At 61.1% G+C, this 57,671-nt stretch carries 48 protein-coding genes and 1 pseudogene (2 of these 49 only partly in view); 31 read left to right on the forward strand and 18 right to left on the reverse strand.

From position 1 onward, the window contains the following. Positions 1-106 carry the 5' portion of an AraC family transcriptional regulator gene (locus HBO10_RS25465; RefSeq protein WP_034127395.1) on the reverse strand. Its footprint begins 932 nt before the window's first position, so only the first 106 of its 1,038 coding nucleotides appear in the window; its start codon is at positions 104-106; its stop codon lies off the left edge, out of view. A gap of 1 nt (position 107) precedes the next feature. Continuing rightward, a complete protein-coding gene (locus tag HBO10_RS25470) occupies positions 108-1,022 on the reverse strand; it encodes a GGDEF domain-containing protein (protein WP_034127396.1) in 915 nt (304 codons plus the stop codon). Between the two features lie 783 nt (positions 1,023-1,805). Here HBO10_RS25470 and HBO10_RS25475 point away from each other — a divergent pair. From HBO10_RS25475 to HBO10_RS25495, 5 genes and pseudogenes are all read left to right on the forward strand, one after another. Beyond that, positions 1,806-4,316 (forward strand): annotated as a pseudogene (locus HBO10_RS25475) (TonB-dependent receptor). A 170-nt stretch (positions 4,317-4,486) separates the two neighbouring features. Beyond that, a complete protein-coding gene (locus tag HBO10_RS25480) occupies positions 4,487-6,352 on the forward strand; it encodes a phytase (RefSeq protein ID WP_169922154.1) in 1,866 nt (621 codons plus the stop codon). Positions 6,353-6,399: 47 nt separating this feature from the next. After that, entirely contained in the window at positions 6,400-7,092 is a 693-nt protein-coding gene (gene tolQ / locus HBO10_RS25485) for a protein TolQ (RefSeq protein ID WP_034127398.1), read from the forward strand. Positions 7,093-7,107: 15 nt separating this feature from the next. Beyond that, positions 7,108-7,554: a protein TolR gene (gene tolR / locus HBO10_RS25490; protein ID WP_034127399.1), complete on the forward strand. Its 447-nt coding sequence runs from the start codon at positions 7,108-7,110 to the stop codon at positions 7,552-7,554. Next, on the forward strand, positions 7,551-8,312 hold the full coding sequence (locus HBO10_RS25495) for an energy transducer TonB (RefSeq protein WP_034127400.1): 762 nt from the start codon (positions 7,551-7,553) through the stop codon (positions 8,310-8,312). Before tolR ends, HBO10_RS25495 begins: the two co-directional genes overlap by 4 nt. A gap of 222 nt (positions 8,313-8,534) precedes the next feature. On the opposite strand, the gene HBO10_RS25500 is transcribed toward HBO10_RS25495, so the two are convergent. The 6 genes from HBO10_RS25500 to HBO10_RS25525 form a co-directional block, all read right to left on the reverse strand. Further along, positions 8,535-9,482: a D-isomer specific 2-hydroxyacid dehydrogenase family protein gene (locus HBO10_RS25500; RefSeq protein WP_034127401.1), complete on the reverse strand. Its 948-nt coding sequence runs from the start codon at positions 9,480-9,482 to the stop codon at positions 8,535-8,537. Next, the gene (locus tag HBO10_RS25505) at positions 9,479-10,648 is read right to left on the reverse strand and encodes an acyl-CoA dehydrogenase family protein (RefSeq protein ID WP_034127402.1); all 1,170 of its coding nucleotides are present in this window, start codon (positions 10,646-10,648) and stop codon (positions 9,479-9,481) included. Before HBO10_RS25505 ends, HBO10_RS25500 begins: the two co-directional genes overlap by 4 nt. Before the next feature lie 161 nt (positions 10,649-10,809). Continuing rightward, positions 10,810-12,150, reverse strand: coding sequence for an LLM class flavin-dependent oxidoreductase (locus HBO10_RS25510; RefSeq protein WP_034127403.1), 1,341 nt, complete (start codon positions 12,148-12,150; stop codon positions 10,810-10,812). Positions 12,151-12,160: 10 nt separating this feature from the next. Beyond that, positions 12,161-13,135 (reverse strand): ABC transporter substrate-binding protein, encoded by a 975-nt coding sequence (locus HBO10_RS25515; protein WP_034127404.1) that lies wholly within the window; start codon positions 13,133-13,135, stop codon positions 12,161-12,163. Between the two features lie 82 nt (positions 13,136-13,217). Then, the gene (locus HBO10_RS25520; protein WP_034127405.1) at positions 13,218-14,801 is read right to left on the reverse strand and encodes a rhodanese-related sulfurtransferase; all 1,584 of its coding nucleotides are present in this window, start codon (positions 14,799-14,801) and stop codon (positions 13,218-13,220) included. Continuing rightward, a complete protein-coding gene (locus tag HBO10_RS25525; RefSeq protein ID WP_014718170.1) occupies positions 14,798-15,409 on the reverse strand; it encodes a cysteine dioxygenase in 612 nt (203 codons plus the stop codon). Before HBO10_RS25525 ends, HBO10_RS25520 begins: the two co-directional genes overlap by 4 nt. Positions 15,410-15,622: 213 nt before the next feature. On the opposite strand from HBO10_RS25525, the gene HBO10_RS25530 reads away from it, so the two are divergent. Continuing rightward, on the forward strand, positions 15,623-16,528 hold the full coding sequence (locus HBO10_RS25530; protein WP_032896831.1) for a LysR family transcriptional regulator: 906 nt from the start codon (positions 15,623-15,625) through the stop codon (positions 16,526-16,528). A gap of 566 nt (positions 16,529-17,094) precedes the next feature. On the opposite strand, the gene HBO10_RS25535 is transcribed toward HBO10_RS25530, so the two are convergent. Beyond that, a complete protein-coding gene (locus HBO10_RS25535; protein ID WP_034125677.1) occupies positions 17,095-17,880 on the reverse strand; it encodes a DeoR/GlpR family DNA-binding transcription regulator in 786 nt (261 codons plus the stop codon). Between the two features lie 120 nt (positions 17,881-18,000). Here HBO10_RS25535 and HBO10_RS25540 point away from each other — a divergent pair, with 120 nt between their 5' ends. Beyond that, entirely contained in the window at positions 18,001-19,161 is a 1,161-nt protein-coding gene (locus HBO10_RS25540; protein ID WP_057974864.1) for an alpha-hydroxy acid oxidase, read from the forward strand. 192 nt (positions 19,162-19,353) lie between these two features. On the opposite strand, the gene HBO10_RS25545 is transcribed toward HBO10_RS25540, so the two are convergent. Beyond that, the gene (locus HBO10_RS25545; protein WP_034125679.1) at positions 19,354-20,280 is read right to left on the reverse strand and encodes an alpha/beta hydrolase; all 927 of its coding nucleotides are present in this window, start codon (positions 20,278-20,280) and stop codon (positions 19,354-19,356) included. Between the two features lie 165 nt (positions 20,281-20,445). On the opposite strand from HBO10_RS25545, the gene HBO10_RS25550 reads away from it, so the two are divergent. From HBO10_RS25550 to uvrA, 7 genes are all read left to right on the forward strand, one after another. Then, entirely contained in the window at positions 20,446-21,033 is a 588-nt protein-coding gene (locus HBO10_RS25550; protein ID WP_034125680.1) for an NUDIX domain-containing protein, read from the forward strand. 583 nt (positions 21,034-21,616) lie between these two features. Then, the gene (lexA, locus tag HBO10_RS25555) at positions 21,617-22,234 is read left to right on the forward strand and encodes a transcriptional repressor LexA (RefSeq protein ID WP_034126121.1); all 618 of its coding nucleotides are present in this window, start codon (positions 21,617-21,619) and stop codon (positions 22,232-22,234) included. After that, positions 22,234-22,848 (forward strand): translesion DNA synthesis-associated protein ImuA, encoded by a 615-nt coding sequence (imuA, locus tag HBO10_RS25560; RefSeq protein WP_003191873.1) that lies wholly within the window; start codon positions 22,234-22,236, stop codon positions 22,846-22,848. Before lexA ends, imuA begins: the two co-directional genes overlap by 1 nt. 7 nt (positions 22,849-22,855) lie before the next feature. Further along, positions 22,856-24,271 (forward strand): DNA polymerase Y family protein, encoded by a 1,416-nt coding sequence (locus HBO10_RS25565; protein WP_034126120.1) that lies wholly within the window; start codon positions 22,856-22,858, stop codon positions 24,269-24,271. Between the two features lie 157 nt (positions 24,272-24,428). Next, positions 24,429-27,500: an error-prone DNA polymerase gene (locus tag HBO10_RS25570; RefSeq protein ID WP_034126119.1), complete on the forward strand. Its 3,072-nt coding sequence runs from the start codon at positions 24,429-24,431 to the stop codon at positions 27,498-27,500. Positions 27,501-27,600: 100 nt separating this feature from the next. Beyond that, positions 27,601-29,313, forward strand: a complete 1,713-nt coding sequence (locus tag HBO10_RS25575) for an ATP-binding protein (protein WP_034126118.1) — start codon at positions 27,601-27,603, stop codon at positions 29,311-29,313. Continuing rightward, positions 29,310-31,829: an excinuclease ABC subunit UvrA gene (gene uvrA, locus HBO10_RS25580; protein WP_034126117.1), complete on the forward strand. Its 2,520-nt coding sequence runs from the start codon at positions 29,310-29,312 to the stop codon at positions 31,827-31,829. The genes HBO10_RS25575 and uvrA overlap by 4 nt, the downstream gene beginning before the upstream one ends. Before the next feature lie 115 nt (positions 31,830-31,944). Here uvrA and argE read toward each other — a convergent pair whose 3' ends face one another. The 5 genes from argE to HBO10_RS25605 all read right to left on the reverse strand — a co-directional run bounded on the left by argE (position 31,945) and on the right by HBO10_RS25605 (position 36,330). Then, the gene (gene argE, locus HBO10_RS25585) at positions 31,945-33,087 is read right to left on the reverse strand and encodes an acetylornithine deacetylase (protein WP_034126116.1); all 1,143 of its coding nucleotides are present in this window, start codon (positions 33,085-33,087) and stop codon (positions 31,945-31,947) included. Next, positions 33,084-33,761, reverse strand: a complete 678-nt coding sequence (locus tag HBO10_RS25590) for a DUF1028 domain-containing protein (RefSeq protein WP_034126115.1) — start codon at positions 33,759-33,761, stop codon at positions 33,084-33,086. Before HBO10_RS25590 ends, argE begins: the two co-directional genes overlap by 4 nt. Before the next feature lie 11 nt (positions 33,762-33,772). Beyond that, positions 33,773-34,183 carry a RidA family protein gene (locus HBO10_RS25595; RefSeq protein WP_014718154.1) on the reverse strand — a complete coding sequence of 137 codons (411 nt, stop codon included), beginning with the start codon at positions 34,181-34,183 and terminating at the stop codon, positions 33,773-33,775. 23 nt (positions 34,184-34,206) lie between these two features. After that, positions 34,207-35,496 carry an NAD(P)/FAD-dependent oxidoreductase gene (locus tag HBO10_RS25600; protein WP_034126114.1) on the reverse strand — a complete coding sequence of 430 codons (1,290 nt, stop codon included), beginning with the start codon at positions 35,494-35,496 and terminating at the stop codon, positions 34,207-34,209. A 231-nt stretch (positions 35,497-35,727) separates the two neighbouring features. After that, entirely contained in the window at positions 35,728-36,330 is a 603-nt protein-coding gene (locus HBO10_RS25605; RefSeq protein WP_034126113.1) for a response regulator transcription factor, read from the reverse strand. 182 nt (positions 36,331-36,512) lie between these two features. Here HBO10_RS25605 and HBO10_RS25610 point away from each other — a divergent pair, with 182 nt between their 5' ends. Continuing rightward, the gene (locus HBO10_RS25610) at positions 36,513-38,126 is read left to right on the forward strand and encodes a hybrid sensor histidine kinase/response regulator (RefSeq protein WP_034126112.1); all 1,614 of its coding nucleotides are present in this window, start codon (positions 36,513-36,515) and stop codon (positions 38,124-38,126) included. On the opposite strand, the gene HBO10_RS25615 is transcribed toward HBO10_RS25610, so the two are convergent. Next, entirely contained in the window at positions 38,116-38,508 is a 393-nt protein-coding gene (locus tag HBO10_RS25615; RefSeq protein WP_052199936.1) for a hypothetical protein, read from the reverse strand. The genes HBO10_RS25610 and HBO10_RS25615 overlap by 11 nt on opposite strands. 118 nt (positions 38,509-38,626) lie before the next feature. Between HBO10_RS25615 and HBO10_RS25620 the strand changes: the two genes are divergently transcribed. Next, positions 38,627-39,109, forward strand: coding sequence for a GNAT family N-acetyltransferase (locus tag HBO10_RS25620; RefSeq protein WP_034126111.1), 483 nt, complete (start codon positions 38,627-38,629; stop codon positions 39,107-39,109). Here the strand turns inward: HBO10_RS25620 and HBO10_RS25625 are convergent. Together HBO10_RS25625 and HBO10_RS25630 are read right to left on the reverse strand one after the other, a co-directional pair. Next, a complete protein-coding gene (locus HBO10_RS25625) occupies positions 39,093-39,581 on the reverse strand; it encodes a hydrolase (RefSeq protein WP_034126110.1) in 489 nt (162 codons plus the stop codon). The two genes, HBO10_RS25620 and HBO10_RS25625, sit on opposite strands and share 17 nt — an antisense overlap. A 234-nt stretch (positions 39,582-39,815) precedes the next feature. Further along, on the reverse strand, positions 39,816-40,334 hold the full coding sequence (locus tag HBO10_RS25630; protein ID WP_034126109.1) for an Hcp family type VI secretion system effector: 519 nt from the start codon (positions 40,332-40,334) through the stop codon (positions 39,816-39,818). Between the two features lie 467 nt (positions 40,335-40,801). On the opposite strand from HBO10_RS25630, the gene tssA reads away from it, so the two are divergent. The 15 genes from tssA to HBO10_RS25705 form a co-directional block, all read left to right on the forward strand. Beyond that, positions 40,802-42,343, forward strand: a complete 1,542-nt coding sequence (tssA, locus tag HBO10_RS25635; protein ID WP_034126108.1) for a type VI secretion system protein TssA — start codon at positions 40,802-40,804, stop codon at positions 42,341-42,343. A gap of 25 nt (positions 42,344-42,368) precedes the next feature. After that, positions 42,369-42,878 (forward strand): type VI secretion system contractile sheath small subunit, encoded by a 510-nt coding sequence (gene tssB, locus HBO10_RS25640; protein ID WP_034126107.1) that lies wholly within the window; start codon positions 42,369-42,371, stop codon positions 42,876-42,878. Positions 42,879-42,893: 15 nt separating this feature from the next. Then, complete coding sequence (tssC, locus tag HBO10_RS25645; RefSeq protein WP_034126106.1) at positions 42,894-44,372, forward strand: type VI secretion system contractile sheath large subunit; 1,479 nt, start codon at positions 42,894-42,896, stop codon at positions 44,370-44,372. Between the two features lie 14 nt (positions 44,373-44,386). Continuing rightward, the gene (tssE, locus tag HBO10_RS25650; RefSeq protein WP_034126372.1) at positions 44,387-44,788 is read left to right on the forward strand and encodes a type VI secretion system baseplate subunit TssE; all 402 of its coding nucleotides are present in this window, start codon (positions 44,387-44,389) and stop codon (positions 44,786-44,788) included. Next, entirely contained in the window at positions 44,778-46,565 is a 1,788-nt protein-coding gene (gene tssF / locus HBO10_RS25655; RefSeq protein WP_034126105.1) for a type VI secretion system baseplate subunit TssF, read from the forward strand. The genes tssE and tssF overlap by 11 nt, the downstream gene beginning before the upstream one ends. Further along, positions 46,529-47,554 (forward strand): type VI secretion system baseplate subunit TssG, encoded by a 1,026-nt coding sequence (gene tssG, locus HBO10_RS25660; RefSeq protein ID WP_034126104.1) that lies wholly within the window; start codon positions 46,529-46,531, stop codon positions 47,552-47,554. Before tssF ends, tssG begins: the two co-directional genes overlap by 37 nt. A gap of 83 nt (positions 47,555-47,637) precedes the next feature. Next, positions 47,638-49,167 (forward strand): sigma-54-dependent Fis family transcriptional regulator, encoded by a 1,530-nt coding sequence (locus HBO10_RS25665; RefSeq protein ID WP_034126103.1) that lies wholly within the window; start codon positions 47,638-47,640, stop codon positions 49,165-49,167. A gap of 35 nt (positions 49,168-49,202) precedes the next feature. Continuing rightward, positions 49,203-49,334 carry a hypothetical protein gene (locus HBO10_RS25670; RefSeq protein WP_034126102.1) on the forward strand — a complete coding sequence of 44 codons (132 nt, stop codon included), beginning with the start codon at positions 49,203-49,205 and terminating at the stop codon, positions 49,332-49,334. Between the two features lie 10 nt (positions 49,335-49,344). Then, positions 49,345-50,538 carry a type VI secretion system-associated FHA domain protein TagH gene (gene tagH, locus HBO10_RS25675; RefSeq protein WP_034126101.1) on the forward strand — a complete coding sequence of 398 codons (1,194 nt, stop codon included), beginning with the start codon at positions 49,345-49,347 and terminating at the stop codon, positions 50,536-50,538. A 5-nt stretch (positions 50,539-50,543) separates the two neighbouring features. Next, on the forward strand, positions 50,544-51,029 hold the full coding sequence (gene tssJ / locus HBO10_RS25680; protein ID WP_034126100.1) for a type VI secretion system lipoprotein TssJ: 486 nt from the start codon (positions 50,544-50,546) through the stop codon (positions 51,027-51,029). 1 nt (position 51,030) lies between these two features. Then, positions 51,031-52,359, forward strand: a complete 1,329-nt coding sequence (gene tssK / locus HBO10_RS25685) for a type VI secretion system baseplate subunit TssK (protein WP_034126099.1) — start codon at positions 51,031-51,033, stop codon at positions 52,357-52,359. Between the two features lie 5 nt (positions 52,360-52,364). Further along, positions 52,365-53,225 (forward strand): type IVB secretion system protein IcmH/DotU, encoded by an 861-nt coding sequence (gene icmH, locus HBO10_RS25690; RefSeq protein ID WP_034126098.1) that lies wholly within the window; start codon positions 52,365-52,367, stop codon positions 53,223-53,225. 15 nt (positions 53,226-53,240) lie between these two features. Continuing rightward, on the forward strand, positions 53,241-56,576 hold the full coding sequence (tssM, locus tag HBO10_RS25695; RefSeq protein ID WP_034126097.1) for a type VI secretion system membrane subunit TssM: 3,336 nt from the start codon (positions 53,241-53,243) through the stop codon (positions 56,574-56,576). A gap of 2 nt (positions 56,577-56,578) precedes the next feature. Next, positions 56,579-57,301 (forward strand): PP2C family serine/threonine-protein phosphatase, encoded by a 723-nt coding sequence (locus HBO10_RS25700; RefSeq protein ID WP_034126096.1) that lies wholly within the window; start codon positions 56,579-56,581, stop codon positions 57,299-57,301. Next, on the forward strand, positions 57,298-57,671 hold the start of the coding sequence (locus HBO10_RS25705; protein ID WP_080757681.1) for a serine/threonine-protein kinase. 469 nt of this gene lie beyond the right edge of the window; 374 of the gene's 843 nt are visible here — the first part of the coding sequence; its start codon is at positions 57,298-57,300; its stop codon lies off the right edge, out of view. The genes HBO10_RS25700 and HBO10_RS25705 overlap by 4 nt, the downstream gene beginning before the upstream one ends.

The raw sequence follows: 57,671 nt of genomic DNA on the forward strand, positions 1-57,671 counted from the left end.
GGCTGTCGATGTCCCGGGACAAGCCCAGGTCGATCAACGTGGCGGGTTGATAGTGACCGGGGATGAAGCGGCTGTCGTTTTCATACCAGCTGGTTTTCACGGCCATTTCAGGCACTTTTCGCAAGGGGTTGCTTGGCCCGGGCCAGGCCCATATTCAGCCGTTTGAGCAGCTCGTGGGGTGACTCTTGCAAGGCCATCACCACCGCCGTGGTCGCCGTCAGTTGCAGGCGTTCGCCCTGTTGCCGGGTCTTGTGGGCGAGGCTCTGCACCGCGTGTTGCAACTCCAGCGCCAGGCCCTGGGCCTGGCGCTCGCCGGTGTTGGGCAGCAGCACCACAAAACGATCGCCCGCCAGGCGGCACAACAGGTCCTGGCGGCGCAGGTTGAGCAACAGCACATGGCTGACCGCCTGTAGCACCGCATCACCCTCGGCATGCCCGTAGGCCTGGTTGATGGTGGCGAAGTTGTCCAGGTCCAGGGCCAACAACGACAGTGGTTGTTGCTGCGCTTGGCTGTCGCGCAGGCTGTCGGCGAGTTGGCGCTTGAGGTAGTCGGCACCGGCCAGGGGCGTGAGTTTGTCGAACAGCCGATGCTCGCGAAACAACCGCTCGCGTTTTTCCATCTGTGCGCTGATCGCCAGTTGTTCGTGGTGCCAGTGATAAATGCCAATCGTCAGCAGGATCATGCCCAACGGCATTGGCCCTGACTCCAGCCAGTGATCCCAGGAGATGCTGTCAGGCAGGCGGATGAATTCGTCGAGGCTGTCGATCCACCAGGAAAAAAAGATGCACGACAGCCCCAGCGCCAGGTATTGGGTGACCCGTCCGGCGGGGCGGCTTTTCAATACCAGACCCAGCCAGATCAGCGCGAGCAGCGCCGAACCGCCTTCGCCGATGATATCCAGCCACACCCATTCGCTGACGCTCTTGAGCTCGCCGCAGGCCAGGTGCAGGATCAGTCCGAGGTTGGCGGCGATCAGGAGCAATGCGAGTTTCCAGCGGTGGGGTTTGAGCACGGAAAACATGGCCACGGGTCCTTGGGCAAATGAGTAATGGGCGCCAGCACAGCAGATGGATGTGACGGTTGGATGACGGGCGGGGAGGGTCGAATCAGCTCATGCCCTCGGCCTATTTTTTAGCTGGACATAGAGCCCATGTGGGAGCTGGCTTGCCTGCGATGGCGACCTGACAGGCGACACTGTTATACCGAGTACATATCCATTCCTGCGATAACGGCCACTTAGGGTTCCGCTTTTACAGCGGCTCACTTTTGAAAAGAGCCCAAAAGTAAGCAAAAGGCTCTTGCCCCACCACTCGGCACCTCGCTTAGGCTCGGTGTGCCCGTAATCCGCCAGTGATTTGGGGGGCCGCCGCCACGCGCCATCCATGGCGCGGGGCGGCTAAACCGGCATCCCTGCCGGTTTACCCCCCAAATCCCTGTCGAATTTCGGCCAGCGTGGTTTAACGGGGCGCCTAAGATCAAAAGCAGATCAAGATCAAGATCAAGAGCAAGAGCAAGAGCAAGAGCAAGATCAAGATCAAGAGCGGCTCGCTTCGCATCGTGGTTACCTGGGCGGCACATTCGACTTCTCTGTCGATTGAACTGCCGTCTTCGCAGGCAAGCCCGCTTGCTCCCGCATCTGGCCGAGGTCATTTCAGCTCATTTGTACCCTCCAGAAGCCTGTAAACCCCGCTTTGACAGGCTCTGCCCGCAACCTTGTCACAGAACCGTCACGCCTGCCCCCTAGCGTGCCCTCCCAGTTGCCGGGCCCCTTGCCTGGCGCCAACGGATTCTTGGGGAGGGTTTCATGTACAAGCGCACCGGGCTCGTCAGCTTTACGCTTACCGCCTTGGCTCTGGCGATAGCCTGCGAGCGGCTCAACGCCGCGGAAGCGGCCACCGAGCATGTCGATGTGGTCGGCCAAGCCGCTGCGATCGACAGCGCCCTCAAGGAGCAGCGCTCTTCCGACAGTATCAAGAGCGTGGTGCATGCCGACGGCGTCGCCCAGTTGCCGGATGAGAACGTTGCCGAGGCGGTGCAGCGCTTGCCGGGCATCAGCGTTGAACGTGACCAGGGCGAAGGCCGCTTTGTCAGCGTGCGCGGCCTGGGCCCGGACCTCAACAGCGTGACCATCAACGGCACCCTGGTGCCATCCCCCGAGAGCGAGCGCCGCGCCGTGGCCCTCGATGTTCTGCCTTCGGAATTGGTGCAGTCGCTGTCGGTGATCAAGACGCTCACACCGGACATGGACGCCAACTCCCTCGGCGGCACCGTCGATGTGAAAAGCCTTTCGGCGTTCGACCACAAGGGCCTGTTCTATACCGGCAGCACCGAGGCCAGTTACGACAAGAACACGCACCAGACCAGCCCCAAATTCTCCGGCGCCGCCAGTAACCGGTTCAGCCTCGGCGACGGTATCGACAACTTTGGCGTGGCCGCGGCCCTCAGTTGGCAGAAGCGTGATTTCGGCTCGGACAACGTCGAAACCGGCGGCGCCTGGGACTTCAGCAACGGCGCCCGGCTCAACGAATTCGAGCAGCGCGACTACGACATCAGCCGTGAACGCGCCGGTGGTGGCCTTAACTTCGATTACAAGCCCGATGACCTGAGCAGCTACTACCTGCGCACCCTCTACAGTCGCTACAAGGACACCGAAACCCGCAACGCTGCCAGCCTCTAGTTCGCTGACCCGCAAGCGCCCGGCGAATTGGGCGACGCCGAGGGCAAACGCAAGCTCAAGAACCGCGAGGAAACCCAGCAAATCCAGTCCTACGTAGTGGGCGGTGAACGCATGCTCGGCCTGTGGACCTTGAGCGGCCAGGCCGGTTACAGCCGTTCCAGTGAAGACAGCCCGGGGCATATTGCCGGTGCGACCTTCGACGGCGGTGACTTTGCCGACAGCGGCTTTTACGACACGGCCAAGCCGCGCCCGATCATCGGCAGTGGTTTCTACGACCCCGCCAATTTCAGCCTGGACAAAGTCGACTGGGAAAAACAGCACACCCAGGACACCGAGAAGAACCTGCGCCTGGACCTGGCCCGCGACTATGACCTGCGCGGTTACGCATCCCAGTTCAAGTTCGGCGGCAAGGTCAGCCGGCGCCACAAGGACAATGACCTGGAGGCCTGGGTCTACAAGGACCTGGATGAGCAGGGCTTGAGCGATGAACAACTCAGCCTCACGCAGTTCCAGAAGGGCAACGTCGACTACCGCCTCGGCCGCTTTGGCCCAGGCATCAGCGCGGGCAATATCCGCCAGTTGATCGGCGGCCTCAATCGCGATGACTTCTATGACCCGACCGAATCCACGGTCAACGACTTCACCATCCGCGAAGACATCAATGCCGGCTACCTGATGAACACCGTCGATATTGACGACTGGCGCTTCATCGCCGGTATGCGTTACGAGGGTACCGAGTTCGAAGCCAAGGGCACCGGTGCCACGGACGGCCAGTTCAGCGCCACCGAGACCAAGCGCCGTTATCACCACTGGTTGCCGGGCCTGCATGCGCGCTACCAGATTGACAAGAACACCCAAGTACGCGCCGCCTGGACCAAATCGGTGGTGCGCCCGACCTTTGGCCAACTGGCCCCGGGTTTTGTGATCGACGATGACGAGGCCACGTTCGGCAACCCGGACCTCAAGCCTCTGGAATCGAGCAACCTGGACCTGGGCATCGAGCATTTCATGGGCCGTGCCGGTACCGTGTCGGCCTTCGTGTTCTACAAAGACATCCAGAACTTCGTCTACAACACCGACGTGGCTGGTACCGGTGCCTGGGCCAATTTCGCCGAGGCGCACACCTTTGCCAACGGCGACAGCGCCAAACTGTATGGCCTGGAACTGGCCTACTCACAGAAGTTCGACTGGCTGCCTGCGCCATTGAACGGCCTGATGATCGGTGCCAACAGCACCTTCAGCCGTTCCAGCGCGGACATCGAGGGCTTCGACAGTGCCAGCGGGCGCAATCGCAAGCGCAACATCAGCCTGCCCAACCAATCAGACACGGTCGGCAACCTGATGCTCGGTTGGGAAGACGACACCCTCAGCCTGCGCCTGTCGGCCAATTACAAATCGGCCTATTTGTACGAGTTGGCGTCGATCAATGACAAGGCCCATGACCTGCACGTCGACGCGCAAACCTTCGTCGATTTCAGCGCGCGCTACTCACTGACCAAGAACCTGCAGGTCAGCTTCGAGGCACAGAACCTCACCGACGAGTCGTACTTCGTCTACACCGGCCACCGTAGCTACAACGGCCAGTACGAAGAGTACGGACCCACCTACAAGTTGGGCCTGACCTTCACCCATTTCTAACCCTGGCCCCTGTAGGAGCGAGCTCGCTCGCGAAAAACTTCAACGATGACGCGGGGCGCCTGAATGAATGCGGCGCCTGGGAGTTTTTCGCGAGCAAGCTCGCTCCTACAGGGCATCAGGGCAAGCCCTCCCAAACGGGATCTCCATTGTTTTCGAAGGATTGTCTGTTCATGAGAATTTCCAAGCTGTGCCTGCTGGTCGTACTGGTTAGCAGCGCCAATGCGTTCGCCACTGACCTACCGCTGACCCCTTGGGCACCCAGCCTGAACGCCCAGGCCGTTGCCTTCCTGCCCGGCGGCACCCAGCGCGTGGCCGCCAGTGCCCGCGACGGCCTGCTGCTGCTCGACGATAAAGGCGTCGAACTGGCCCGCTTCAAAGGCCGTTTCAGCAGCCTCGACACACGCGCTGCCGGTACTCACTCGCTGATCGCCAGCCTCGATAACGACCGCCAGCAGGCCTTGCTGATCGGTCTCGATGGCGCCGGCAAAACCTGGGGTACGCCGCTGTACCTGCCGACCCGCGACTTCGCGGTAAATAGCCTGTGCCTCTATCGCGATTCGGCGGCCAACCTGTTTGTGTTTCTGGTCGGTGAAGAGGGCAAGGGCGAGCAGTGGCTGGTGGGCAATGGTTCGACGCTGTTGGCCCAGGCGCAGCGTGTTCGCAACCTGCCACTGCCTCCATCGGCGCAATTCTGCCAAGTGGACGATGCGGCCGAACGATTGGTGGTGAATGAGCAAAACGTCGGCTGGTGGGCCTACCCGGCGCACCCGGAAGCCGAGGTGAAGCGCATGCCCGTGGCGCTGTTCGACGATCCCCAGCGCGAAGCAGGCGCCATGGCACTGGTGCCGGGCGGGATGCTCGCGTTGGACCCGAAAACCGCGCAATTGCACCTGTTCCAGCAAGTCGGGGAACGTTGGGTTGAGCAACCCAGCCTGGCCTTGCCGGGCCTCAAGGAACCGGAGCAGTTGGTAATACAGGGCCGGCAGGTGCTGGTGCGGGACGACGACAGCGAGCAGCTCTATCAGGGCCGCCTTGACTGGCAAGCCACGCCGGTGCCGGTTGCGCCGATACTTGCGCAAGTCGCCGCACTGCGCCAGACCGAACCCGTGGGTCGCCAAGGCGACGCGGCGGATGACCCGGCCATCTGGGTTCACCCTGAAACGCCGGCCAAAAGTCGTGTGCTGGGGACCAACAAGAAACAGGGCCTGCTGGCCTACGATCTTGACGGCAAGCTGTTGCAGGAGCTGGCAGTGGGGCGCCTGAACAATGTCGACATACGCCCTGGCTTCAAACTCGGTACGCACACCGTCGACCTGGCCGTGGCGAGTAATCGCGACCGCAATAGCCTGAGCCTGTTCAGCATCGACCGCCAGAGCGGCGAGTTGCTTGAAGCCGGTGAGGTCCCCACGCCACTCAAGGACATCTACGGCATCTGCCTGTACCAGCCCGCCAGCGGTGAGCTCTACGCGTTCGCCAATGACAAGGATGGCACCTTCCTGCAATACCGCCTGAGTGCACCGGCTGGCCGTGTGCAGGGCGAGTTGGTGCGTCAGTTCAAGGTCGACAGCCAGCCCGAGGGCTGCGTGGCCGATGACCAGCGCCAACGCTTGTTTATCGGTGAGGAAGATGTCGGTGTGTGGGCGATGGATGCCCGTGCCGACCAACCGGCCACGCTCACTCCGGTGATCAAAGTCGGCCCGCAACTGCACGCAGATGTCGAAGGCCTGGCGCTGTATCAAAGCCCCGCGCGGGATTACCTGGTGATCTCCAGCCAAGGCAATGACAGCTACCTGGTGCTGGACGCCGAGCCGCCATTCGCTGTGCACGGCGCCTTGCGCGTTGGCCTCAATGCGGCCGCAGGCATTGATGGCGCCTCGGAAACCGATGGCCTGGAGGTCACTGCCGTCAACCTCGGTGGGCCATGGAGCCAGGGCATGCTGGTGGTACAGGACGGGCGCAAGCGCATGCCCGAGCAAGCCCAGAACTTCAAGTTTGTGCCCTGGGCCGAGGTGAGCCGCGCGTTGAAATTACCCTGAGCTGTCATCACGCAGTCATCCGTTTTTAATCGAATAGGAGCTTTACCATGCACGCGACGATGGAACATATGACGATCTGGAGTTTGATCAGCGACGCTAGCCTGTTGGTCAAGGCTGTGATGGTCACTTTGCTGCTGGCTTCCTTGTTCAGCTGGTATCTGATCATTCAGCGCAGCAGTGTGCTGCGTGGTCTGGAACGGCAGCTCAACGGCTTCCTGGCGCGCTTTCGCGTGGCGTCGGACCTGCAACCCTTGTATCGCGACACCGTGCAGGCGGGCGAGGGCGGTGTGGCGCCGATCTTTATTGCCGGCATGCAGGAATACCAGCATCTGCACCACCACGATCCGGCAGTGCTCGAGGGTGTGGAGCGCGCCTTGCAGGTAGCGATCACCGAGCAGGAACTTGAGCTGGAAAAGGGCCTGCAATTTCTGGCGACGGTGGGGTCGGTCAGCCCCTATATCGGCCTGTTCGGGACTGTATGGGGCATCATGAATTCGTTCCTCGGCTTGTCGCAGGTGCAACAGGCCACGCTATCGACCGTGGCACCGGGTATTGCAGAAGCCTTGATTGCCACGGCCATTGGCCTGTTTGCGGCGATTCCGGCAGTGATCGCCTATAACCGTTTCGCGGCCCGCAGCCAGACCTTGCTCACGCGCTACTACGCTTTCGGCAATGAACTGCAAGTGCACCTGCACCGCATGCTGCGCGGTACCTCGATCAACCTGGCCGTGGCCGCCTGAACAAGGAGCAAAGCGATGTTGATCAGGCCGCAACGCAAGCACGGGCCCAAGGCCGAGATGAATGTGGTGCCCTACATCGACGTGATGCTGGTGCTGCTGGTGATCTTCATGGTCACTGCGCCCATGCTCACCCAGGGCGTAAAGATCGAACTGCCCAAGGTCGCCGCCGAGGCGCTGGCCACCGATACGCGCCAGCAGATCCTGACGTTGTCGGTGAAGGCGGACGGTGGCTACTACTGGAACCTGGGTGGCGAGCTGGATACGCGCCAGCAGACCGATAGCGCGGTGACCCTGGAAGAAATGAGCGCCAAGGTCATGCAGGTGGTGGCGGCGCGCAGCGATACCCAGGTGTATATCCGCGCTGACGACAATGCAGGTTATGGCCGTGTAGTGGCGGCCATGGCGGTGCTGCAGAAGGGCGGCGTCAGCAATCTTGGGCTGGTGACAGAGGCCCCACAATGACAACGATGATCCTGCACAGTCCGGCACTGGCCTTGGCGCCCAACGGCGATGGTTTATGGCGTAAAGGCCTGGCAGCGAGTCTGGCCGTGGCGCTACATGGTGCGGTGGCAGTGGCGTTGATGCTGGGCTGGTCGACGGAGCGACCAGGGGTGGATGCGCCGCGGGTGATGCACACGCAGTTGGTGGTTTTACCCGCTCCGGCGCCGGCGCCTGTGCCGACACCCGAGCCCGTAGCTGCCGCGCTGGCAGAACCTGTTGTCATCCCGGTACCGACCAGGCCGACGGTTGATCCGCAGGTGCAGGCGCAAAAGCTCGAGAAAGCCGCGCTGGCGCGCAAGCGGGTTGAAGAAAAGAAACTCGAGCAACAACAGCAGCGCATGGCGACCGAGCAGCGCAATCGGGAGTTGGAACAGCAACGTCTGAGTCAGGAGCGTGCCGCTTCGGAAAAAGCCCGAGCCGCCGTGCCTGCGCCTACCCCTGCATTCGACATCCGCCAGTACCAACCCTTGAGCAAGGCCGCCCCCGACTACCCCGAACGCGCCCTGGACAAGAACATCGAAGGCGACTGCTCGGTGGAGTACACCGTCAACATCCAGGGGCACGTTGAAACCCCCAAGGTATTGGAAGGCTGTCACCCGTTGTTCATCAGGCCCTCATTGGCGGCGGCCAATACTTTTCGCTACCAGCCGAGAATCGTCGATGGCAAAGCTGTTGCCGTACCGGCAGTGCGCAACACCTTCCACTACCGCATCAAATGAGCTTCCCCGCCACCTTCCCAAAACCTGTGAGAGCTGGTTTGCCGGCGATAGCGGTGGCTCAGTTGAATATTCAGTGACTGACACACCGCGCTCCCACAGGGATCTGTGCCAGGCGCTGATTTTTTTTGGGCAATGCATGACCAGTGTGGGAGCTGGCTTGCCTGCGATAGCGGTGGCTCAGTTGAATATTCAGTGGCTGGCCCCCCCTTTGCGGGCAAGCCGTCAGACATTCGCGAGGTTACTTAACTCGAGGCCCGCCACATACCGTTCCAGATTAGCCAGGAACGTATCCGCAATTTCCTCCTTGCTGCGGGTCGAAATAGCCGAAGTATGCGGCGACAGCCGTACCATTGGATGGCTGTACAGCGGATGCCCATCGGGCAGTGGCTCTGGCTCGGTGACGTCGAGGGAAGCCAGGCCGATCTGGCCGTTATCCAACGCGTGCAACAGCGCTTGCTGATCGAGCAGGCCACCGCGGGCGATATTGATCAGGTGCAGCCCCGGCTTGGCGCTGGCCAGTACATTACGATTGATGATATGCCGCGTTGCTTCCGTCAGGGGGGCCGCCACCACCAGGTGATCGGCGCGGGCAAACAGGTCGTGGATGTCCTTGGCCGCTTCCACGCCATCGAGGCCGAACGGGGTTGTGCTTTGACGCAGCGCCACGACCTTGAACCCCAGTGCCAGAGCCTTTTGCGCCAGGCTTGTGCCAATCGCGCCAAAGCCCAAAAGGCCCAGCGTGGTGCCCTTGAGCGGCCGCAGCGCGGTGAACTGCCACTGGGCATCCTTTACCCAGATGTCCGGCAAATGCTTGGCCGCGGCAAAGATCGCCGCCAGGGCGAACTCGGCCAGGTTCTCGGCGGCGCTGCCACGGGAAGTGGTCACGGGTGGGCCGTTGAATAGCCACTGAGGGTAGAAGTCGATACCCGACGACACCAGGTGCACCCACTGTGCGCCGTAGGGCCAGCCCGGTGGCGGGGTGTCGGGGGCGGTGTAGCCCCGCACATTGATCGGGCGCAGCAGCAGGATATTGGCGTGGGGCGGCAAGTCACTGGGCACACCGACCGGCACGCCGATTACCTGGGCTTCGGGGTGAAGTGGGGCAAGGCGCTCCCGGATCACCTGGTTGTAATCTTCGTCCAGTTGGCTGGCAATAATCACCTGGCTCATGTGCGTTCCTTTTGGCGCTGGTTGAACACAGCTTTGCCGACGCCTTGCAGCACGGCGTCATTTTGCGGAGTGTGGACGCGGCTGCACAGCACATCGCGGTAATGCCGTTGCAGTGGGCTGTGCCGTGACAGGCCAGGGTTGCCCGAGGCTTCGATGGCCAGCTCGACCGCACGGATCGCATTGCCGGTCACCAGGTACTTCACTTGTGCGGCATTGGCCGTCGGCGTGTGCCCTGCGGCAGCAGCATCGAGCAGGCTACGGTTGGCAAACAGCAAAGTGTCGATATGGCCGACGGTCTCCTGAAAACGCGGCAGGGTGGACAGTGCCGCGCCGAGATTCGACGGCGTGCGCTCCTCCAGCCAGTCCACCAGCCAGTCTCGTGCCGCCTGGGCCACGGCGTCGTACACCGAGGACAACAACACCGACATCCAGAGGAATCCTTCGCCATCCAGCTCCGCTTGCGGGGCGCTCCAGGGGCTGACGCTGACCGCATGGTCCAGGGGCACCCATACGTTGTCCAACACCACCTCATGGCTGCAGGTGGCGCGCATGCCCAAGTGGTCCCAGGTGTCGATGATGCTGACGCCGGGGCTGGCCTTGGGCACCAGCCAGGCGCCCACCAGCGGGTCGGCGTCATCGCTGCGCGCCCACACGCTGAACCAGCTCAGGCCATGGCTGCCGGTGGAGTAGAGCTTGCGCCCACTGATACGCCAGCCGTCGGCGGTGCGCACGGCGGTGGTGGCCGGCAAACCGCCACGGGCTGGGGTGCCAAGGTCAGGTTCGACACGCAGGGCATTGATCAGCGCGCCGTTCTGCGCTGCCTCCTGCGCGACCTGCACGCGCAGGTGTGCGGGCCAGCTCTGGTTGTCTTGCAGGCGGGCGTGTTGCAGGTATTGCATCACCAGGATCAATGCCGTGGACGGTTCGCCCTTGGCGATGGCGCTGATGACCTTGCGCGCCTGGGACAGGCTGGCGCCACCGCCGCCGAGTTTTTTCGGCACGGTCAGGGCGATGAGTTGGTGTTGGTGCAGGAGCTTGAAATTAGCGTGGGGGAAGGTGCCGCTTTCGTCATAGAGGGGCGCGGTACTGGCCAGCTCGGCGCTGAGATGATCAAGCAGGGCGTCGAAATCGACGGCTTCCACAGCCTTGAGAGACGGTTGAGTCATAAGTCTGTACTCGGTCAAAAATGTGGGAGGGTGGCAAGCCCTGACCCCCTTGTAGGAGCGAGCTTGCTCGCGAAAAACTCACAGGCACCGCGTTTATTCAGGAAGTACGCGTTATCGTGGGCGTTCTTCGCGAGCAAGCTCGCTCCTACAGGGGGTAGCATTCAGGCCAGGGCTTGTTCGGTGGCTTCGATCACGCTGTAGCGGTTCGCTGGCACTTCCAGGCCGAGGTTGTCCCGTAGGGTGTGGCCGCTGTACTCGGTACGGAACAACCCTCGCTGTTGAAGCACAGGCACCACCAACTCAGTGAAATACTGCAGGCCATCCGGCAGTACCGAGTTGATGATGAAACCATCGCTGGCGCCGCTCTCGAACCAGGTCTGAATAGCATCCGCGACCTGTTCCGGGGTGCCGACAAAGTCGCGCTGGGGCCGTGAGAAACGCAGGGCCACTTCGCGCAGGGTCAGGCCTTCGTCACGGGCCAGTTGCTTGATACGTTCGGAGCCACCTTTCTGGCTGTTGGCGCCCAGGTCGCCCAGTTCAGGGAAGGGCGCATCCAGCGGGTACTGGCTGAAATCATGGTCGTTGAACGGCCGGCCGAGGGCGACAATGGCGTCTTCCACGGTGACCAGCGCCACGGCTTGCTGGTAGCGGCTTTCCACTTCGGCGGCATCGCGCCCGACAATCGGGCGGATGCCCGGCAGGATCGACAGGCTGTCCGGGTCGCGGCCAAAGCCCTTGGCGCGGCGTTTCAAATCGGCGCTGTAGGCCTTGGCCTCATCGATAGTTTCCACATGCACGAAAATCGCATCGGCGTTTTCAGCGGCAAAGTTACGCCCATCCTCCGAAGTGCCTGCCTGGAAAATCGCCGGTTGGCCCTGGCGCGAACGCGCGATGTTCAGCGGGCCTTTGACCGAGAAGAATTCGCCCTTGTGGTTAAGCGCATGCAACTTGCCTGGGGTGAAGAATTCGCCGCTGTGTTTGTTATAGGCAAAGGCGTCGTCCTCCCAGGAATCCCACAGACCCTTGACCACATTCAGGTGTTCCTTGGCGATGCGGTAGCGCACGGCGTGGGGCGGATGCTCGGCCTTGCCGAAGTTATCGGCGGTGCCACTCAGCCACGAGGTGACGACGTTCCAGCCGGCGCGGCCGCCGCTGATGTGGTCCAGGGAGGCGAACTGGCGTGCTACCTGGTAAGGCTCGGTGTAGCTGACGGTCACTGTGGCGACCAGGCCGATGTGAGTGGTCAGCGCGGCCAGGGCCGAGAGGATCGTCAGCGGCTCGAAACGGTTGAGGTAATGGGGGCTGGACTTGGGGTGGATATGCAGGCTGTCGGCGATGAACACGAAGTCGAACCGGGCGGCTTCGGCCAGTTCGGTCTGCTGCTTGTAGAAGCCGAAATTCGTGCTGGCGTCGGGTTGTGCCTGCGGGTGGCGCCATTCGCCCCAACCGTGGCCGACACCGTGCACCATGGCACCGAGTTTCAATTGACGTGGCTTGCTCATGTTCTGCTCCTTAGCGCGAGGCTTGTTCGAGGGGGATACGCTTGGCGTTGAAGCTGGAATCGAAGCCCTGGGAGACGTCGATGTGTTGGCTCAGCAGGCCTTCTTTTACATAGGTGTCGGCGGTGGCTTGCAGGCCATGGATCACCGTATCGTCAATCGTGACCGGGGAAAGATGGGTGTCCTGGGCCACTTCTATATGCACGGCCAGTGGCAGGCCAGTGATCTTGGCCTGGGCAGCGGCGTATTGCTCGGGATGGGTATTGGCCCAGGCGTAGGCGCGATCAATGCGGGCGACAAAGTCGTCCAGTTGCACGCGCTTGTCGGCAATGGCTTGGCCGGTGGCGGCGAAGTACAGATGATTGCTCAGCAGGTGCTTGCCGCTCACCAGCACGCGAGCATTGCTCTGTGAGGTGACCACGGTGGTGTAAGGGTCCCACGTCGCCCAGGCATCGGCGGTGCCGTTGTCGAGTACCAGCCGGGATTCGGCGGGCAGCAGGAAGATGAACTGCACATCCTGGGTGGTCAGCCCGGCATCGTTCAGGGCCTTGATCGCCAGGTAGTGCCCGATGGAGCCGCGCCCGGTGACGATTTTCTTGCCCTTGAGGTCGGCCGCGTTCTTGATCGGCGAATCCTTGGGCACCAGCAGCGCCGTGGTGTTACGGCCTTCGGCATGGATGATGCTGATCACCTTGATCGAGGCACCGGCGCCGAGGGCGAACACATAAGGGGCATCGCCCAGGGCGCCGACATCCACAGCGCCGGCGTTCAGCGCTTCGCCCAGGGGCGAGGCCGAGGGGAATTCCGACCATTTGATCTCGTAAGGCACGTTCTGGCTTTCGCCCGAGGCTTCCAGCAGTGCCTTGATCGTGGATTTCTGGTTGGCCACGCGCAGCGGTTGCAGGTCGCCAGCCTGGACGGTGGAAAGCACGCCGAAGGCCAGGGCGGCGCCCCACAGCAGGCGTTTGAATGGGAGGGCATACAGCATGAGAAAAACTCCAGGCGTTGGGTAAAGGGAGATACCTCCGCCTGGAGAAGGGGTCGGTTGGGCGAAACGATGCAGCGGTGAATCAGATCACGTAGAAGCCATGGGTGCCGTCGCGGGCCAGTTGCTCCACGAGGCCGAACTCCCAATCCAGGTAAGCCTGCATGGCTTCCCGTGGGTTGTCGGTGCCTTCGTACGGGCGGCGGTAGCGGTCGATACGCGGGGAAGCCAGGTGGCTTTCGCCTGACTCAAGGGGCAGTTGCGCATGGATCCAGCCAGCCGTGCCGTCCTGCAGCAAAAAGACCGGCTTGCCGGTGAGGGCCTCGACTTCCGGCACGGCCAGGCGCGCCAGTTGGCTGCTGCCGCAGGTCAACACATAGCGCTGGGCGCTCGGTACCTTGCTCAGGGCCTCGGGCAGTTGCGCGCGCAGCACCCACCAGGCGCCGGGGATATGACGTTTCACGTAGTTGGCGCTGGCCGTGAAGTCCAGCACCTGCGTGTCGCCATGGCCGAGCCAGTCGGCAAGGGTGTGGGGGCTGATCAGTTCGGCCTGGGGCGGCGGCGGTACTGGCGCGACCCATGCGCCGCGCTCGCTGAAGTGCTCCGCTTGCAGGTCATCCAATACGTACACCTGCCAGCCCAACTGGGCCAGCCACGACGCGGACATATTGGCGCGCACACCGTCGTCGTCCACCAGGACCAGGCGCGCACCGCGCACACTGGCAACGTGGTCGGTTTCCTGCACCAGTTGCCCGCCCGGGGTGGCGCGGGCGCCCGGCAGGTGGCCGGCTTCGAATTCTTCTACGGTGCGCACATCGAACAGGTAGGTGGTGCGGGTCGCGTCCTGTTGCCAGCGGTGCAGATCATTGAGCGTCGCACGCTTGACCTCGGCTTTATCGGCAACACCATGTGCCTTTTGGGCGGCGAGTTGGCGATGGTTTTCCGAGGTCGGCGCAAAGCGGCGCGCCTGGCCATGGTCGAGGGTCTGCCCGGCCAAGGTCCAGCCGATGGTGCCGTTGCGCAGGGCTGCCACCGGGTTGGGGAGGCCGGCGTTAATCAACGACTGGGTGCCGATAATGCTGCGGGTGCGCCCGGCGCAATTGACGATAATGCGCGTAGACGGATCGGGCGCCAGCTCACGGGCGCGCAATACCAACTCGGCTCCCGGCACGCTGATGCCGGTGGGGATGCTCATGGTCTGGTATTCGTCGAAACGGCGCGCATCGAGCACCACCACATCGGCCTGGCTGTCGAGCAGGGCCTGGACCTCTTCGGCGGCCAGGGACGGCGTGTGACGCTGGTTCTCTACCAGTTCGCCAAACGCCTTGCTGGGTACATTGACGTCCATAAACAGCTCGCCACCGGCCCGGCGCCAACCGTCCAGCCCATCCTCCAGCAGGCTGACCTGGGTGTAGCCCAGTGCAACCAGGCGTTCGGCGGCGCGGTGGGCCAGCCCTTCGCCGTTGTCGTACAGGGTGACCTGGGTATCGCGGCGTGGAATGCGCGCGTACACCTCCAGTTCCAGCTTGGACAAGGGGATATTCGCGGCGAACAGAGGATGGGCCTCGGCAAAGGGGGCTTCCTCACGCACGTCGATCAGCGCGACTTCTTCGCGTGCCAACAGGGCCTGGCGAATCTGCGCAAAGCTGCGGGTCGATAGGGTGGTCATAGGGCAGGGCTCTTTTCTTTGGACAGGTCCCAGATGTTCGGGAGATAGGCGTTGGAATAACCGGAGATAAACAGTTTCTCGCTGCCGTCGGGTTGATACACCGCCCGGCGCACCGCGCCGATATTGGCGCCGTATACGTGGATGCTGATGGACACTTGGTCGCCGTGGGCATTGCTGACCTGGTGGATATCGCCGACCTTGGGCGACACTGCCTCGACCTGGCCCGGCAGCAATTGCACGGGTTCGCCTTGCGCTACCAGGCCGCCGCCCGGTGCCCGGGCAAACCCCTGGGAAACCTCCGCGCCGCGCAACATACCGATCAGCCCCCACACCCGGTGGTCATGAATCGGCGTGCGTTGCCCTGGCCCCCATACAAAGCTGACCACGCTGAACCGCTGGCGCGAATCGGCATGTAGCAAGAATTGCTGGTAGCGCTCGGGGTCGGGCTGGGCGAATTCGTCGGGCAGCCAATCATCGTGGCTGACCAGTTGCGCCAGCAGCTTGCCGCCACGGTGCAGCAGGTCGCCTTCACGCGGGTTGCCGTCGATCAATTCCGCCAGGGCGCCTATGAAGGCTCTGAGTCTCTCGGGGTGTCGGGCCTGGGTCATGACCATTCCATCGGGCTGTTGGTATGCTTTTATCTAAGCATAATGTTTATTTTTAATATGCTATTTTTTAATGATTAGCTTATAGCCGGAGGTAATTTAGAACCGGTTTGAATAGTGTTAGACGTTATTGATCACTGGTTGGGCTATCCAGACCTCTGTGCGGCCACTATGCTTCACGCACATCTTAATGACTGATCTGTATGTGCGGCCCAAATGAAAATTGACGATATCGATGCCTTTGTCGAAGTGATTCGTTGCCAGTCCATCAGCCATGCCGCCGCGTCGTTGCAGCTGACCCAGCCAGCCATCACCCGCCGCGTGCAGAACTTCGAGCAGGCTCTGGGAGTGGAACTGTTCGACCGCAACACCAAGCCCCTCAAGCCAACGCTGATCGGTACCCGTGTCTATGAGCAATGCCGGTTGATCCTGCGCGAGATGGATGCCCTGCGCGAACTGGTGGCCACCGATGCACCGCCCACCGGCGTGCTGCGCCTGGGCGTACCGCAGACCATCGGCGATGTGGTGCTGCTGGACGCACTCAAGCATCTGCGCAGCGAATACGCCGACTTGCGCGCCCAGGTTGCCACCGGCTGGGGCAGCCAATTGGTCGGCAAGATTGAACGCGGCGAACTGGATGCGGCGGTGGCGTTGTTCCCCGCAGGCAAGATCTTCCCGGACAACCTGGTCGGTGAGTCCATCGGCAAGATGGAGTTGGTGGTGGTCTGTGCCAAGGCGCAGTTGCCGAAGAAGCCTTGCAAGCTGGCGGACGTGTACCAGAGCGGTTGGATCCTCAACCCGGACGGTTGCGGGTTCCGTGCGGGGTTGCAGCGCACCTTGTCTGACCAGGGCCTGGCGCTGCGGGTGAACCTGGAAACCTTCGGCACCGAACTGCAACTGGGCCTGGTGGCCGACGGCCTCGGCCTTGGCCTGGTGCCACGTCCGTTGCTGGAACGCAGTGCTCATCGCGAGCACCTGGCGGCGATGCCCCTCAAGGACTTCAAGCCGGTGATGGATTTGTGGCTGATCTATCCGCATTTTCTCGGCAACCTGCAAGGGCCGGTGGATGCGTTTGGTCAATGGGTGGCGGATGCTTTGCACAAGATCCGCAGCGCTGCCTGACGCCTTGTCAGCCGACGCTTATCCACCTGATACCCCGCGATTAAACTGTGGGAGCTGGCTTGCCTGCGATAGCGGCCTGACAGTCGATACAGTTATACCGAGTACATATCCATTCCTGCGGTAACGGCCACTTAGGGTTCCGCTTTTACAGCGGCTCACTTTTGAAAAGCGCAAAAGTAAGCAAAACGCTCTTGCCCCACCACTCGGCACCTCGCCCAGGCTCGGTGTGCCCGTAATCCGCCAGTGATTTGGGGGGCCGCCGCCACGCGCCATCCATGGCGCGGGGCGGCTAAACCGGCATCCCTGCCGGTTTACTCCCCAAATCCCTGTCGAATTCCGGCCAGCGTGGTTTAACGGGGCGCCTAAGATCAAGATCAAAAGCAGATCAAGAGCAAGATCAAGAGCGGCTCGCTTCGCATCGTGGTTACCGTCTCCAGATGGCCGGCTTGCCCTTTTTGTAGGAGCGAGCTTGCTCGCGAAAAACACTCAGGCGCCGCGTTCATTCAGGAAACCCGCGTTATTATTGACGTTTTCGCGAGCAAGCTCGCTCCTACACAGGGTTTGCATCACTGCACGTCCACCCGCTGCACCTGCAACCCCAACTGTTCATATGCTTGCACATCCGGCGCATCCCACTCGGTAATCAGCGTATGAATACGGCTGCAAGGCGCCACCACAAAGGGTTCCACCGCGCCGAGCTTGTCTGAGGTGGTCACGGCGATGACGTGGGACGCGCTGTCGAGCAAGGCTTGCTTGACGGCGACTTCACCAAAATGCAGCGAGGTGATGCCCACTTGCGGATGCAGTGCGCAAACCCCGGTGAACAACAGGTCGGCCTTGACGCTCTGGATCAGCCGCACCGCGTCATGGCCGCCGGTGGAGAGCGTGGCGGGGTTGAGTTGGCCGCCGGCCAGGATCACTTTTATATGCGGATGGTCGGCCAGGGCGATGGCGATCATGGGGGATGGCGTGACCACGGTCAGGTGCAGTGCATGGGGCAAGCACTGTGCGATCTGCAAGGTGGTGGAGCCAGAATCGAACAGCACGATCTGGCCGTCTTCAACCCGCTCCGCCGCCACGCGAGCGAGGTGGCGCTTGACCTCGTTGGTTTCCCCGACACGGGTAAAGAAATCCTTGCCGGTGTCCTTGGGTCGGGGCAGGGCGCCGCCGTGTACGCGTTGCAACAGGCCGGCCGCGGCGAGCTCGCCGAGGTCGCGGCGGATGGTGTCCTGGGACACGGCAAAATGCTCGACCAACTCAGATGCGGTGACCTTGCCGTCGCGTTCCAGCAACAACAAGATTTTCTGTTTGCGCAGGGAAGGCAAGTCGATGGCTTGATGAGTGTTATGCATGTTTGTGCGCTTTATTGCGGGTTTGTGCGAGATTAATCGCCGGCCCATCTAAACGCAACGGCTGGTTGCCCACGCTCCTGCCGGTTACTCTCTGTGTTCAGTTCAGGGAGAGGTGACCCGATGCCGTTGATCACAACCATCGAAGACTTACGCAAGCTGGCGCAAAAACGTGTCCCCCGCATGTTCTACGACTACGCCGATTCCGGCTCCTGGACTGAGAGCACCTACCGCGCCAACGAAACGGATTTTGCACGTATCAAGTTCCGCCAACGGGTGGCGCGCAATATCGACGAGCGTTCGATCCGCGCCAGCATGATCGGCCAGGACATGGCCATGCCCGTGGCGTTGGCGCCGACTGGCCTGGCGGGCATGCAGCACGCCGATGGCGAAATCCTCACTGCTCGTGCCGCTGCTGCGTTCGGGCTGCGCTACACCTTGTCGACCATGAGTATCTGTTCGCTGGAGGACATTGCCGAGCACGTCGGCCAGCCGTTCTGGTTCCAGCTGTATGTGATGCGCGACCGCAGTTTTATCGAGCAATTGATCGAGCGCGCCAAGGCGGCCGGGGTGGATGCATTGGTGCTGACCCTGGATTTGCAGATTCTGGGGCAGCGCCACAAGGACTTGATCAATGGTTTGTCCGCGCCGCCCAAGCTGACTCTGCCAAACATTCTCAACATGATCACCAAGCCGCGCTGGGTGATGGGCATGCTGGGTACCCAGCGGCGTGGTTTCGGCAATATCGTCGGGCATGTGAAGGGGGTGGCCGACATGAGTTCGTTGTCGTCGTGGACTGCCCAGCAATTTGACCCGCGCCTGAGCTGGGACGATGTGGCGTGGATCAAGCGGTGCTGGGGCGGCAAGCTGATCATCAAGGGCATTCTCGATGTGGAGGATGCGCGCTTGGCGGCCGATTGCGGTGCCGATGCGTTGGTGGTGAGTAACCACGGTGGCCGCCAGCTTGATGGCGCGCCGTCGAGCATCAGCCAATTGCCGGCGATTGTCGAGGCCGTGGGCAACCGCATTGAAGTGTGGCTCGACGGCGGTATTCGTTCCGGCCAGGACGTGCTCAAGGCCATGGCGCTGGGCGCCAAGGGCACCATGATTGGCCGCCCGCACTTGTATGGGCTGGGGGCGATGGGCGAGGCGGGCGTGACCAAGGCCCTCGATATCATCGCCCGCGAACTGGATGTGTCGATGGCGCTCTGTGGCTATAAGGATATACGCGAAGTGAATCGCGAAATCCTGTTGCCCGGTACCTTTCCTGGAAGCACGGCTTGAGCAAAAAAAACGTAAAAATATAAAAAGAGTTGTCCACGAAAACCGTGGGTATCTCTGTGGATAACTTTGCGAAGGCCCGGCAGCGTTGGCGATTTCAGCGAAGATCATTATTTGATCAACTTGTATTTCGGGCCAACATGGCCAGGGTTTGCGCTTGACAGCCAAGCGCGAACCCAGTGCCGAAAAGCGTATTTATGAGGCGTTATCGCGGCCTGTGGAGTGTGTCACCACCTGAGCCGGCATCTTCGTGCGCATCAGGTTTTCCAGCGCCTGGCCATAGCTGCGTCCGGCGAGGTTCATGCTGTTGTTATGGCTGGCACCTGGCACCAGCAACAGGTGTTTGGGTTGCTGGGCGGCTTCGAATAACTGCTGGCTGAAGCGCGGCGGCACGTAGCGGTCGTCAAGGCCGTGGACCACCAGCAGCGGCATGTGGATGTCGGCAATCTTGTCGATGGAATCGAACTTCTGCGACAGCAACCAGCGTACCGGCAATGAGGTGTTGGCAACGGCCGTGGCGACATCCGCCAGGGAGGTGAACGTGGACTCGATCACCAGCCCACGCACCGGCAATGGCACCTGCTTGCCCAACTCGGCAGCGAGGTCGATGGCGACCGCGCCACCCAGGGAGTGCCCGTAGATCAGGCGTTTGCCGGGGTCTGGTTGCAGGGTCTGGAAACGCTCCCAGGCAATGCGTGCGTCCTCGTACACCGTGGCTTCCGAGGGCAGGTCGCCCTGGCTTTGGCCAAAGCCGCGATAGTCGATGGCCAGGACCGAAAAGCCCAGGGCATGCAATTGCTCGATGCGAAACAATTGGCCCGTGAGGTTCCAGCGTACCCCGTGCAGGTAGAGGATGGCGGGCGCGTCTTTGTTGGCTGCCGGGTACCACCAGCCATGAATGTTCTGCCCTGCTTTGAAACTGGCGGGCGTGAGTTCGAATTCCTGCACCGCCTTGGGCAGGCCGGTGTACCAGCCGGCGGTTCCCGGCTCGATGCGAAACAAAAGTTCGCGCTCCTTGTGTTGCAACACGGCGCAGCCGACCGGCAGGCCGACAATCAACATGGCCATGCACAGCCAGACAAGCCAGCGCAGGCCCCGGCGGGGCATAGAAACAGAAGACATGAAGGTTCCAGAACAAAGATGAAGCACGGGTTTTACCAGATGGCCTAGGCGGGTAGGCATTAATGCGACGGCCGTGACGGATGAAAGTGTTACAGCATTGAACAATCCTCGCGCGGGTTGATAGGGTGGACGGCTCGAACCTGCCCTACCTGCAAAGGCCTACACATGAACAACAGCCCCGTGCGCATCACCGCCGAAGAAACCCTCTCGGACAACTGGTACCTGCTGAAGAAATACAGCTTCGACCTGCGCCGTCGCGACGGCAGTTGGCAAGCCCAGACCCGCGAGGTGTATGACCGGGGCAACGGTGCGACCATCCTGTTGTACAACCGTGAGCAACGCACAGTCTTGCTGATTCGCCAGTTCCGCATGCCCACTTTCGTCAACGATTACCCCGGCTACCTGATTGAAGCGGCGGCCGGTTTGCTCGATAACGCCAGCGCCGAAGAACGCATCCGCCTGGAGGCCGAGGAAGAGACCGGCTATCGCGTCGGGCATGTTGAGAAAATCTACGCGGCGTTCATGAGCCCGGGATCGGTGACGGAGCGGATTCACTTTTTTATTGGTGAATACCAGCCAGGCGACCGAGTGGGAGCGGGCGGAGGCCTGGAAGAAGAGGGCGAGGATATCGAGGTACTGGAGCTGGGCTTTGAGCAGGCACTGGCGATGGTGCAGAGCGGGGAGATTGTGGATGGCAAGACGATTATGTTGTTGCAGCATCTGGAGCTGCGGATGTTGAAAGAGGGGTGGTGAGAAGCTTGGAAACTCTGCTGATGAGCGCGGGCCGAGGTGGAAGGGATCTACACAACGTTGGAGGTTGTAGCAGCCAACTGTAACCACGATGCGAAGCGAGCCGCTCTTGATCTGCTCTTGATCTTGATCTTAGGCGCCCCGTTAAACCACGCTGGCCGGAATTCGACAGGGATTTGGGGGGTAAACCGGCAGGGATGCCGGTTTAGCCGCCCCGCGCCATGGATGGCGCGTGGCGGCGGCCCCCCAAATCACTGGCGGATTACGGGCACACCGAGCCTAAGCGAGGTGCCGAGTGGTGGGGCAAGAGCCCTTTTGGTTACTTTTGGGGCTCTTTTCCAAAAGTGACCCGCTGTAAAAGCGGAACCCTAAGTGGCCGTTACCGCAGCAATGGATATGTACTCGGTATAACTGCGTCGACTGTCAGGCCGCCATCGCAGGCAAGCCAGCTCCCACAGTTGAATCATGGGGTGTCAGGTAGGCGGGCGTCGACTGTCAGGCCGTCACGAGAGCAAGTCCCCTCCCACAGGTGTAACACCCAGCCCCGACTGACGGTTATTGTCAGAAATTTCCCACAGGAGTACAAATGTACTCCATGACAAACCTGACTCCCCGCCGCATCGCCATCCTGACCTTCATTCGCGAGCGCATCGCGCAACAAGGCCAGCCTCCCAGCCTCGCCGAGATCGCCGAGGCGTTCGGCTTCGCCTCGCGCAGCGTCGCCCGCAAGCATGTGGTGGCGCTGACCGAAGCTGGGTTTATCGAGGTCAACCCCAACCAGGCCCGTGGCATTCGCTTGCTCAATCAACCTGCGCGTCCCGAGTGGCTGGATGTACCGGTGCTCGGCCGTGTGGCGGCCGGTCGGCCGATTGGCGCCGATGCCGAGGTGCACAGCCGCTTGCAACTGGACCCCGCCACTTTCGCCAAAACCCCCGATTACCTGCTGCGGGTGCAGGGCGATTCGATGATTGAAGATGGCATTCTCGATGGCGACCTGGTGGGCGTGCGCCGCAGTGCCGAAGCCTTGAACGGGCAGATTGTGGTGGCGCGCCTGGACGGCGACGTCACCATCAAGCGTTTCGAGCGCCACGGCGACAGTGTTCGCCTGTTGCCGCGCAACCCGGCCTATCAACCCATCGTGGTCGGGCCCGAGCAGGACCTGGCCATCGAAGGCGTGTTCTGCGGCCTGGTGAGGCAAGGCTGATGGGCGCCGTGGTTGCCCTGGACTCGCTGTTCAATGGCGGGCGAGTCTGGAAGGGCCGGCCCGCCGCGCCCCCGGCCAGCGTGCACCCCACGGGGCTGGCGGCGCTGGATGCGGTGCTGCCCAGTGGCGGCTGGCCGGAATCGGCCTTGAGTGAAATCCTGATGGCCCAGGACGGGGTGGGCGAGTTGCAGCTGGTGCTGCCTACCCTGGCGCGCCTGTCGGCCCTGGGCGAGCGCATTGTGCTGGTGGCGCCGCCCTATACCCCTTATCCCCATGCGTGGCAGAACGCCGGGGTGGATGTGCGCCAGCTGTCCATCATCCGGGCCGAGGAGCGTGACGCGCTGTGGGCGGTGGAGCAATGCCTGCGTTCTGGCAGTTGCGGGGCGGTGTTGTGTTGGCCGCGCAAGGCCGATGATCGTGCCTTGCGGCGTTTGCAGGTGGCGGCCGAAACCGGGCAGACCCTGGCGTTTGCCTGGCGCTCCCTGAGCGAGGCGATCAATGCCTCGCCTGCCGCCCTGCGCCTGGCGGTCGAGGCCAGGCCCGCGCAAGTGCGGGTGCTCAAGTGCCGTGGCGGGCTGGCCCATCCGGCGCCAATTGCCCTGGCGGGGCATTGAGGTTGCCATGCGTTGGGTGTGTATTGTCTTCCCGCAATTGGCGCTGGACGGGGCACAGCGTGTGCACCCCGAACCCGAGCAGCCGCTGGCGCTGCTGGCCGGCACGCCGCAGCGGCGCGTGTTGCAAACCGTCAACGCCGCCGCACGCGCCTTGGGCCTGCGCCCCGGGCAATCGTTGACGGCAGCCCATGCCCTGGTCAAGCAGTTTGCCTGTGTCGAATACGACCCGCTGGAGATCGAGCGCCTGCAGCAGTTTCTGGCCGCCTGGGCCTACCGATTCAGCTCCCAAGTCAGCCTGTATTACCCACGGGCCTTGTTGTTCGAGATCGAATCGAGCCTGGGCCTGTTCGGCCCCTGGCCGCAACTTGAGGCGCGTTTGCGCAAAGAGCTGACCGAACTTGGCTTTCGTCATCGCATCGTCGCTGCGCCCAACCCGGCGGCGGCGCGGATATTGGCAAACGGCTACGACGGACTGGCCGTGGCCGATGACAGCGCCCTGATGCAGGCCCTGGCGTCTCTGCCTGTCGACCGTGCAGGCCTTGAACCCCAGGCCGCCACCGCCTTGTCGCGCATGGGCCTGCGCAGCCTAGCCCAGGTGCAGGCCTTGCCCCGGCATACCCTGGCGCGACGTTTTGACGCCAGCCTGCTCAAGCACCTCGACGCCTTGAGCGGGCAGCGGCCATTGGCCCTGGATTTTTATCAACCGCCCGACCAGTTCGATGCACGCATCGAGTTGAATTTCGATGTGCAATCCCACCAGGCGCTGTTGTTCCCCTTGCGGCGTTTGACCGGCGACCTGTCCGCTTTCCTGTGCGGCCGCGACAGTGGCGTGCAGCGCTTTGACCTGCACCTGGAACACGCCCAGGCACAAGACAGCGTGATCAAGGTGGGCCTGCTCAGCGCCGAGCGCGAGCCTTCAATGTTGTTCGAACTGGCCCGTGGGCGCCTGGAGCAGGTACAGGTCACCGCGCCGGTGCGGGGTGTGCGCCTGGTGGCCGAGGACTTGCCGGTCTTCGTGCCGCAACGCCAGGACCTGTTCGACGACCGCCCGCAACAAACCCTGCCGTGGGAACAGTTGCGCGAACGCCTGCGTGCACGCCTGGGGGATGAGGCGGTGCAGGGCCTGCGTTTTCAGGCCGACCATCGCCCCGAATGCGCCTGGCAGGCTGCGACCGACCACCAGGCGTGCCCGAGCTTGAACAAGGTCCGCCGCCCAGGCTGGTTATTGCCGCAACCGACCTTGCTGGCCGAACACGGCGTACAGATCCTGATGGGTCCGGAGCGCATTGAATCGGGCTGGTGGGATGGCGCCGATGTTCGCCGCGACTATTACCTGGTCCAGACCCGCGCCGGCCAGCAGGGTTGGGCCTATCGCACGGTGGGGCAAGGCGATGGGCTGTGGTTGCAAGGGTGGTTTGCATGAGCATCCCCTCAGCTGGAGCGCACTTACTGTGGCGAGCAAGCTTGCTTGCGCTGGGGTGCGTAGCGCCCCCAATAAAAGCCGGAGACTGCTGCGCAGTCAGCGGGAGCAAGCTCCCTCGCCACAGCAAGCTCGCTCCTACAACAGGGGGTGGGGGCGCATGAATTATGCCGAGCTGCACTGCCTGTCCAATTTCAGCTTCCAGCGTGGTGCCTCCAGTGCGCTGGAGCTTTTCGAGCGCGCCAAGCGCCAAGGCTACAGCGCCCTGGCGATCACCGATGAATGCACGCTGTCAGGCATCGTGCGTGCCTGGCAAGCCGCCAAAGCCGTGGACTTGCCGTTGATTATCGGCAGCGAAATGCACATCGAAAATGGCCCGAAACTGGTGCTGCTGGTGGAGAACCTGAGCGGTTACCAGCACCTGTGCCGGCTGATCACCCTGGCCCGGCGTCGGGCTGAAAAGGGCAGTTATCGCCTGCTACAGGAAGATTTCGAGCAACCGTTGCCCGGCCTGTTGGCGTTGTGGGTGGCGCAAGACAGCGACACCCAGGCCAGCCTCGACTGGCTGCGCCGCACCTTCGACCAGCGCCTGTGGCTGGCGGTGCACCTGCACTGTGGGCAGGACGATGCGCGCCATCTGCAACAGCGCTTGCAACTGGCCCACAGCCTGCAAATCCCTGCCGTGGCCTGCGGCGATGTGCATATGCATGCGCGAGGCCGCCGTGCCCTGCAAGACACCATGACCGCCATCCGTCACCACGTGCCGGTGGCCGAAGCTGGCACGCGCCTGCACCCCAATGGCGAACGCCACCTGCGCAGCCTCGACGCGCTGGCGGCGCTGTACCCCCAGGCCTTGCTGGATGAAACCCTCGCCCTCGCGCGGCGCTGCACCTTCGACCTCGGCCAGTTGCGTTATCACTATCCACGCGAGCTGGTACCCGCGGGGCATGACGCCCAATCCTGGCTGCGCACCCTCACCGAAGAAGGCATCGCCCAGCGCTGGCCCGAAGGCATCGACGACAAGACCTTGCAGCAAATCCATCGTGAACTGCAGCTGATCAGCGAGCTGGGTTACGAAAGCTATTTCCTTACGGTGCATGACATCGTGCGTTTCGCCCGCAGCCGTTCGATCCTGTGCCAGGGCCGTGGTTCGGCGGCTAACTCGGCGGTGTGTTTTGCCCTGGGCATCACCGAAATCAACCCGAGCCTTACCAACCTGCTGTTCGAGCGCTTCCTGTCCAAAGAGCGCAACGAGCCGCCGGACATCGACGTGGATTTTGAGCACGAGCGCCGCGAAGAGGTGCTGCAATACGTGTTCCAGCGCTATGGCCGCACCCGTGCAGCCTTGACGGCGGTGGTCAGCAGTTACCATGCCACGGGCGCGGTACGTGATGTGGCCAAGGCCCTCGGGCTGCCGGCGGACCAGATCAACGCCTTGGCCGATTGCTGCGGGCGCTGGAGCGATGAGGCGCCGCCGTTGGAGCGCCTGCGTGAAAGCGGCTTCGACCCGGACAGCCCACTGCTGCGGCGTGTCTTGACGTTGACCCAGCAACTGATCGGTTTTCCGCGGCACCTGTCCCAGCACCCTGGCGGCTTTGTGATCAGCGAATACCCGCTGGACACCCTGGTGCCGGTGGAAAATGCGGCCATGGCCGAGCGCACCATTATCCAGTGGGACAAAGACGACCTCGACGCCGTCGGTTTGCTCAAGGTGGACATCCTTGCTCTGGGCATGCTCAGCGCGATCCGCCGCTGCTTCGATTTGCTGCGCCGACATCGCCACCGGGACTTGAGCCTGGCCACGATTCCCAAGGAAGACCCGGCCACCTACGCCATGATCAGCAAGGCCGACACCATCGGTGTGTTCCAGATCGAGTCGCGGGCGCAGATGTCGATGTTGCCCCGGCTCAAGCCGCAGACGTTTTATGACCTGGTGATCGAGGTTGCCATTGTGCGGCCTGGGCCGATCCAGGGCGGCATGGTGCATCCGTACTTGCGTCGGCGGAACAATGAAGAGCCCACAACCTATCCCTCGCCCGCACTGGAGGCCGTATTGAAACGCACCCTGGGCATCCCGCTGTTCCAGGAACAGGTGATGCAAATCGCCATGGTCGCCGCCGACTACAGCCCCGGCGAGGCCGACCAGTTGCGCCGCTCCATGGCCGCCTGGAAACGCCACGGCGGCCTAGAGCCCCATCAGCAGCGCCTGCGCACCGGCATGCTGAAGAATGGCTACACCGAAGCCTTTGCCGCGCAGATTTTCGAGCAGATCAAGGGCTTTGGCAGCTATGGTTTCCCGGAGTCCCACGCCGCCAGTTTCGCCTTGCTGACCTATGCCAGTTGCTGGCTCAAATGCCATGAGCCGGCGGCCTTTGCCTGCGCCCTGATCAACAGCTGGCCCATGGGCTTCTACAGCCCGGACCAGATCCTGCAGGACGCCCGGCGCCATCGCTTGCAGATCCGCCCGGTAGATGTGCAGGCCAGCGACTGGGAATGCAGCCTGGAGCCCATCGACGGCCAGCAACCGGCGATTCGCCTGGGCTTGCGCATGATCTCGGGGTTTCGCGAGGACGACGGGCGGCGTATCGAAGCGGCGAGGCAGCAGCGGCTGTTCAATGACATCGCTGACCTGGACGCGCGCGCCGGGCTGGATACGCGTGCCCAGGCGCTGCTGGCGGATGCCGGGGCCTTGCGCGCCCTGGCCGGCAACCGCCATCAGGCGCGCTGGGACGTGGCCGGTGTGCATCAGCAACTGGGCTTGTTTGCCGGGCTGCCGAGCCCCGATGAAACGCGGGTGGCATTACCCGAGCCCACGGTAGGCGAAGATTTGCACGCCGATTACGCCACCCTCGGTACCACCCTGGGGCCCCATCCCCTGGCACTATTGCGCGCCGAGTTACGCCGGCGCCGCTGCCGCAGTTCCCAGGAGTTGCTGGCGGTGGAACATGGGCGCAACGTGAGCATCGCCGGGCTGGTCACTGGCCGCCAGCGCCCAGGCACGGCGAGCGGCGTGACCTTTGTCACCCTGGAAGATGAGTTCGGCAACCTCAATGTGGTGGTCTGGCGCGACCTGGCCGAGCGTCAGCGCCAGGCGCTGGTGGGCTCGCGTTTGCTCAAGGTGGACGGTCGTTGGGAGGCGGTAGGTGAGGTGCGGCATTTGATCGCGGGGCGCCTCACCGATTTGACGCCGTTGCTGGATGGAATGGTGGTGCGCAGCCGGGATTTTCATTAGTTCCAGGGGTTTGTGCATTCCTCTGTGCTCAGGATGAAACCATCCACCGCTGGCGCGCTCCAAAACTTGCGACTGTCTTGTCCCTGCACAGAGCCCAATCATGCAATTTTTATCCAACCCCCATGGCTGTGAAGGCTGGGCCGGCGAAATGGCCCAGCGGATTCGCACGTTTGACTGGTCAAGTACCGACCTTGGCCCCTTGGATCAGTGGTCCACGAGCCTGGCTTGCACCGTGCAAATGATGCTCGCCTCACCCGTGCCGATGGTGATGCTGTGGGGGCGGGCGGGGTACATGATCTACAACGACAGCTATTCGGTATTTGCCGGCGGGCGCCATCCCTACCTCTTGGGCACTCCGGTAGAACTGGGCTGGCCGGAGGTGGCCGAGTTCAATCGGCATGTGGTGGATACGTGCCTGGCGGGCGGTACCTTGTCGTTCAATAACAAGGAGCTGGTGTTATCGCGTCACGGCCAACCGGAAAGCGTATGGCTGGACCTCTATTACAGCCCCGTGGCCGGGGACAACCAACAGCCGGCCGGGGTGCTGGCGATTGTGGTGGAAACCACCGAACTGGTGAAGTCCGAGCGGGTGCGCCAGGAGCTCACCCATAATCTGGAGCAACGCGTAGCCGCTGAAGTGCAGGCGCGGTCTGCCGCAGAAGACCAGTTGCGCCAGTCACAGAAGCTGGAAGCGATTGGCGGCCTGACCGGTGGCGTGGCCCATGACTTCAATAACCTGCTGCAAGTGATCGCCGGCAACCTGCATTTGCTCGCCCGGCATGAGCCGGACAATTGTCAGGTGCAACGTCGCGTCACCGCGGCCATCGCCGCCGTGGAGCGAGGGGCCAAGCTGTCGTCGCAACTTTTGGCCTTTGCCCGTCGCCAGCCCTTGTCTCCGGCGGTGTACAACCCGCAGCGCATCTACGCTGGCCTGGGCGAGCTGTTGCAACGGGCGTTGGGGGAAACCATTCATATCGACGTGCAACTGCCCCAGGACTCCTGGTGCATCAATGTCGACCGCAACCAGCTGGAAAACGCGCTGCTCAACCTGGCGATCAACGCCCGGGATGCCATGCAGGGCGAGGGTGTGATTCGTATCACCGGAGAAAACGTCATCCTCAACCCGGACGATTGCATCGGTAAAAGCATCAAGCCCGGCGAGTACGTGCGCCTGGCAGTGGCCGACACCGGCGTGGGCATGTCCGAGGCGACGCTCAAGCGCGCATTCGAACCCTTCTTTACCACCAAGCGCGAAGGCCACGGCACCGGCCTGGGCCTGAGCATGGTGTTCGGTTTTGTGCGCCAAAGTGGCGGGCACGTGGACATGTGGAGCGAGGAGGGCAAGGGCTCGGTGGTGCAGATGTATTTCCCCCACTGCCTGGAGCCTGAATGCTTCGACGACTACAGTGATGCGGACCTGCAAGGCGGCGGCCAGGAAACCATCCTGGTGGTCGAGGACAACGAAGGCGTGCGCCTGACGGTGGTCGAGTTGCTGCAGCAATCGGGCTATACCGTACTGACCGCCGAGGATGGCGACCGCGCGATGCAAGTATTGCAGCGCGGCGTGTCGCCGGACCTGATCTTCACCGATGTGGTGATGCCGGGTCGGGTCAAGAGCACCGACCTGGCCACCTGGGCCCGCGCGCAGAACCCGCCGGTGCCGGTGCTGTTTACCTCGGGCCACACCCGCGACATTCTGTCTTCCAATCATCTGCTCAGCGCCGATATCCACCTGCTGAGCAAACCCTACAGCCCCGATGCCCTGACCCAACGCGTGCGCAGGGTGCTAAGCGCAAGACAAGGTTGCCCATGACTTCACAGCGCAACATCCCACCGCTCACCGCCCGGCAAACGGGCTTTGTCAGGGTGCGTGGCGCCCGTGAACATAATTTGCGCAATGTCGATGTGGATATTCCCCGGGACGCCCTGGTGGTGTTTACCGGCGTGTCTGGCTCCGGCAAATCGTCCCTGGCGTTTTCCACGGTGTACGCGGAGGCCCAGCGCCGCTATTTCGAATCGGTGGCGCCCTATGCGCGGCGCTTGATCGACCAGGTCGGCGTGCCGGACGTAGACAGCATCGAAGGCTTGCCGCCTGCCGTGGCCCTGCAACAGCAACGGGGTACACCCAGTGCGCGCTCGTCGGTGGGCAGTGTCACCACCTTGTCGAGCTTGATCCGCATGCTCTATTCCCGCGCCGGCCGCTATCCGAAAGGGCAGGCCATGTTGTATGCCGAGGACTTCTCGCCGAACCTGCCCCAGGGCGCGTGCCCGCAATGCCACGGCCTGGGCCGCGTGTATGAAGTGACCGAAGCGCTGATGGTGCCTGATCCGTCGTTGACCATCCGCCAGCGTGCAGTGGCGTCCTGGCCGTTGGCGTGGCAGGGCCAGAACCTGCGCGACATCCTCGTGACCCTGGGCTATGACGTGGACATCCCGTGGCGCGAGCTGCCGAAAAAGCAGCGCGACTGGATCCTGTTCACCGAAGAAACCCCCACCGTACCGGTGTACGCCGGCTTCACCCCGCAGCAGACCCGCGAGGCGTTGAAACGCAAGCTCGAACCCAGCTACCAAGGCACCTTCAGCGGCGCTCGGCGCTATATCCTGCACACCTTCGCCCACACCCAAAGCGCGCTGATGAAAAAGCGCGTGTCGCAGTTCATGCAAGGCAGTGCTTGCCCATTGTGCGAGGGCAAACGCCTGAACCAGGCGGCGTTGTCGGTGAAGTTTGCCGGGGTGGATATCGGTGAGCTGTCGCAATTGTCCCTGGCGCAATTGGCCGAGTTGCTGCAGCCGGTGGCCGCGGGGCAGGACACGATGAAGCTGTCGGTGGAAAAACGCCTGGCGGCCCAGCGCATCGCCCAGGACCTGCTCGAACGGGTCAACACCTTGATCGAACTGGGTCTGGGCTATCTGTCCCTGGAGCGCAGTACGCCGACCTTGTCGTCCGGGGAGCTGCAGCGTCTGCGCCTGGCTACCCAATTAGGCTCGCAGTTGTTCGGCGTTATTTATGTGCTCGATGAGCCTTCGGCGGGTCTGCACCCGGCGGATGGCGAAGCATTGTTCACTGCGCTTGATCGTTTGAAGGCCGCGGGCAATTCGCTGTTTGTGGTGGAACATGACCTGGAAACCATGCGCCGCGCCGACTGGCTGATCGACGTGGGCCCGGCTGCCGGCGAACATGGCGGGCAAGTGCTGTACAGCGGGCCGCCCGCAGGGTTGGCGGATGTCGAGGCCTCGCAGACCCGCGAATACCTGTTTGCCTCACCTCGCCCGGCCAATGTGCCAAGCCGCGAGCCGGCCGGTTGGCTGAAGCTCAAAGGCGTGACGCGAAATAACCTGAAAGATTTGAACGTGGATTTCCCGCTGGGCTGTTTCACCGCGGTGACGGGGATTTCCGGCTCGGGCAAATCCAGCCTGGTCAGCCAGGCGCTGCTGGAATTGGTGGGCACGGGCCTGGGGCGTGTGCTGGAAAGCGACGACGAACCGAGCCTGGAAGATGCTGCACCGCAAGCCAGTGGCGGGCGCATCAGCGCCGGGCTCGAGCACATTCAGCGCCTGGTGCAGGTGGACCAGAAGCCCATCGGCCGCACGCCGCGTTCCAACCTGGCGACCTACACCGGGCTGTTCGACAACGTGCGCAAACTGTTTGCCGCCACGCCAGCGGCCAAGAAACGCAATTACGATGCCGGGCAGTTCTCCTTCAACGTCGCCAAGGGCCGTTGCCCGAACTGTGAGGGTGAAGGTTTTGTCAGCGTTGAATTGCTGTTCATGCCCAGCGTGTACGCGCCATGCCCGACCTGTCATGGCGCGCGCTATAACCCCGACACCCTGGCGATCAAATGGGAGGGCTTGAACATCGCCCAGGTGCTGGGGTTGACGGTGGAGCAAGCGGTGCAGGTGTTTGCCGAGCAGCCGGGCATCCTGCGTTCGTTAGTCGTGCTGCGCGATATCGGCCTGGGTTATCTGCGCCTCGGGCAGCCGGCCACCGAGTTGTCGGGCGGTGAGGCACAGCGCATCAAGCTCGCTACCGAGTTGCAACGCAATGCCCGGGGCGCCACCTTGTATGTGCTGGACGAGCCGACCACCGGGTTGCACCCCAGGGATGTCGATCGTTTGCTCAGCCAACTGAACCAGCTGGTGGATGCGGGGCATACGGTGGTTGTGGTGGAGCATGAAATGCGCGTGGTGGCCCAAAGTGACTGGGTGATTGATATCGGGCCGGGAGCAGGGGACTTGGGCGGGAGAGTCGTGGCGTGTGGGGCGCCGCAGAAAGTGGCCAAGAGCAAGACCAGCCGGACTGCGCCGTTTCTTGCTCGGGAGCTGGTCTGACTGGAGGCTGGCCTTTTGTGGGAGCTGGCTTGCCTGCGATGATGGCCCCCAGCCGACCCCTATCTGCCTGATCCAACACGATCCATTTGCATTGTCTGTGGAAGCAGTGTTTGGCTCAGCGGATCGAGTCCAGCATGCGCCCCAACATGGCATCACATCCCGCCAACTGCGCTACGCTCACAAACTCATCCGGCTTATGCCCCTGCTCCATGCTCCCGGGCCCGCATACCACGGTGGGAATGCCCGCCGCATCAAACAGCCCGCCTTCGGTGCCAAACGCTACGGTGCCGAACGCTTGCGAGCCGCAAAACGCCGCAATCAGCTGCGCCGCCTGGCTGTGCTCATCCGTGACCAGCCCCGGGTAGGCCGACAGCTCTGTGAACCGAATGGAGCTCTGCTTGCTGACCGCCTGCATACGCGGCAGTACCTGCTGCATGGCGTACGCTTGCAGTTCTTGAGCGACTTCAGCGGGGTCCGAGGCGGGCAGGGCGCGTACTTCAAAGTCAAAGCGACAATCGGCCGGGACGATGTTCAATGCCTTGCCACCACTGATCAGGCCGGTCTGTACCGTGCTGAAAGGTGGGTTGAAACGTGGGTCCTGGTGCGAACGCAAGCGCTGGCCGATGCGCCCGAGTTCGCAGATCAGATCGGCGGCATGTTCGATCGCATTCACCCCCGAGGGCGCATACGCCGAATGACATGCTTGACCCTGTATGTCGCAGCGCATCGCCAACTTGCCCTTATGACCCAACACCGGTTTGAGTTCGGTCGGTTCGCCGATGATGCACAGCATGGGTTTCACCGGGCGCTGTTCCAGAACAGCGAGCAATGAGCGTACGCCCAGGCATCCGACTTCTTCATCGTAGGACAGGGCGATATGCACCGGCAGGCGCAACGGCGTTTTGACCAGTTCGGGAACCAACGCCAGTACGCACGCGATATACCCCTTCATGTCGGCGGTGCCGCGCCCGAACAGCTTGCCGTCACGCTCGGTCAACGTGAACGGCGGCAGGGTCCAGGGTTGCCCATCCACTGGCACCACGTCGGTATGCCCCGACAGCACGATACCTGGCAGCTCAACCGGGCCGACGCTGGCAAACAGGTTGGCCTTGGTGCGTTGCGCGTTGTAGACCAACTCGCTGGCGATGCCAAACCCGGCCAGGTAATCGCGCACAAACTCGATCAACTGCAGGTTGGACTCACGGCTGGTGGTGTCGAAGCCCACCAGCGTTTCCAGCAGGTCGCGGCTGCGGCTCATCGCTCGTCTCCGGCCACGCCGTAGCCGGGGGAGCGGTCGGGGGCGAGGGCGCGATCGATATAGTCCTGTACCTGTGGGCGGTAGGCGTCCCAGAGTTTTTGCAATTCGCCAATCGGCGCTTCGTCGGCCCAATCCACGCGCAAGTTGATGATCGGCCAAGTCAACTCGCCCACCACCACCAGCGCGGCGGAATGCACCGGGCCGGCTTCGCCACCGGCGGCGATGGCGGCATGCATCGCTGCCAGCAACCGGTCTGCGAGCTGGCCTTCGCCCTGTTCAAAGGCCGAGACCATCGCGGTGATGACTTCACGGTCGGCGAGCATATTGCCCGCCGCCACGCATTGCTCGCCCGATACCGCGTGATGGGTACCCAGGGTCTGGCTGCCGCTGAAATGCACGCTGCGGCCCAGGTGGTCTATCGCCGTCAGTTGCCGATACTGGCTGTAGCCGTTGCGGGTGAGTGCTTTGTCCACGGCATCGGTTGGGGCCAGGCCCTGTTCCAGCCCGTCGAGCACGTCTGGGCCGAGGGCCGGCAAGGTGATGTTCTGGGTCGATACCGCGCCCACGCCGGGCCGCAGCCATGGGCAGCGAGCGCCTACGGCGATACTTGATGAGCTGATGGCAACGCCCAACTGGCCGGTTTCCGCGCAGCGGCCAACGATTGAAAAGGTCATGGCTAGCCTCCTTACTCTGGGATAACCGCGATCACATCAATTTCCATCAGCCACTGCGGCTGGCCCAGGGCCGAGACCACCAGCCCGGTGGAAATCGGGAATACGCCCTTGAGCCATTTGCCCACTTCCTGATACACCGGCTCGCGGTAGCGTGGGTCGATCAAGTAGGTGGTGGTTTTGACGATGTGGCTGAGGTCGCTGCCGGCTTCTTCGAGCAGTTGCTTGACGTTTTTCATCGCCTGTTCGGCCTGGGCCCGAGGGTCGCCGAGGCCCACCAGGTTGCCATCGAAATCAGTGCCCACCTGGCCGCGTACATACACGGTGTTGCCGGCGCGCACGGCCTGGCACAGGTCGTTATCCAGGCTCTGGTTGGGATAGGTTTCTTTGGTGTTGAACATGCGGATGCGAGTGTGAGTAGGCATTAAAAAACTCCAGGAAAAAGTGATCAGGCGCTGACAGGGGGCTGGCGGGCAACCGGCGCAGTTTCGCGGTACTCGAGGTACTGACGCTGGATCGCAATATGGTCGGCTACGTATTTGGCGTCGTGCCACACCCCCCAGATAAACGACGAGCCACGCCGCGATTGCCATGGCAAACCGAGGAAGTAGATGCCGGCTTCGCTGGATACACCACGTTGGTGTTGCGGCTTGCCGGCGGCGTCGAAAGCGTCCACCTGTAGCCAGCTGTAGTCCACGGCAAACCCGGTGGCCCAGATGATCGAGGTGATGCCTGCTTCGGCCAGGTCCAGCGTCAGGATTGGCTGCTTGATGCATTCAGCGTCGGGAAACACGCGACGTGCTTCGGGCTCCTGGGGCAGGTCGAGACCATTGCGTTCGACATACGCGTCGGCCGCGTCCAGCAGGGCCAGGTAGTTCTCATCCCCGCGTGCCAGGTTTTCCACCAGGTTGGGTTGGAACGTCGCCACCGTGCCGTCGAAGGCTTGGGTCAGGCCAACCAGGGTCATGCCTTGCTGGGCCAGTTCACGGAAGTCGATGGTCTTGCCGCCATGGGCGCCGCTCACAGCAATGGTCACGTGTTCACGGCCAGGTTTCATCGCCGCCTGGTCCCACTCGCCCAAAACCCCCAGCCACCAGCAGAAATCCCGGTTGCGATAGGCGCGGGGCGGGCGGTCATGGGCGCCAACCGACAGGTAAACCTGGCGACCGGCGCGCTGCAGTTCATCGGCGATTTGTACGCCGGAAGAACCGGCGCCCACCACTAATACGGCGCCCGCCGGCAGTTGCCCAGGGTTGCGATAGTCGGCGGAATGGATCTGGTGCAGTGCTGTGCCTGTAGGCGCTATGCCTGGAATCGCGGGCTTCTGGAATGGACCGGTGGCGGCGACCACGCGGTTGGCTTCGATCACACCTTCACTGGTGTGCACGGTGAAGCCGGGGCGGCCGATGTTACGTACCACTGACGTCACGTCCACGCCAGTGCGGATCGGCGCATTGAATTTGCGTGCATAGGCTTCAAAGTAATCGGCGACCCGCTCTTTTGGCGCGAAGCCATCGGCAGGGACGTCGTCGAATTTCAGACCGGGGAAGCGGTCATGCCAGGCCGGGCCGTTGGCGACCAACGAGTCCCAGCGCCCGGTGCGCCAGCGCTCGGCGATACGGCTGCGCTCCAGCACCAGGTGCGGCACGCCTTGCTTGCTCAAATGCTCGCTCATGGCCACGCCAGCCTGACCTGCGCCCACCACCAGCGTGTCTATTTTTGTTATTGCTTGAGTCATGTGTCTGTCCTTGCGTAATGCAGTTGGATTCAGCTTGGGCATGACGTCAAGTTAGGGGGCGGGCGGTGATTAATAAAATATTATTAAGTTGGGAATTGAGCATAAATATCGGATGCAGAGGGGGCTGTAGGAGCTAGCTTGCTCGCGAAAAACGTCAACGCTAACGCGTATTTTCTGAGTCAACGCGGCGCCTGTGGGTTTCTTGCGAGTAAGCTCGCTCCTACAAACAGCTTAGAGCTCTCCGGAGTACTTCACCGCCGCCGCCGCCCGCGACGGTACCTTCAGACTGCGCAGCAGGGAGGACACATGAATGCGCACGGTAAACGGCGAGATATCCAGGGCCTTGGCGATTTCCTTGTTGGTCTTGCCCTGGGCAATCAGGCGCAACACTTCCTGCTGGCGGGTGGTAAGGGTATGAGTGTCCAGCGGCAGCAGGCCCGACGGCGCGAACTTGACCAGCACTTCGCCGGCGCGTATCGCCAGCAGCGCCTGGCCGATCTCATCCGGGGCGATGTTCTTGCCGATAAAACCGTCGACGCCCAAAGCCATGACTTGTTCGATCAGCGCAGGGTCGTCGACCATCGACACCACCACCAAGGTGGTGCGTCGCAGTTGCTGGCGCAGTTCGGCCAGTTGGCTGATGCAGGTCAGGCCGGGAAAGCGCAAATCGAGGATCAGGGTATCGACCTCGCCCGCCTCGCGCAGCAACGTATTCACCGTGGCCAGGTCGCCGGCCTCTTGCACCTGGGCGTCGGGCAGCAAGCGTTGCACGGTGCGCGCCATGCCTTCGCGAAACATGGGGTGGTCGTCGGCGATGATGATCCGGCCGGTCATGGTGAGCTCCTTCCTGGGGCCAGGTTGTGTCGAGGCATGCTACTTTATTTACTGTCGGCGCAGGAGCGAGCTTGCTCGCGAAACACGCCCAGGCACCACGTACTTCCAGGTCAAACGCGTTGTCGCTGATGTTTTTTCGCGAGCAAGCTCGCTCCTACAGATGATAGGTCAAGGATATGACGATGAGCCCCGAGACCAACTCCGAACTCGATCAGGCTAATCTGCGCATCGTGGTGGCCAGCATCGCTATCGTTTACATCGGCGTGCTGGGCTTTTTGCCTGGGCAGTCGTTGGACACCTATCTGCCGGTGATCCTGTATATCTTGCTGTTCCTGCTGGCATCCATCGTGTTGCGCCAGGTGATCGCACGCTGGCCTGGGCATTATCCGGCGCGGCGGATCTTCGGCATGATCCACGACTACACGGGCACTTCGTTCGGCCTGGTGATGGGCGGTGAGGCGGCATTGCCGCTGTATGCGGTGATGGTCTGGGTGAACCTGGGCAACGGCATGCGCTACGGTTCGCGCTACCTGGCAATCGCGACGGGGCTGGCGTTGCTGGCGCTGTTGATCGTGTACCAACTCACGCCGCTGTGGCAGGCGCAACCCTTCATGATGCTGATGCTGATGATCACCAGCACAGTGATCCCGGTGTACGCCCATATCCTGTTGGAGCGCACACGCAAGGCTTCCGAGCAAGCCATCGCCGCCAACCTGGAAAAGTCGCGCTTTCTTGCCCAGGCCAGCCATGACCTGCGCCAGCCGATCCACTCCATCGGCCTGTTCACCGCCTGCTTGCGCGAAGCCCGCTTGGGGGAGGACGAACAGCGCCTGGTGGACAATATCGACCGCTCTTTGCTTAACGTGTCGCAATTGTTTCGTTCGATTCTCGACCTTTACACCCTCGACAACGGACGCCTGTTGCCCAAATACCAAGTGATTCACCTGGGTGACTTTCTCGCCGACCTGGTGCGCCAGAACGCCGAGGCTGCGCGTTGGGCTGGAGTGCAGTTGCGCTTGCGCGCCTGCGCTCACTGGGTGCTGGTCGACCCGGCCATGTTGGCAACGATGGTGCAGAACCTGCTCTCCAATTGCTTCAAATACGGCGCGCAACGACCAGTGCTGATCGGTGTGCGTGTTCGCGATAACGGCTTGGTGGTGGAGGTGCACGACCAGGGGCGGGGCATTGCCAGGGAGCATCTGTCAAAGGTCTTCGAAGAGTTTTATCGCGTGCGCCAACTGCGTGACAAGGACGTTGAAGGCGTGGGCCTTGGGCTGTCCATCGTCAAGCGCCTGGGGCAGTTGATGGGGTTGCAGGTGAGTCTGCGTTCGCGGGTGGGCCATGGCACCTCAGTGAGTCTGCATGGCCTGGCCCTGGCCACCGCGCCGCGTCAACCGGCAGTGCGTGACGATGCTCGCCAGGCCGGTCTGCTCAGCGGTCTGAAAGTGTGCCTGGTGGAGGATGACTACAACGTGCTGCTCGCCACCCAAGCTTTGCTCGAGCGCTGGGGGTGCGAGGTGCAGGCCGAGTCCACGGGGCAGGGCTTGGTCAGCGACTGCGACATCATCGTTGCCGACTACGATCTGGGCAACCATGCCACCGGCATTGAATGCATCGACCAGCTACGCGAACAACGCGGCTGGGCGGTGCCAGCGCTGATCCTCACCGGGCACGATGTGGAGAAAATCCAGGCCGCGTTGCATGATCGGCAGATCGCTATCCTCTCCAAACCGGTACGCCCTGCGGAGCTGCGCGGCACCCTGCGTGAGCTCAGTCAGGAAAAAATTACTGCATGAACGGCGTCAACCCATTGCCTTTGGCGCCCTTGGGCATGCAGTAGGCCGCGGGCTTCATCAGGCCGAAGCTGGCAATCGCGAACGCGCCGCCGCTCGCACCGCTGGGCACGGAGCAGTTGTACTCGCCGGAGGCTGTGTTAGCGACGTAGTAGGTGGTCATGGAGTCGCTGCGCACATTGGAAATACGTTTTACCGGCTCGCCCAGATTGGTTTCCGAGAGCTTCTTGAGATGATCTTCGGTGGGCTTGATATTGCTGCAACCGGCGACGCCGATGATCAAGGCGCCCAGCAGGGCAAGGCGAGTGACAGGGGAGTGGAGTTCATGGTGCTTCTTCCTTGGGGTTGTTTTGGTTTTTCCAACGCGCAAAGAACCCGCGCGCATTGAGTGCGCGGTGTGGGTGAGAACGTTGGAAGTGCCGCGGAATATAGCGCCGCCGTGGGGTGGGGTCGATTAGCACAAATGGGCTAGTGGCAGTTTGAGGTCATGGAAGGAGTTCACGATGCTGGAGATAAAACGTGCCACGCCGGATGACGCCGAGCGTGCGTTCGAGATTCGACGCGAGGCCATTCGCGGCCAATGCATTGGCGCCTACAGCGCTGAGCAAATGGCGCTCTGGACCCGAGGTCACGCCAGCGATGGCTACAGCGTGTTGATGGAAAAACAGTTCTACATGGGCTGGCTGAATGACGAGCCCGTCGTCACCGGTATGCTCGATCTTGCCGACGGTGAAATAGGGGCCTTGTTTGTATTGCCCGCTTACATGGGGCAAGGCCTTGGCAAGGCAATGCTTGCTCATCTGGAATGCGTGGCACGCCAGCAAGCGATTGAACAGGTTGTGCTGGATGCGACCTTGAATGCGGTAAGTTTTTATAGAGCGTGCGGGTATGTAGGCGATGAGCAGGCGGTGTATCGCTCTCCGTCCGGGTTGGTGCTGGCGTGTGTGCCGATGGTGAAGCGGCTGCGCGTTATGAGTCCCGCTTGAATGCAGCGCGCAATTGCTCGATCACCTGCGCCACCCCTGGCCCTTGAACCTGCGGCGGGGTTAGGCTCTCGCCAAACTCTCGCCATACAAACAGGGTCAGTTCAGCGCCATCGGTCAGGGGTTCGAGGGGCGGCGTACCGAAAGCGTACAGCGAGCGGTAGCGTTCGTCCTGCCAGAACGCTCGCTCCACCCAGTCATAGACAGGAATGAAGTGAAAGTGCAGCGGGAAACCCGGCATATGTCCGTAGCGGCTGATATATAGCCACTTCGGCTGGAGCTGGGCTTGCATCACTCGTTGGATGTTGGCGAGCAAACCGCCCATTTCGGCCAGTGCGGCTTCTGGCATGTCAGCGAGGGAGTCAACCGGTACCTTGGCGCCAAGCATCAGGTAGCCCGGCAGCTTCGACGCCAGGTGGTGGTTGAGCTGCCAGTGCTCGGTCTGGCGAAGGATGAAGGCCGGGTCGATGTGCATACGCGCGCGTCCGTGTGGGCGGGAGCGCCAGGATAACAAAACTGCGTGCTTGCTCGCGAAAGCGGCCTGATAGCCGACCAGATGTCAGATCAGACCGCGTACATATCCGTTATTCAGGTAACGGCCACCTAGGGTTCCGCAATGACGGCGGCTCACTTTGCAAAAGCGGCAAATCAAGCAAAACGCTCTTGCCCCATTACTCGGCACCTCGTTAGCGGGGCCCTATCGCCCTGCTTAGCCGCCGGCCACTGGACTGCGCCAGTCGTCCGAACCGGACGTCCCGGCGACCTCGTGAGTCCAGATGATCTTGCGATAGCTGAAGTGCACGTCCTCCAGATGGGTGAAGTGGGCGTTGTCGGGGTCCTGGCAGTTGGGCATGCGCGATTGGATGTCCACGATGGTCGCGCCTTCCAGTTCAATGGTGAAATAGTGCTCCAGGGTCCCGGAGGAAGAGTTGCGCAGCCATTCCAACCGGCAGGACACTTCTTCGCCGGTAGTCAGGGCGCTGAACAGCAAGGGTGAGGATTTATCGAAAACCTTGCTGATCATCAGCGGTTTGTGCACGCGCTGACCGGTTGGCTGGCCAGATTGCGGGTCGCGAGGAATGATCACCTGGTGAGCAAATGCTTGTACCAGTATCTGGTCCTCATGACCTTCCTGATAAATGCTGCCTACCGAGTCCTGAGTAAATGTGCCTGCCGTAATCAAACCTTGTTTGACACCGGTGATGGAGAGATACGCGGGTGTTGGCATGACGGGTTTCCTTGCCTGATTGAGTAGGATTGCCGAACAGCAAAAGCGCTGAAGGGGCAGAGGCCTATAACAAGAAGCGTGCCTGAAAGTATGAAAGCCAATGAAATAAAGACGAAGGCGGCTCTGTGTTCGTTTGTTGAGAGCTTATTGTCGAGCGGTAGGTGGATTTCAGCGCTATTAGTTTCACGCCTGCGCGCACTTAGTTGCTCATGCCCTATAAGTTGTAAATGCGCGGCTGTCGGAGATAAAGCGTGGATTTTTCGATGAAGAGGTGCGCAAATAGTTGCGCATTCCTTTATTTGTTGGGTGTGTAGGACGTTTCTTAAGTTCCGTTCCGTTACTTGCTGATTGTTTTTGTCGTGGCTAAGGTTCACTCACTTCGATGAGTTTTTAATGGAAGTTCAAGGGCGTTTCGACAATGGCGTTAAGTCCTCCTATTTACCTCGGACGGATGTGTGCAACTCAAAATGGCTTATTCAGAAGAACTTTATGTTCATTACCGCAAGCTTGCACGGACAGCATGTTGCTCAAGCAGTTTTGTTGGTAGTGACGTGCGTTTTTCGAGCGAGTTTGAAGCGCTGGAGGCCGAGCTTGGCAAAGCCCAGTCTATCCATGTTGCGGGCCAGCCGGATTGGCAGAAGGTCAGCGAAATCAGCGAGCATTTGCTGCGTGATCACTCCAAGGATCTACGCGTCGCCGTCTGGTTGGTCTGGGCCCTGTATCAACGTGATTCATTTGCTGGATTGCTGGCCGGTCTCGGTTTGCTGCGTGACCTGTGTGAACTCCATTGGGAGCAGGTTTACCCTGGCAAGCTACGAACCCGTGCTGCGGCGTTTGGCTGGCTGGTGTCGCGCCTTGAGCAAGCGTTTGCACTCAACCCGTCGCTCAGCGATCAACGGCCTTTATTCCAGGCCCTGTTGGAACACCTGGCATGTCTCGACCAGCTATGGGGCGAACAACTTGGAAGCGATGCACCTTTGCTGCTGCCGATTCGCCGGCAATTGTCGGAGCGCTTGGCGCAGGGTGTGTCCGAACCTGGCGGTGTAGCGACCGTCATTGCCCAGGTCAAGCAGACGACTCAGTTGCTGAGTCCCGGGCAACCGATCAATAACGAAAAAGACGCGCACAGACTGCTGCGCACTTTACAGGAGCAGGCCCGCCCGTTATGTGCCTGGTGGTTGCGCCAGGACGCAACCGACCTGCGTGCCTTGCGCCTGGGTCGAACCTTGGCGTGGTTGATGCTCGTCAATTATCCCGACGCCAACAGTGAGCGAGTAACGGCGTTGCGCCCGTTGGTCGCGGACAAGCGCAAGCGCTATCAAGAACGTCTCAGCCAAGGCCATCACGCCGATCTGTTGCCTGAGCTTGAGGTAAGCCTGGCGGGTGCGTTGTTCTGGTTGGATGGTTTGCGCATGGTCTGGGAGTGCCTGGACGCCTTGCATGCAAACCTGGCCATGACTGAACTGGAGATGCATTTGGCTCTGCTGCTGCAGCGCCTGCCGCACCTGCCTGAATATCGGTTCAACGACGGCACCCCCTTTGCCGACCCTGCGACAGGTGAGTGGATCGCGCTGCATGTGATGCGTCACGTGCACAAGCCCGAGCCCTCCCATGTTGTCGCCGACAGTGACACGCAGCCCTGGGAGACCACATTGCAAGCGGTGATGCCTTGCCTGCGAAAGGACGGCCTCAAGGCAGCAGTGGCCGTACTCAAGCAAGGGCTGCAGGCGGCGTGCGGTGATCGAGCGCGCTTTCATTGGCGCCTGGCGCTGGCCAGGTTGTGCGTGGCGGCTGGCAAGCATGAGCTGGCCAGGCTTCAGCTGGAAGAACTCGACCTTCAATTACAGCGCACAGGCCTGGAAAGTTGGGAGCCGGCGCTGACCTTGCAAGTCGGCAAGCTTCTGTATCGCTGCTATGAGCTGTTGCCACAAACCCAGCCCATATGCGACTGCAAAGACGCACTGCATCGCAGGTTGTGCCATTTCGATCTTGAAGCAGTACTTGAATAGCGCCTCATCAAAAAGGAAAAGCACCATGGCCAAAGACGGTTCGGTAGCCCCCAAGGAACGTATCAATATTACTTTCAAACCCGCTGTCGGTGGGGCCCAGGAAGAAGTCGAGCTGCCGTTGAAGCTGCTGGTGCTGGGAGATTTTTCCCAGCGTGCGGACCCACGCAAACTCGAGGATCGCAAGCCCATCGGTATCGACAAGCACACCTTTGACGAGGTGTTGGCCAAGCAAGCCTTGAGCCTGACGCTGAGCGTACCCAATCGCCTGCAGGATACCGCTGATGTGGAGGAGTTGCCGATCCAGGTGCAGATCAACGTCATGAGGGACTTCAACCCCGCAAACCTGGTCGAGCAGATCCCGGCGTTGCAAAAGCTGATGGCATTGCGTGAAGCCCTGGTGGCGCTCAAGGGGCCGCTGGGGAACACGCCGAACTTTCGCAAGGCTATCGAGCAGGCATTGGCCAATGACGACTCCCGCGCTCGAGTCCTGGCCGAACTGGGGCTGGACAGCCCTCAAGCATTACCGTTTCAGTAAAGGGACACTGACACCATGAACACGATTGAACACAGCTCGAAACTCGTACAAACCACCGAAACCTGCAGCATCCTCGATAACATCATTGCCCAGACCTTGCTCAGTGCCGACGACGAGGCTTACGGCATCGCCAAGCGCGGCGTGTCGGCGTTCATTGCAGAGCTGGTGAAGCCACATAACTGTGATGAGCCGGTAAAGAAACACCTGGTCGACCGCATGATTGCCGAGATCGATACCAAGCTCAGCCAGCAAATGGATGAAATCCTGCACCATCCGGACTTCCAGGCACTGGAGGCTTCCTGGCGAGGCTTGCAGTTGCTGGTCGAGCGCACCAATTTTCGCGAGAACATCAAGATCGAGCTCTTGAATGTCTCGCGCCAGGACCTCCTGGACGACTTCGAAGACTCATCGGAGATCACCCAGTCCGGGCTTTACAAACATGTCTACAGTGCTGAATACGGCCAGTTCGGCGGACAGCCGGTGGGCGCAATCATTGCCAACTACTTTCTCTCGCCCAACGCACCCGACGTGAAGCTGATGCAGTACGCCTCCAGCGTCGCCAGCATGGCCCATGCGCCTTTTATCGCCGCTGCCGGGCCCGGGTTCTTCGGTTTGGAAAGTTTCACCGGGCTGCCGGACCTGAAGGATCTGCGAGATCATTTCGAAGGTCCGCAATTTGCCAAGTGGCAAAGTTTCCGGCAGAGCGAAGACGCCCGTTATATCGGCCTTACCGTACCGCGCTTTCTGTTGCGTACCCCGTATGACCCCCTTGAGTATCCAGTCAAGACCTTTGCCTACCAGGAGAATGTGGTTAATAGCCACGAGCATTACTTGTGGGGCAATACCGCGTATGCCTTTGCCACCCGCCTGACCGACAGCTTTGCGCGATTTCGCTGGTGCCCGAACATTATCGGCCCGCAAAGCGGCGGAGCGGTCGAGGACCTCCCGCTGCATCACTTCCAGAGCATGGGCGAGATCGAAACCAAAATCCCTACCGAGGTGCTGGTATCGGACCGACGCGAATACGAGTTGGCACAAGAAGGTTTCATCCCCTTGACCATGCGCAAAGGCAGCGATAACGCGGCGTTCTTTTCCGCCAGCTCCGTGCAGAAGCCAAAATCCTTTGGTATCAGTGAGGAGGGCAGGGCCGCAGAGCTGAATTACCGGCTGGGCACCCAATTGCCTTACATGATGGTAGTCAACCGCTTGGCGCACTACCTCAAAGTGCTGCAGCGCGAGCAGTTGGGCGCATGGAAAGAGCGCACAGACCTGGAGCTGGAACTCAACAAGTGGATTCGCCAGTACGTGGCGGACCAGGAAAACCCTAGTGCCGAGGTACGTGGGCGGCGCCCGTTGCGAGCTGCACGCATTGTCGTCAGTGATGTCGATGGCGAACCTGGCTGGTACCGGGTCAACCTGACTGTGCGCCCGCATTTCAAGTACATGGGGGCAGATTTCACTTTGTCCTTGGTCGGTAAGCTGGATAAAGAATGAGCAGAGGCTACGGCATGCCAGAGCACAGCAGCCTTTTCGAACGCCTCGAATGCGGTGCGTCGCCCCCGGAGGGCGGGGCGGCGTCCATTGCTGCCCATCTGGGGAAAATGCTCAGCACTCGCGCGGGTAGTGTCAAGACATTGCCTGATTATGGGCTGCCGGACCTCAATGACATGCGGCTTAGCTTGCATGAGTCCTTGAGCCAGTCGCGTCTACATATCGAGCGCTTTATCCAGGCCTATGAACCGCGGTTGACGAATGCACGTGTCAGGCTGTTGCCGGGGGCGCGTGAATCCCTGGAGTTGGCGTTTGCCATCGAGGCTGAGCGGGCCATTGACGGCATCCTGCAGCCCGTGGTGTTCCACGCCCGCCTCACGGATGCCGGGCGGGTTGAGGTTTTTACCGATGACGCTTGACCGATATTTTCAAAGCGAACTCAGTGCCCTGCGCCAACTGGGCAGGCGTTTTTCAGAGCGCAATCCCGCCCTGGCGCCGTTTCTCGTCGAGGCTGGCCAGGACCCGGATGTCGAACGCTTGCTGGAGGGCTTTGCCTTTTTGACCGCGCGCCTGCGCCAGAAGCTGGATGACGAACTGCCGGAGTTGACGCATTCGTTGATGCACTTGCTCTGGCCTCATTACATGCGGCCGATACCGGCCTTCAGCATCCTGCAATTCGATCCGTTGAAACGCGCTGGTCCCGGTGTTCGAGTGGGTCGGGACACCGCCGTGGAAAGCGCCACCATCCACGGCGAGCGTTGCCGGTTCCGTACATGTTACGCCACCGATGTCATGCCCCTGCAACTCAGTGGCCTGGAATACCGGAGCCAGGGCGAAGGGGCCCGTCTGGATTTGCACCTGAGCATGAGTGTCGCAGGTAACTTCAGCGAGTTGGCATTTGATTCACTGCGCTTGCACCTGGCCGGAGATCCTTATGTCAGTCAGGGCCTGTATCTGAACCTGTTGCGTCATCTCGATGGGATCTGCCTGCTGTTACTGGATCACGACCGTATGCCGATCATCGCCAGCGATGGCATGCCCGTGATGCTACGGCTCGCTGCTGACCAGGTTCGGCCGGTGGGATTCTCCAAGGAGCAGGCGTTGATTCCTTATCCGCAGAATGCCCTGGGGGGTTATCGACACCTGCAGGAGTACTTTGCTTTTCCCGAGAAGTATCTGTTTGTCGACGTTGAAGGTCTGAGTGTGCTGCACACGCTGTCTCACGAGCTGCTCCGGCAGGCGCATGGCATGGTAATGCGCTTTGAACATCGCACTCACGGCCGTGAACCTCAGCGTCCCACCCTGGACAACATAAAGTTGTATTGCACGCCCATCGTCAACTTGTTCAAGCAGGATGCGATTCCTATTCGCCTGGATGGAAAGCAGGATGAGTACCTCTTGGTGCCTGGGGAATATACGCCGGGTAATGCCAGCGTCTTTTCCGTGGATCAGGTCACTGGGTGGCGCCCCGGTGGCTTGGGCTATCAAACCTACGTGCCGTTCGAGTCGTTTGAGCATGACTGCGACACTGAGCCCCTAGCGGCACCGCCCAGCTACAGCATTCGCCAACGCTCGTCGGTTCAACATGCCGGGCTCGATACCTGGATGGGGTTTGGCAACCGCCGCGAACGGGGCCATGAAACCTTGTCGGTCGAACTGACCTGTACTAATTGCAACCTGCCGCGCCAACTGCGTGCGGGTGATATCAATCTGCCCGGTGAGCAGACGCCGGAGTCGTTGACGTTCCGCAACATCACCGCGCCAACGGCGAGCTTCGCACCACCACTGGACCAAGACTATCTGTGGAAGCTCATCAGCAACATGTCGCTCAACTATTTGTCGTTGACCGATATCAATGCCTTGAAAGTGATTCTGGAGTCCTACGATTTGTCGCGTTATTACGATCGCCAGGCCCTGAAGGTCAGCCAGAAAAGACTGGGCGCCTTGCTCTCCATCCGCCAAGAGCCAGTGGATCGCCTGCACCGCGGGCTGCCCATCCGAGGCGTGCGGATCGATCTGACGGTCGATTCCCAGGGCTTTGTTGGCCAGGGCGACCTGTTTGTATTCGCTTGCGTTCTAAATGAGTTTTTTGCGCTTTATGCCAGCCTCAATTCGTATCACGAGTTGCGGGTCATCAGCACACAAGGAGACGTGTATCTATGGCCATCCCAGATGGGACAGCAACCCCAGCTCTGACTCATCTTTGTCGCGTTATCCGTGAGTTCACGTTGTTTCAGGCGGTTCTGCAGGTTATCGAGCATTTGCGCGAGGCCCATCCGCTTTTAGATGACGACGCGCTGTACGACCAGTTGGAATTCCAGGCCAACCCTGGTCTCGGGTTTGCCGCGCACGATATTGACCGGGTGGAGTTCTTTATGGAACAGGGCCAATTGCGCGCACGCCTGCGTCTGAATGTGTTGGGGTTATTCGGTGCGGGGTCACCACTGCCCGCGTTTTATGGTGAGCAGGCATTCGCCGAGCGCTCGGGTGGCAACCCGACTCGGGATTTCCTCGACCTGTTCCACCATCGGCTGCACCGGCTGATGCTGCCGATCTGGCGCAAGTACCGCTATCGGGCGTGTTTCCGGGCAGGTGCCAACGATAGGTTTTCCGAGCAGATGTTTGCCTTGATGGGGCTAGGCGCAGCTGCGATACGGGGCGTTTGCCAAGTCGATTGCAAGCGCCTGCTGCCTTACCTTGGCTTGCTGAGCTTACGGGTGCATTCGGCGGCGTTGATCGAGTCGGTCCTGCGTTACTACTTCATGCACGAGGCGTTGTTTCTAGAGCAATGGGTTGCACGTACGGTCGAGGTCTGCCAGACGCAGCGCAATCATCTGGGGCGGGCCAATAGTGCTCTTGGCGATGACCTGGTTCTGGGGCACCGCATCGCTGACCGCAGTGGCAAGTTCAGGGTGCATGTCCGGGCGCTGTGCTGGGAGCGTTTCCACGATTTTCTGCCCACCGGAAGTGCCTACCAACCACTGCGTTCGCTGGTGCGCCTGACCCTGCGGGACCCCTTGGACTACGACCTGAGCCTGATGTTGGCGCAGGGCCAGATCAAGGCCTTGCATATTGGTGAGAACACAGTTTGCCGCCTGGGCTGGACCACTTGGCTGGCGCATGAACAGGCCGATGGCGTGGTCACGCTGACCCACAATTCATCAGGGATTAATGACCATGACTAATGCGGACCTGCAACAACTGATCGGCGCGCTGTCGGCAAGACCGACACAGTGCTGGCCCTGGCGTGTTTCGACGAGTGCAGCCCATGACCGATAACCTGCTTGGTAAAGAGGCCGACCCGCTGGTTTATGTCGACGCGCTGTCTGCCTGTTTCACACGCTTGGGGTTCGAGCGCGATGAACATTCGTTACTTGAAGGATGCGTTACCGGGGCGGCACGGCTGAGCCAGTGTGAGCTCAGCCAATTGTATCTGCTGGACGAAGTGACCGGCCGGCTTGAACTGACCGCTCAGCATATGGCCCAGATACCATCGCTCTCCGTTGCGCCTGCGTGTCCCGATCAGTCCCACCAAGGGCTGCTGCACGACACCTTGAACCAGGGCTCTGTCTTGAGTCTGGAGGATGTGCATGAAAGTGGGTATGACACCCGCTTCCTCCCGGCAATGGCGATACCCTGGCGTGCGCTATTGATCGTGCCGCTGCTCAGCCGATGCAAACGTATGACCGGTGTGCTGGTCTTCGCCCGCCAGCAGTCGGTCCAGTTGCGAGGCTACGCCTCATCCTTGGGGCATTTGGGCAGCTTCGCCTTGAATCAGTTACTCGCACTGCGCGATATCCAGCCCATCGTTGGCACAAAGCGCAGATGCGACAAACCGTTGGCTGGAACATATGGCTTGATTGGCACCAGTGCGGCAATGGAGCAGGCGTGCCGGCTGATCAGTAAAGTGCTGCACACGTCTTATACCGTGCTGCTGCACGGTGAGACCGGCACTGGCAAGGAAGTGGTGGCCCGTGCCATCCATGCCGCCGGGCCGCGCAAGGCCAAGGCCTTTGTCGTGCAGAACTGCGCAGCGTTCCCGGAAGGGTTGCTTGAAAGCGAACTGTTCGGCTACCGAAAAGGCGCTTTCACTGGCGCCGAGCGCAATCACGCGGGGCTGTTCGACGCTGCGCATGGCGGTACGTTGCTGCTGGATGAGATCGGCGATATGCCGCTGTCACTGCAAGCCAAGTTGCTGCGGGTATTGCAGGAGGGCGAGGTTCGCCCACTGGGCGCCAGTGCAGCCCATAAGGTTGATGTCCGCATCATTGCTGCCACCCATCGCGACCTCGCGGCGATGGTTGCCGAGGGGCGCTTTCGCGAGGATCTCTATTATCGGCTTGCTCAGTTTCCCATCACTCTACCGGCCCTGCGCGAGCGAGACGGCGATGTACAGCAACTGGCGCGCTATTTCACGGACAAGGTTTGCGAAGCGCTGGAAAGGTCACCTGTCGATTGGTCGAATACCGCCCTTGATCAACTTTCCAGCCACAGCTTCCCCGGCAACATACGCGAGCTCAAATGCCTGGTGGAGCGCGCCGTGCTGTTGTGTGACGACAGCGTGATCCGACCGGAGCATCTGGCGCTGCCAATGACACTGACGCCAGCCGCTACCGATGAAGCGACCCTGCGCCAGCGCATGGAGCGAGTGGAGCGCACGTTTTTGCTCGATTGCCTGCACAAGAATCGCGGTAATCGCACCCGTACGGCACGGGAGCTAGGGGTTGCCCGGCGTACGCTGCTCTATCGTCTTGCCCGCTTGAACATTCCCTTTGGCGATGCCAGGGAAGAACGCTGAATGACGCACCTTATTTTCACTATGGGAGAAAGCCGATGCCTGATCGTCCATGGCACATCGTCGTGCTTGTACTGTTTTTGCTGGGTGGCTGTAACGCCAACTATGTATTCGATGACGCTGAGTACCATCCTGTGGGTGACCCACAGGCGATCACTCGTGGCCGCTGAATGGAGGGTCATGAAGATGCAGCTTGTGTTTGAGATCTGCGCGCCCGAGAGCGAAAAGAACGTGCCCCTGGACCGCAAAGTGTTTGACGTGAGTGGTGGCGTGATCGGCCGCGGCTCGGAATGTGATTGGGTAATACCTGACGCCAGCCGCGTGCTCTCCAGCCACCATGGACTGGTCGCCTACCGCGAGGGCCGCTATTTCCTCACGGATATCAGCCGCAACGGAATCAGGGTGGCAGGGAGTCATGAGCGCCTGCGCAAGGGGCACGCGCGATTGATCAGTGATGGCGAAGTGTTCGAGCTGGGAGCGTTGGCGATACGTGCGCGCTTGCTGGAGCCACCGCAACCTGCTGGCGGCTTGCAGGCCGCCTCGGCAGTAACGATCCCTGAAGACGCCTTCCTCTCGCTGGGCCCTTCGCATCAGTTGGACCTTGATTGCCGTATGCATGCCTTTTCGCAGGATCTGGAGGCATTGAACGAGTCCGCCGATGAGCAGCAAGTGTGGACGGATCGCTACGGGGCTGACCGGGAGCACGTGGTCTTCCCTCGTCGGGAAGAACCCGCGGTAGAGGTTGCTACGGTACAGGCAGCGATGACTGTGCCGACTGATGAAGAGTTCTGGCCACAATTTGCAGCAGCCTTGGGCCTGGACCTGAATACGCTCGATCAACCGGGTCGGCAAGCACTGGCGATCAAGGTGGCGCGCTTATTTCGCCTGACGATCGAAGGGTTGCAACAAAGTTTGCGCACCCGTGACGAATTGAATAACGAGTTGGATACAGCGCCGTTCGGCAGCCATGGTGTGGGCCTTAATCCCTTGAAAGCGTGTAGCGACATCGATGCTGCGGTAGCTGCGATGTTGGATATAAGTGCGTTAGGCCAGATGCCCGCTGTACGGGCTATCACCCAGGCTCACCGGGAACTGCAAGCGCATCAGGTCGCACTGTTGGCCGCCTGTCGAAGCACCTTGCGCAACGCCCGTGCGGCCTTTGAGCCCAGCTATCTGTTGGGATGCTTCGAGTCCTCGGGCAAGTCGGTCGGGTTTTTCTCGGATGGTGGGCATTGGCGTGCGTACCAGCGTCATTACCAGCGTCTGGTGGCGCAAGAGCGATTGAATGATCGTCCTTTGGGGGGCGACTTCGCCAAGGCCTATGAGGAGCAGGTGCGCCTGATCTCCAGCCTGCATATTGATTTTCCAGGATAATGCTCATGTACCGAGTCACCCTTGCTTTGCTGTTGCTCATGTTCGGGCTATTGACAGGTTGCAGCGCCGCCTCGCCTTTTTCTAAGCTGACCAAGCTAGACATGGCGCTGACCGCCAGTGAACTCGTCAACCCGGATCTGCATGGCCGCCCCTCGCCAGTTGTGGTGCAGTTGATTGAACTGCGCCAGGGCGTCGCTTTTGAACATGCCGACTTCTTCGGTCTGTATGGCAATGCGCAGCAGACGCTGTCCAAGGACTGGGTAAACAGCGACGAACTTGAATTGCGCCCTGGGGACCGCCTGGGGCTCAAGCTTCGTATCGGACCTGACAGTCGTTTCGTGGGGGTGCTGGCGGCTTATCGAGACCTGCCCAATGTCCAGTGGCGGCTGCTGATCCCGCTGACCGTGCAACAACGTAACCGTGCTGATCTGGTATTGGATCAGACCGGTATACGCGTTGCTGGCTCACTCGCCGGCCTGGAGGCGCAGTGACATGCAGGCTCAGAAAGTTATCTGGCAAGAAGGCATGCTGTTGCGGCCACAGCACTTGCAGCACAACGACCGTTATTATCATCAACAACTCACCCAGACGCGCTTGTTGGGCAGCGATACCTGGGGCTTGCTCACGCTGGAACTCAATTTGCAGTACCTCAAGCTGGGCAAGCTGGTGGTCAACCAGGCCAGCGGCGTTTTGCCGGACGGTAGCCTGTTTGAGTTGAGCCCCGGCATGGAACCTCTGGTGTTGCAGGTACCCACCGACACGGGCAGACAAGGCGTTTTCCTCGCGCTCCCGTTGGCCAGTGGCAGTCACCTTGAAGTTCGCCAGCCAGGACAGAGTGATGTGCTGGCACGCTACGTCAGCTGCGAAGTGGAAGTGGGAGATGCCAATGCGGGTGTGGATACGCGTTGCCGGATCAACTGCGCACGTCCCGACTTACGTCTTCTGTTGGGCGAACACCCGCATGACGAGCACTTCGTCAAACTCAAGATCGCCCAGGTACTGGACGCCACCGACGAGGGGGGAGTGAACCTGGATACAACGTTCATCCCTACGTTCATTTTCGTGCAGGAGCATGGGTACGTGGCGTCGTGTCTCAAGGAGGTGATCGGCCTGCTTGTCAGCAGGGGCGATGCCATCGCTGCACGTATTCGTGGCGAGAGCACGACCGCAGGCACACAAATCGCTGACTTCCTGATGCTGCAAGTAATCAATCGTACCGAGCTGGAGCTGCGCCACTGCCTGAGCCAGGCTCGGGTGCGGCCCGAAGCAGTGTTCCGTGCGCTGGTGTCGCTGCTCGGTGAGCTATCAACGTTCGCCAGTGACAGTAAGCGTGCGCAGTTGAGCGTTCACTACCAACACGGTAATCAGGGCGCCAGTTTTCGTGGGCTGATGGAGCAGGTGCGCTTGGTGCTGTCTGTGGTGTTGGAGCAACAGGCGATCAAGTTGGCTTTGCAGCCGCGCCAATATGGCGTCCTGGTATGCCCAGTCAGCGAGTTGAAATTGCTTGGTACGGCCACCTTCATTTTGGCGGCCACTGCGCAGTGTGAGGCGCAGGAACTGCGCCAGCGTCTGCCGGCACACCTGAAAGTCGCGCCGGTTGAGCGCATACGTGAATTGGTCAACCTGCACTTGGCCGGTATCAAGGTCACGTCGTTGCCAGTGGCGCCGCGACAGATTCCATTTCACGCCGGCAAGACCTACTTCATGCTCGATATGAGCGCTCGTGATATCGCACAACTGGAGCAGTCAGGTGGTTTCGCTTTCCACGTAGGAGGTGAGTTCACCGGGCTTGAACTTGACTTCTGGGCCATCAGGAATTGAACGCCATGGAAAGTGAATGCACTCAAGATGAAAAAACCGTCTTGCTTGACCGGGAAAGTCATGGGCCTGCCCAAGGACCATTAACGGACTTCCCGTCGCCGCCGCGTTATGAGCAGTTGGAAGATCGGATGATCTACGCCGGCCTCAGGCTCGATACGCAAAGCTTCCAGGTTGGGCTCAACCCTATAGTCGACGCAGCCTGGGCGGTATTGTCCGAGGTCGTAGGGCTCAGGCGCTGCTCTGGCCGTGAAAGTTGGGACACGCTCAACGAGCGGTTGTCGTTGGCTGTCAATCAATTTGAAAACCACGCTTTGCAGGGCGGCGTGGAAAGCAGCCAGATAATATCGGCGCGTTATGTGTTGTGCAGTGTGATTGACGAGGCGGTCTTGATAACTCCGTGGGGGGCGCAGAGCGAGTGGTCGAAGAAGAGCCTGTTGAGCCGCTTTCATAACGAAACCTTCGGGGGCGAAAAAGTTTTCCAACTGCTGGAGCGGCTGTCGCGCGACCCCCTCAAGCACCTGGCGATGCTGGAGCTTTTGTACCTGTGTCTATCTTTGGGGTTCGAGGGCAAATACCGGGTCATGGAGCGGGGGGCGTCACAACTTGAGGCTGTTCGTGATGCCGTGTATCGCCAGATCAGGCATGTACGTGGGGAACCGCTGAAGGCGCCGCTACTGCCTGCCATACAGGGGAAGGACCCGCACAAGCGGATCCGTGTCATTCCCGTCACCTGGTGTGTGGCATTCACCCTGAGCTGTTTGTTGGCTCTGTATACAGGATTTGCCTGGGTACTGAGCAAGGAACGATCGAATGCACTGCAACCCCTTCAATTCTCGGCGTCGGACCTGATTCGTACGCCCTTGTAAACGCTGGAGCAATGAATGAGCGCATTCTTCAAGAGGATGGGCGCCGTGCTGGGCAGGGTTTGGGTTTGGAGCCTTCTGCTGGCGCTTTCCTGTGCGGCACTCGTGTGGTTTTTAGGGCCGCTGTTGGCAGTGGATGACTATCGTATCTGGCAGGGGACGACTGCTCGCCTGCTTACCATCAGCATCGTGTTTTTACTGTGGGGGCTGGTGATAGCGCTTACGGATACTGGTAGTGCTACCAGGCGCCAAAGGCCCCCGCGTGAGCAGCCGTTGAAGTGGGTCGAGGATGAGCGCCGTCAGGTAAGCGTTCGATTCAAAAACGCTGTGCATCTGCTGAAAACATCCAGCCATTATGGCGTGCATAACGCACGGTGGCGCCATGATCTGCCGTGGTACCTGTTGATCGGCGAGCCGGGCAGTGGCAAAACGCAGTTACTGGCTGCCGCCGGCTTGCCGTTGGCGCTCGACCCTGCCCAAGGGCGACCAATGGGCAGTAGCACTCATTGTGAATGGTACTTTGCCGCCGCAGGCATACTCGTCGACACGCCGGGGCGCTACCTTACCCAGCCTGACAGCTCAGTGGATGCCGCAGGTTGGGCAACCTTGCTCAATCTGCTCAGATGGCGGCGCCGAGTGCGTCCGCTGAATGGTGTAGTGGTGACGCTGTCGGTCGACACGTTGTTGAGCATCAACGAGTACGACCTGGATCATCACGCACGCCGTGTGCACTCACGTTTGCAGGAGATTCAGCAGACGTTGCATGTGGATGTGCCGATCTACCTGGTTTTGACCCAGGCCGATCGGTTGTCGGGATTCGCTGAGTTCTTCGACCTGCCTCACGCAGAGAGTGCTGACAGCTTGCTCGGGCAGCACTTGGACGCCCATGTCGAGGATACTGACACTACGCAGGTTCGCCGGGCGGTCGAGCGATTGTTACAGCGCTTGAATAGTGAGCTGATCGGGCGATTGCACCAGGAGCGTAATGTCGAGCGCCGGGGGCTGATGCTGGGATTCCCCCAGCAGGTGGCACGAATAGGTGAACGCGTGAATCTGTTCGCTGAAATGGCGTTTTCCTCTCATCGCTACCAACCCATCAATGGTCTGCGAGGGATTTTCCTGACCTGCGCCGATGGCCGGCACCCGCGATTTGTGCAGGGCCTGTTCAGCCAGGCAATCTTTGCCGAAGCCGACCTCGCTGGCTTGCAGGCCGAGGAACGACAGCGAATCCGTTGGCGCCAGGGGTTGCAAGCGATGGCCGTAGCCTTGGTTATTGGCGGTGTCGGCGGGCTGTGGTGGCACAGTTATGCCGTCAACCATCAACGACTGGCGCAGTTGGCGGCACTGGTAGCTCTCCCGCCACTTGGCTCGCAAGCCAGCGATGACAGCACGGCGCTGTTGGCGCTGTTGGATGCGCGGCTGGCGGCGACCCGGGTTTTTCCCAGGTCGGCAGATGTGCGCCTGGTCGAGCATGTTGGGCTGTATCAGGGCGAGCTGAGTCGGCCCAGTGTCGAACACGCCTATGAGCAGGCACTGCACCAGCAATTGCTGCGTTGGATAACCGCCCGACTGGACGAGCAGGTATATGCCAGCCTGGGAGATCGGGACCGGCTATTGGACAATCTGCGCGCGTATTTGATGCTCAACTTGCGCGAGCGCCGTGAGACTGCTTGGCTGGCACAACATATGGCGAGACTCTGGTCGGAGCGTTTTGCCGGGGACATGTCGACACAGAAGCGCCTGAATGATCACTTTGCGCGGCTGCTTGAGCGCCCGTTTGTCGGGCCGCTCAACGAGGAACGGGTGGCTCAGGCTCGCGAAGCACTGAGGGGCGAGTCATTGGCCGACGTGGTGTATCGGGTACTGCGCGAACAAGCCCGCGACCTGGAACCCTTGCGCTTGGCCGAGGGCAATGTATTCGCTGGTATCGCCCCCTCCGTACCGGGTTTCTATACCAAAAGGTATCTGCAGTACTTTGAGACGCAGGGCCCGCGGTTGGTTGACACCATTGCCCGGGATAACTGGGTGCTCGGTGAGGGTACCGACCTGGGCCATCAAGATCTGAGTCGGCTGATGGCGCAATTGCAGCAGCGCTATTTCAGTGAATATGCCGATGCCTGGAGCGATGTTCTCGGCCGTATCACGCTGCAAGAGACCGACAGCCTACGCCAGGACGCCGAGCAGCTCATGACCCTGACTTCGGCCCAGTCTCCTTTGATTCGGTTGTTGCAACAGTTGCGTGAAAACACGCGTTTGCTGCCAGGTCATGAGCTGCTCGATAAAGCAGTGCAACATCCCGCAGACGTTGCCAAGGCGGCGCTGGTGGCTGGGACTGATGCTGCGCGGCGGGCGCTGCAACAAAAATTCGAGCCTTTGCATCAATTGCTGGATGAGCAGAACAACCCCGGAGCAGAGTTGACCCAGGCTTTGCGTCAGTTGGATGAACTGCACTTGCAACTGACGGCATTGAACCGTGACAGCGCACCCGAGCAGGCAGCCTTCCTGCGTGCCCGGCAGCGTATGGAGGGGCAGCAGGATGTGCTGGGTAGCCTGCGTGATGCCGCTGCGCGTCTGCCGCTACCCGTTGCCGGCTGGCTTGAGGGCCTGGCCGACGAGAGTTGGCGGCATTTGCTGGAGCAGGCCTATGTGCACGTCAACCAACGCTATCAGAGCGATGTGCGTAGCCCTTACGCCAAGGCAATTGGACGACGTTACCCGTTCCATGCCAACGCGAGCAATGACGTAGCCCTTCATGATTTTCAGGAGTTCTTCAAGCCACGAGGGGTGATGGCGCGCTTTTATGAGAACTACCTGCGGCCTTTCATCAGTGTCGACGGCACTCGCTACCGATTGCGTGGGCTGGATGGCCAGAGCTTGCCGGTTTCGCGTTCGCTGTTGGAGCAATTGACAAAAACCCAGGCCATACGCCGCGGTTTTTTTACCGAGGACACGGAGGAGTTATCTGTGCGGTTTACCGTGGCGCCCTACAGCCTGGACCCATCGATCAGTCGTGCGATTCTGCGCGTGGGTGACCAGCAATTGGAATATCGCCACGGTCCCATCGTGCCCGTGGCGTTCCGTTGGCCCACCGATGCAGACAATGGGCGCAGCAGTCTCGTCCTGGAGAAAGGCACCGAGCAGCGACCCTTGGGAATCGAGAAGAACACAGGGGCTTGGTCACTGTTCCGGTTTCTGGACCAGCTGCAGAGAGAACCCGCCAGTGGGCAAAATGCTCAGGTTTTCAAGGCAGACCTCGCCGGCCTGCGCGTCAATTACCTGCTGACCAGCCAACGCACGCCTGTCCCGTTTGATGTGGATACGTGGCGCACCTTTCGCTTGCCGGAGCAACTGTGAAGATGGCAGCCCCCTGGCGCAGCGCTGGTCGTACACAGCAGGGGCAGGCGCGGCTGCGCAACGAGGATGCATTCCTGGACGACCCGCGCCGCAGCTGCTGGGCGGTTGCGGACGGCATGGGCGGGTATCGCAACGGGGATGTCGCCAGCCAATGGGTAATCAGGCAGTTGGCAGCCGTGTCGGCTCAGGGCAACCTCGATCAGCGTATCCAGGCCGTTCGCAGTTGTTTGCAGGGCGTCAACCAAGGGTTGAGGCGTGCATGGATAGAACCTGGTGCACCTGCTGATGCGACGATGGGCAGTACCGTAGTTGCACTGCTGCTGGAGAAAGGCCGGGCGGCTTGTCTCTGGGCGGGAGACAGTCGCTGCTATCTATGGCGCGGGCAGAGTCTCTACCAATTGTCGAAGGACCATTCGTTGCTGCAGCGGCTCATGGACGAGCGTCACCTCAGTGCCGCGCAAGCCCAGGCCTACCCCGATGCCAGGGCCTTGACCCGAGCCGTGGGCGCGGGTTCGCGGTTGCACCTTGAGGCATTGGAACTCAGTACCCGCCCAGGGGATGTATTTTTATTATGCAGTGATAGTTTGTATCAGGCCCTCAGCCATGTGGACCTGGGACGAGCGTTGAGTATGCAAACGCCCCAGCAGGCAGTGGAACGGCTATTTGCAGGGGCGTTGCGCAGGCCGGTACATGATGACCTGACCGCGGTTGTCGTGCAGCCTTGAGCGCGTCGCCACAAGCCTTGCGTCTGCTGGTTGGGCGTTATCACCTTGAGCATGTCTTGGGCAGAGGGGGTATGGGCGTTGTGTACCGTGCGCGCGACCTGCTGCACGAGCAATTAGGCGAGCGCTGTTCGAACGTGGCGCTCAAGCTGGTGGACGAATCCATTTCCCAATGTCCCGATGCGCATGTGTTGTTGTACAACGAGTTTGCGTTGACCCGCAGCCTTCGGCACGACCGCGTGGTACGGACGTTCTCGTTCGAAGTCGACACACACAGCCAGGTCGCGTTCTTCACCATGGAGTTGTTGCAGGGGCTGACCCTGGACCGTCTGCTGCTGGAATGCCCTTATGGGTTGCCCTGGCGCGAACTGCA

Source organism: Pseudomonas sp. WS 5503 (assembly GCF_012985385.1).
GTDB classification, from domain to species: domain Bacteria; phylum Pseudomonadota; class Gammaproteobacteria; order Pseudomonadales; family Pseudomonadaceae; genus Aquipseudomonas; species Aquipseudomonas paracarnis.

Excerpts from the sequence above, each read along its gene's own strand:
- HBO10_RS25470 (WP_034127396.1), bottom strand. The coding sequence starts at position 1,022 with ATGTTTTCCGTGCTCAAACCCCACCGCTGGAAACTCGCATTGCTCCTG.
- HBO10_RS25480 (WP_169922154.1), top strand. The coding sequence starts at position 4,487 with ATGAGAATTTCCAAGCTGTGCCTGCTGGTCGTACTGGTTAGCAGCGCC.
- tolQ (WP_034127398.1), top strand. The coding sequence starts at position 6,400 with ATGCACGCGACGATGGAACATATGACGATCTGGAGTTTGATCAGCGAC.
- tolR (WP_034127399.1), top strand. The coding sequence starts at position 7,108 with ATGTTGATCAGGCCGCAACGCAAGCACGGGCCCAAGGCCGAGATGAAT.
- HBO10_RS25495 (WP_034127400.1), top strand. The coding sequence starts at position 7,551 with ATGACAACGATGATCCTGCACAGTCCGGCACTGGCCTTGGCGCCCAAC.
- HBO10_RS25500 (WP_034127401.1), bottom strand. The coding sequence starts at position 9,482 with ATGAGCCAGGTGATTATTGCCAGCCAACTGGACGAAGATTACAACCAG.
- HBO10_RS25505 (WP_034127402.1), bottom strand. The coding sequence starts at position 10,648 with ATGACTCAACCGTCTCTCAAGGCTGTGGAAGCCGTCGATTTCGACGCC.
- HBO10_RS25510 (WP_034127403.1), bottom strand. The coding sequence starts at position 12,150 with ATGAGCAAGCCACGTCAATTGAAACTCGGTGCCATGGTGCACGGTGTC.
- HBO10_RS25515 (WP_034127404.1), bottom strand. The coding sequence starts at position 13,135 with ATGCTGTATGCCCTCCCATTCAAACGCCTGCTGTGGGGCGCCGCCCTG.
- HBO10_RS25520 (WP_034127405.1), bottom strand. The coding sequence starts at position 14,801 with ATGACCACCCTATCGACCCGCAGCTTTGCGCAGATTCGCCAGGCCCTG.
- HBO10_RS25525 (WP_014718170.1), bottom strand. The coding sequence starts at position 15,409 with ATGACCCAGGCCCGACACCCCGAGAGACTCAGAGCCTTCATAGGCGCC.
- HBO10_RS25530 (WP_032896831.1), top strand. The coding sequence starts at position 15,623 with ATGAAAATTGACGATATCGATGCCTTTGTCGAAGTGATTCGTTGCCAG.
- HBO10_RS25535 (WP_034125677.1), bottom strand. The coding sequence starts at position 17,880 with ATGCATAACACTCATCAAGCCATCGACTTGCCTTCCCTGCGCAAACAG.
- HBO10_RS25540 (WP_057974864.1), top strand. The coding sequence starts at position 18,001 with ATGCCGTTGATCACAACCATCGAAGACTTACGCAAGCTGGCGCAAAAA.
- HBO10_RS25545 (WP_034125679.1), bottom strand. The coding sequence starts at position 20,280 with ATGTCTTCTGTTTCTATGCCCCGCCGGGGCCTGCGCTGGCTTGTCTGG.
- HBO10_RS25550 (WP_034125680.1), top strand. The coding sequence starts at position 20,446 with ATGAACAACAGCCCCGTGCGCATCACCGCCGAAGAAACCCTCTCGGAC.
- lexA (WP_034126121.1), top strand. The coding sequence starts at position 21,617 with ATGTACTCCATGACAAACCTGACTCCCCGCCGCATCGCCATCCTGACC.
- imuA (WP_003191873.1), top strand. The coding sequence starts at position 22,234 with ATGGGCGCCGTGGTTGCCCTGGACTCGCTGTTCAATGGCGGGCGAGTC.
- HBO10_RS25565 (WP_034126120.1), top strand. The coding sequence starts at position 22,856 with ATGCGTTGGGTGTGTATTGTCTTCCCGCAATTGGCGCTGGACGGGGCA.
- HBO10_RS25570 (WP_034126119.1), top strand. The coding sequence starts at position 24,429 with ATGAATTATGCCGAGCTGCACTGCCTGTCCAATTTCAGCTTCCAGCGT.
- HBO10_RS25575 (WP_034126118.1), top strand. The coding sequence starts at position 27,601 with ATGCAATTTTTATCCAACCCCCATGGCTGTGAAGGCTGGGCCGGCGAA.
- uvrA (WP_034126117.1), top strand. The coding sequence starts at position 29,310 with ATGACTTCACAGCGCAACATCCCACCGCTCACCGCCCGGCAAACGGGC.
- argE (WP_034126116.1), bottom strand. The coding sequence starts at position 33,087 with ATGAGCCGCAGCCGCGACCTGCTGGAAACGCTGGTGGGCTTCGACACC.
- HBO10_RS25590 (WP_034126115.1), bottom strand. The coding sequence starts at position 33,761 with ATGACCTTTTCAATCGTTGGCCGCTGCGCGGAAACCGGCCAGTTGGGC.
- HBO10_RS25595 (WP_014718154.1), bottom strand. The coding sequence starts at position 34,183 with ATGCCTACTCACACTCGCATCCGCATGTTCAACACCAAAGAAACCTAT.
- HBO10_RS25600 (WP_034126114.1), bottom strand. The coding sequence starts at position 35,496 with ATGACTCAAGCAATAACAAAAATAGACACGCTGGTGGTGGGCGCAGGT.
- HBO10_RS25605 (WP_034126113.1), bottom strand. The coding sequence starts at position 36,330 with ATGACCGGCCGGATCATCATCGCCGACGACCACCCCATGTTTCGCGAA.
- HBO10_RS25610 (WP_034126112.1), top strand. The coding sequence starts at position 36,513 with ATGAGCCCCGAGACCAACTCCGAACTCGATCAGGCTAATCTGCGCATC.
- HBO10_RS25615 (WP_052199936.1), bottom strand. The coding sequence starts at position 38,508 with ATGCGCGCGGGTTCTTTGCGCGTTGGAAAAACCAAAACAACCCCAAGG.
- HBO10_RS25620 (WP_034126111.1), top strand. The coding sequence starts at position 38,627 with ATGCTGGAGATAAAACGTGCCACGCCGGATGACGCCGAGCGTGCGTTC.
- HBO10_RS25625 (WP_034126110.1), bottom strand. The coding sequence starts at position 39,581 with ATGCACATCGACCCGGCCTTCATCCTTCGCCAGACCGAGCACTGGCAG.
- HBO10_RS25630 (WP_034126109.1), bottom strand. The coding sequence starts at position 40,334 with ATGCCAACACCCGCGTATCTCTCCATCACCGGTGTCAAACAAGGTTTG.
- tssA (WP_034126108.1), top strand. The coding sequence starts at position 40,802 with ATGGCTTATTCAGAAGAACTTTATGTTCATTACCGCAAGCTTGCACGG.
- tssB (WP_034126107.1), top strand. The coding sequence starts at position 42,369 with ATGGCCAAAGACGGTTCGGTAGCCCCCAAGGAACGTATCAATATTACT.
- tssC (WP_034126106.1), top strand. The coding sequence starts at position 42,894 with ATGAACACGATTGAACACAGCTCGAAACTCGTACAAACCACCGAAACC.
- tssE (WP_034126372.1), top strand. The coding sequence starts at position 44,387 with ATGCCAGAGCACAGCAGCCTTTTCGAACGCCTCGAATGCGGTGCGTCG.
- tssF (WP_034126105.1), top strand. The coding sequence starts at position 44,778 with ATGACGCTTGACCGATATTTTCAAAGCGAACTCAGTGCCCTGCGCCAA.
- tssG (WP_034126104.1), top strand. The coding sequence starts at position 46,529 with ATGGCCATCCCAGATGGGACAGCAACCCCAGCTCTGACTCATCTTTGT.
- HBO10_RS25665 (WP_034126103.1), top strand. The coding sequence starts at position 47,638 with ATGACCGATAACCTGCTTGGTAAAGAGGCCGACCCGCTGGTTTATGTC.
- HBO10_RS25670 (WP_034126102.1), top strand. The coding sequence starts at position 49,203 with ATGCCTGATCGTCCATGGCACATCGTCGTGCTTGTACTGTTTTTGCTG.
- tagH (WP_034126101.1), top strand. The coding sequence starts at position 49,345 with ATGAAGATGCAGCTTGTGTTTGAGATCTGCGCGCCCGAGAGCGAAAAG.
- tssJ (WP_034126100.1), top strand. The coding sequence starts at position 50,544 with ATGTACCGAGTCACCCTTGCTTTGCTGTTGCTCATGTTCGGGCTATTG.
- tssK (WP_034126099.1), top strand. The coding sequence starts at position 51,031 with ATGCAGGCTCAGAAAGTTATCTGGCAAGAAGGCATGCTGTTGCGGCCA.
- icmH (WP_034126098.1), top strand. The coding sequence starts at position 52,365 with ATGGAAAGTGAATGCACTCAAGATGAAAAAACCGTCTTGCTTGACCGG.
- tssM (WP_034126097.1), top strand. The coding sequence starts at position 53,241 with ATGAGCGCATTCTTCAAGAGGATGGGCGCCGTGCTGGGCAGGGTTTGG.
- HBO10_RS25700 (WP_034126096.1), top strand. The coding sequence starts at position 56,579 with ATGGCAGCCCCCTGGCGCAGCGCTGGTCGTACACAGCAGGGGCAGGCG.